Source organism: Mesorhizobium sp. M0954, from assembly GCF_040319155.1.
Lineage (GTDB): Bacteria > Pseudomonadota > Alphaproteobacteria > Rhizobiales > Rhizobiaceae > Mesorhizobium.
The window spans coordinates 561,779-615,968 of the sequence record NZ_JAMYNR010000001.1 but is presented as its reverse complement, the minus strand read 5'-3'; the positions used below and the strand labels follow the sequence as shown (position 1 = coordinate 615,968).

General features: G+C 63.3%; 58 protein-coding genes (1 of these 58 only partly in view). 31 read left to right on the top strand and 27 right to left on the bottom strand.

Translation table 11 applies throughout. The features are described 5' to 3' along the window. Positions 1-616 carry the 3' portion of a dihydrofolate reductase family protein gene (locus tag NKH93_RS03030; RefSeq protein WP_352683606.1) on the top strand. The gene continues 38 nt to the left of window position 1, outside the view, so the window shows 616 of its 654 coding nt (coding positions 39-654); the start codon falls outside the window, past its left edge; the stop codon is at positions 614-616. A 53-nt stretch (positions 617-669) separates the two neighbouring features. Here NKH93_RS03030 and NKH93_RS03025 read toward each other — a convergent pair whose 3' ends face one another. Then, on the bottom strand, positions 670-1,539 hold the full coding sequence (locus NKH93_RS03025) for a LysR family transcriptional regulator (protein ID WP_352683604.1): 870 nt from the start codon (positions 1,537-1,539) through the stop codon (positions 670-672). Between the two features lie 92 nt (positions 1,540-1,631). Between NKH93_RS03025 and NKH93_RS03020 the strand changes: the two genes are divergently transcribed. Then, entirely contained in the window at positions 1,632-2,231 is a 600-nt protein-coding gene (locus tag NKH93_RS03020; protein WP_352683602.1) for a LysE family translocator, read from the top strand. Between the two features lie 18 nt (positions 2,232-2,249). Here NKH93_RS03020 and NKH93_RS03015 read toward each other — a convergent pair whose 3' ends face one another. After that, entirely contained in the window at positions 2,250-3,041 is a 792-nt protein-coding gene (locus NKH93_RS03015) for an SDR family NAD(P)-dependent oxidoreductase (RefSeq protein WP_352683601.1), read from the bottom strand. Positions 3,042-3,235: 194 nt separating this feature from the next. Between NKH93_RS03015 and NKH93_RS03010 the strand changes: the two genes are divergently transcribed. Next, complete coding sequence (locus tag NKH93_RS03010; protein ID WP_352683599.1) at positions 3,236-3,694, top strand: MarR family winged helix-turn-helix transcriptional regulator; 459 nt, start codon at positions 3,236-3,238, stop codon at positions 3,692-3,694. Between the two features lie 37 nt (positions 3,695-3,731). Here the strand turns inward: NKH93_RS03010 and NKH93_RS03005 are convergent, their stop codons facing one another. Beyond that, on the bottom strand, positions 3,732-4,910 hold the full coding sequence (locus NKH93_RS03005) for an MFS transporter (RefSeq protein ID WP_352922854.1): 1,179 nt from the start codon (positions 4,908-4,910) through the stop codon (positions 3,732-3,734). A 193-nt stretch (positions 4,911-5,103) separates the two neighbouring features. Between NKH93_RS03005 and NKH93_RS03000 the strand changes: the two genes are divergently transcribed. Both NKH93_RS03000 and NKH93_RS02995 read left to right on the top strand, forming a co-directional pair. Continuing rightward, on the top strand, positions 5,104-5,457 hold the full coding sequence (locus tag NKH93_RS03000) for an ArsR/SmtB family transcription factor (protein ID WP_352457526.1): 354 nt from the start codon (positions 5,104-5,106) through the stop codon (positions 5,455-5,457). Positions 5,458-5,551: 94 nt separating this feature from the next. Beyond that, the gene (locus NKH93_RS02995) at positions 5,552-6,298 is read left to right on the top strand and encodes a metallophosphoesterase family protein (RefSeq protein ID WP_352922857.1); all 747 of its coding nucleotides are present in this window, start codon (positions 5,552-5,554) and stop codon (positions 6,296-6,298) included. Between the two features lie 106 nt (positions 6,299-6,404). Here the strand turns inward: NKH93_RS02995 and NKH93_RS02990 are convergent, their stop codons facing one another. Continuing rightward, positions 6,405-8,846 (bottom strand): DNA/RNA non-specific endonuclease, encoded by a 2,442-nt coding sequence (locus NKH93_RS02990; RefSeq protein ID WP_352969025.1) that lies wholly within the window; start codon positions 8,844-8,846, stop codon positions 6,405-6,407. A gap of 263 nt (positions 8,847-9,109) precedes the next feature. On the opposite strand from NKH93_RS02990, the gene NKH93_RS02985 reads away from it, so the two are divergent. The 4 genes from NKH93_RS02985 (at position 9,110) to NKH93_RS02970 (ending at position 15,395) form a co-directional block, all read left to right on the top strand. Next, positions 9,110-10,000 (top strand): SH3 domain-containing protein, encoded by an 891-nt coding sequence (locus tag NKH93_RS02985; protein ID WP_352922863.1) that lies wholly within the window; start codon positions 9,110-9,112, stop codon positions 9,998-10,000. 233 nt (positions 10,001-10,233) lie between these two features. Then, a complete protein-coding gene (gene carB, locus NKH93_RS02980) occupies positions 10,234-13,737 on the top strand; it encodes a carbamoyl-phosphate synthase large subunit (RefSeq protein WP_352923658.1) in 3,504 nt (1,167 codons plus the stop codon). Between the two features lie 295 nt (positions 13,738-14,032). Then, entirely contained in the window at positions 14,033-14,479 is a 447-nt protein-coding gene (locus NKH93_RS02975) for an HTH domain-containing protein (RefSeq protein ID WP_352969022.1), read from the top strand. Positions 14,480-14,792: 313 nt separating this feature from the next. Next, positions 14,793-15,395 (top strand): hypothetical protein, encoded by a 603-nt coding sequence (locus tag NKH93_RS02970; protein ID WP_352923662.1) that lies wholly within the window; start codon positions 14,793-14,795, stop codon positions 15,393-15,395. On the opposite strand, the gene NKH93_RS02965 is transcribed toward NKH93_RS02970, so the two are convergent. The 5 genes from NKH93_RS02965 to NKH93_RS02945 form a co-directional block, all read right to left on the bottom strand. After that, positions 15,382-15,663, bottom strand: coding sequence for a hypothetical protein (locus NKH93_RS02965; protein ID WP_352923665.1), 282 nt, complete (start codon positions 15,661-15,663; stop codon positions 15,382-15,384). The two genes, NKH93_RS02970 and NKH93_RS02965, sit on opposite strands and share 14 nt — an antisense overlap. A gap of 302 nt (positions 15,664-15,965) precedes the next feature. Continuing rightward, a complete protein-coding gene (locus NKH93_RS02960) occupies positions 15,966-16,430 on the bottom strand; it encodes a DUF6644 family protein (protein ID WP_352923667.1) in 465 nt (154 codons plus the stop codon). After that, the gene (locus NKH93_RS02955) at positions 16,431-16,814 is read right to left on the bottom strand and encodes a DUF6152 family protein (protein ID WP_352772968.1); all 384 of its coding nucleotides are present in this window, start codon (positions 16,812-16,814) and stop codon (positions 16,431-16,433) included. Between the two features lie 286 nt (positions 16,815-17,100). Beyond that, positions 17,101-17,589, bottom strand: coding sequence for a GNAT family N-acetyltransferase (locus tag NKH93_RS02950; protein ID WP_352969019.1), 489 nt, complete (start codon positions 17,587-17,589; stop codon positions 17,101-17,103). After that, positions 17,582-18,403, bottom strand: coding sequence for a transglycosylase SLT domain-containing protein (locus NKH93_RS02945; protein WP_352969017.1), 822 nt, complete (start codon positions 18,401-18,403; stop codon positions 17,582-17,584). Before NKH93_RS02945 ends, NKH93_RS02950 begins: the two co-directional genes overlap by 8 nt. Before the next feature lie 162 nt (positions 18,404-18,565). Here NKH93_RS02945 and NKH93_RS02940 point away from each other — a divergent pair, with 162 nt between their 5' ends. Continuing rightward, the gene (locus NKH93_RS02940; RefSeq protein WP_352923675.1) at positions 18,566-19,135 is read left to right on the top strand and encodes a methylated-DNA--[protein]-cysteine S-methyltransferase; all 570 of its coding nucleotides are present in this window, start codon (positions 18,566-18,568) and stop codon (positions 19,133-19,135) included. A gap of 52 nt (positions 19,136-19,187) precedes the next feature. Here NKH93_RS02940 and NKH93_RS02935 read toward each other — a convergent pair whose 3' ends face one another. Then, positions 19,188-19,514 carry a hypothetical protein gene (locus NKH93_RS02935; protein WP_352772958.1) on the bottom strand — a complete coding sequence of 109 codons (327 nt, stop codon included), beginning with the start codon at positions 19,512-19,514 and terminating at the stop codon, positions 19,188-19,190. A gap of 299 nt (positions 19,515-19,813) precedes the next feature. Between NKH93_RS02935 and NKH93_RS02930 the strand changes: the two genes are divergently transcribed. The 3 genes from NKH93_RS02930 (at position 19,814) to NKH93_RS02920 (ending at position 20,754) form a co-directional block, all read left to right on the top strand. Next, positions 19,814-20,026, top strand: a complete 213-nt coding sequence (locus NKH93_RS02930; protein ID WP_023678332.1) for a cold-shock protein — start codon at positions 19,814-19,816, stop codon at positions 20,024-20,026. A gap of 276 nt (positions 20,027-20,302) precedes the next feature. Beyond that, positions 20,303-20,503, top strand: a complete 201-nt coding sequence (locus tag NKH93_RS02925) for a hypothetical protein (protein ID WP_352475039.1) — start codon at positions 20,303-20,305, stop codon at positions 20,501-20,503. Next, positions 20,500-20,754, top strand: coding sequence for a type II toxin-antitoxin system RelE family toxin (locus NKH93_RS02920; protein WP_352616729.1), 255 nt, complete (start codon positions 20,500-20,502; stop codon positions 20,752-20,754). Before NKH93_RS02925 ends, NKH93_RS02920 begins: the two co-directional genes overlap by 4 nt. 79 nt (positions 20,755-20,833) lie before the next feature. Here the strand turns inward: NKH93_RS02920 and NKH93_RS02915 are convergent, their stop codons facing one another. The 3 genes from NKH93_RS02915 to NKH93_RS02905 form a co-directional block, all read right to left on the bottom strand. Beyond that, a complete protein-coding gene (locus NKH93_RS02915; protein ID WP_352705351.1) occupies positions 20,834-21,442 on the bottom strand; it encodes a glutathione S-transferase family protein in 609 nt (202 codons plus the stop codon). A gap of 262 nt (positions 21,443-21,704) precedes the next feature. Beyond that, positions 21,705-22,541 carry an EAL domain-containing protein gene (locus tag NKH93_RS02910; protein ID WP_352969014.1) on the bottom strand — a complete coding sequence of 279 codons (837 nt, stop codon included), beginning with the start codon at positions 22,539-22,541 and terminating at the stop codon, positions 21,705-21,707. 14 nt (positions 22,542-22,555) lie between these two features. After that, the gene (locus NKH93_RS02905; RefSeq protein WP_352774799.1) at positions 22,556-23,449 is read right to left on the bottom strand and encodes an EAL domain-containing protein; all 894 of its coding nucleotides are present in this window, start codon (positions 23,447-23,449) and stop codon (positions 22,556-22,558) included. A gap of 202 nt (positions 23,450-23,651) precedes the next feature. Between NKH93_RS02905 and NKH93_RS02900 the strand changes: the two genes are divergently transcribed. Next, a complete protein-coding gene (locus tag NKH93_RS02900) occupies positions 23,652-24,854 on the top strand; it encodes a pyridoxal phosphate-dependent aminotransferase (RefSeq protein ID WP_352923682.1) in 1,203 nt (400 codons plus the stop codon). 6 nt (positions 24,855-24,860) lie between these two features. On the opposite strand, the gene NKH93_RS02895 is transcribed toward NKH93_RS02900, so the two are convergent. Both NKH93_RS02895 and NKH93_RS02890 read right to left on the bottom strand, forming a co-directional pair. Next, complete coding sequence (locus tag NKH93_RS02895; protein ID WP_352683825.1) at positions 24,861-25,256, bottom strand: (R)-mandelonitrile lyase; 396 nt, start codon at positions 25,254-25,256, stop codon at positions 24,861-24,863. Positions 25,257-25,286: 30 nt separating this feature from the next. After that, the gene (locus tag NKH93_RS02890; RefSeq protein WP_352969011.1) at positions 25,287-25,883 is read right to left on the bottom strand and encodes a methyltransferase family protein; all 597 of its coding nucleotides are present in this window, start codon (positions 25,881-25,883) and stop codon (positions 25,287-25,289) included. A 147-nt stretch (positions 25,884-26,030) separates the two neighbouring features. On the opposite strand from NKH93_RS02890, the gene NKH93_RS02885 reads away from it, so the two are divergent. Continuing rightward, positions 26,031-26,897, top strand: a complete 867-nt coding sequence (locus tag NKH93_RS02885) for an alpha/beta fold hydrolase (protein WP_352475048.1) — start codon at positions 26,031-26,033, stop codon at positions 26,895-26,897. A gap of 163 nt (positions 26,898-27,060) precedes the next feature. After that, positions 27,061-29,112: an elongation factor G gene (locus tag NKH93_RS02880; protein ID WP_352683561.1), complete on the top strand. Its 2,052-nt coding sequence runs from the start codon at positions 27,061-27,063 to the stop codon at positions 29,110-29,112. A gap of 512 nt (positions 29,113-29,624) precedes the next feature. Here NKH93_RS02880 and NKH93_RS02875 read toward each other — a convergent pair. Then, positions 29,625-29,828, bottom strand: a complete 204-nt coding sequence (locus tag NKH93_RS02875; RefSeq protein ID WP_352921184.1) for a hypothetical protein — start codon at positions 29,826-29,828, stop codon at positions 29,625-29,627. A gap of 100 nt (positions 29,829-29,928) precedes the next feature. Here NKH93_RS02875 and NKH93_RS02870 point away from each other — a divergent pair, with 100 nt between their 5' ends. Next, positions 29,929-30,426 (top strand): methyltransferase family protein, encoded by a 498-nt coding sequence (locus NKH93_RS02870; RefSeq protein WP_352969009.1) that lies wholly within the window; start codon positions 29,929-29,931, stop codon positions 30,424-30,426. A gap of 19 nt (positions 30,427-30,445) precedes the next feature. On the opposite strand, the gene NKH93_RS02865 is transcribed toward NKH93_RS02870, so the two are convergent. Beyond that, positions 30,446-31,198: an SDR family oxidoreductase gene (locus NKH93_RS02865; protein WP_352969007.1), complete on the bottom strand. Its 753-nt coding sequence runs from the start codon at positions 31,196-31,198 to the stop codon at positions 30,446-30,448. 121 nt (positions 31,199-31,319) lie between these two features. Between NKH93_RS02865 and NKH93_RS02860 the strand changes: the two genes are divergently transcribed. Next, the gene (locus tag NKH93_RS02860) at positions 31,320-31,964 is read left to right on the top strand and encodes a TetR/AcrR family transcriptional regulator (protein WP_352458407.1); all 645 of its coding nucleotides are present in this window, start codon (positions 31,320-31,322) and stop codon (positions 31,962-31,964) included. A 104-nt stretch (positions 31,965-32,068) separates the two neighbouring features. Here NKH93_RS02860 and NKH93_RS02855 read toward each other — a convergent pair whose 3' ends face one another. Further along, complete coding sequence (locus tag NKH93_RS02855) at positions 32,069-32,965, bottom strand: LysR family transcriptional regulator (protein WP_023678345.1); 897 nt, start codon at positions 32,963-32,965, stop codon at positions 32,069-32,071. A gap of 98 nt (positions 32,966-33,063) precedes the next feature. Then, positions 33,064-34,038, bottom strand: a complete 975-nt coding sequence (gene trxB / locus NKH93_RS02850; protein ID WP_352469805.1) for a thioredoxin-disulfide reductase — start codon at positions 34,036-34,038, stop codon at positions 33,064-33,066. A gap of 254 nt (positions 34,039-34,292) precedes the next feature. Between trxB and NKH93_RS02845 the strand changes: the two genes are divergently transcribed. After that, positions 34,293-34,769, top strand: coding sequence for an Lrp/AsnC family transcriptional regulator (locus tag NKH93_RS02845; protein WP_352469300.1), 477 nt, complete (start codon positions 34,293-34,295; stop codon positions 34,767-34,769). A 322-nt stretch (positions 34,770-35,091) separates the two neighbouring features. Here the strand turns inward: NKH93_RS02845 and NKH93_RS02840 are convergent, their stop codons facing one another. The 3 genes from NKH93_RS02840 to NKH93_RS02830 form a co-directional block, all read right to left on the bottom strand. After that, entirely contained in the window at positions 35,092-35,667 is a 576-nt protein-coding gene (locus NKH93_RS02840; protein ID WP_352586848.1) for a D-sedoheptulose-7-phosphate isomerase, read from the bottom strand. A 7-nt stretch (positions 35,668-35,674) separates the two neighbouring features. Beyond that, positions 35,675-37,153 (bottom strand): D-glycero-beta-D-manno-heptose-7-phosphate kinase, encoded by a 1,479-nt coding sequence (gene rfaE1, locus NKH93_RS02835; RefSeq protein ID WP_352921182.1) that lies wholly within the window; start codon positions 37,151-37,153, stop codon positions 35,675-35,677. Positions 37,154-37,292: 139 nt separating this feature from the next. Then, complete coding sequence (locus NKH93_RS02830; RefSeq protein ID WP_352921180.1) at positions 37,293-37,925, bottom strand: LysE family translocator; 633 nt, start codon at positions 37,923-37,925, stop codon at positions 37,293-37,295. Positions 37,926-38,101: 176 nt separating this feature from the next. Here NKH93_RS02830 and rfaD point away from each other — a divergent pair, with 176 nt between their 5' ends. From rfaD to waaC, 3 genes are read left to right on the top strand one after another with little or no spacing between them, the layout of a single operon-like run. Further along, positions 38,102-39,052 carry an ADP-glyceromanno-heptose 6-epimerase gene (gene rfaD / locus NKH93_RS02825; protein ID WP_352450437.1) on the top strand — a complete coding sequence of 317 codons (951 nt, stop codon included), beginning with the start codon at positions 38,102-38,104 and terminating at the stop codon, positions 39,050-39,052. After that, positions 39,025-40,032 (top strand): lipopolysaccharide heptosyltransferase II, encoded by a 1,008-nt coding sequence (gene waaF / locus NKH93_RS02820; RefSeq protein ID WP_352921178.1) that lies wholly within the window; start codon positions 39,025-39,027, stop codon positions 40,030-40,032. Before rfaD ends, waaF begins: the two co-directional genes overlap by 28 nt. Next, entirely contained in the window at positions 40,029-41,012 is a 984-nt protein-coding gene (gene waaC, locus NKH93_RS02815) for a lipopolysaccharide heptosyltransferase I (protein WP_352819953.1), read from the top strand. Before waaF ends, waaC begins: the two co-directional genes overlap by 4 nt. Positions 41,013-41,219: 207 nt before the next feature. Here waaC and greA read toward each other — a convergent pair whose 3' ends face one another. Together greA and NKH93_RS02805 are read right to left on the bottom strand one after the other, a co-directional pair. Then, complete coding sequence (gene greA, locus NKH93_RS02810) at positions 41,220-41,693, bottom strand: transcription elongation factor GreA (RefSeq protein WP_023719113.1); 474 nt, start codon at positions 41,691-41,693, stop codon at positions 41,220-41,222. Between the two features lie 325 nt (positions 41,694-42,018). Beyond that, positions 42,019-42,576 carry a tetratricopeptide repeat protein gene (locus NKH93_RS02805; protein ID WP_352541060.1) on the bottom strand — a complete coding sequence of 186 codons (558 nt, stop codon included), beginning with the start codon at positions 42,574-42,576 and terminating at the stop codon, positions 42,019-42,021. A 236-nt stretch (positions 42,577-42,812) separates the two neighbouring features. Between NKH93_RS02805 and NKH93_RS02800 the strand changes: the two genes are divergently transcribed. The 4 genes from NKH93_RS02800 (at position 42,813) to NKH93_RS02785 (ending at position 46,030) form a co-directional block, all read left to right on the top strand. Further along, on the top strand, positions 42,813-43,238 hold the full coding sequence (locus tag NKH93_RS02800; protein WP_023678354.1) for a DUF3775 domain-containing protein: 426 nt from the start codon (positions 42,813-42,815) through the stop codon (positions 43,236-43,238). A 112-nt stretch (positions 43,239-43,350) separates the two neighbouring features. Next, on the top strand, positions 43,351-44,283 hold the full coding sequence (locus NKH93_RS02795) for an extensin-like domain-containing protein (protein ID WP_352921175.1): 933 nt from the start codon (positions 43,351-43,353) through the stop codon (positions 44,281-44,283). A gap of 118 nt (positions 44,284-44,401) precedes the next feature. After that, positions 44,402-45,256, top strand: a complete 855-nt coding sequence (locus NKH93_RS02790) for an extensin-like domain-containing protein (RefSeq protein ID WP_352929698.1) — start codon at positions 44,402-44,404, stop codon at positions 45,254-45,256. 66 nt (positions 45,257-45,322) lie between these two features. Next, positions 45,323-46,030: an LssY C-terminal domain-containing protein gene (locus NKH93_RS02785; protein WP_352921172.1), complete on the top strand. Its 708-nt coding sequence runs from the start codon at positions 45,323-45,325 to the stop codon at positions 46,028-46,030. A gap of 47 nt (positions 46,031-46,077) precedes the next feature. Here NKH93_RS02785 and NKH93_RS02780 read toward each other — a convergent pair whose 3' ends face one another. Next, entirely contained in the window at positions 46,078-47,097 is a 1,020-nt protein-coding gene (locus tag NKH93_RS02780; RefSeq protein ID WP_352921170.1) for a zinc-dependent alcohol dehydrogenase family protein, read from the bottom strand. A gap of 127 nt (positions 47,098-47,224) precedes the next feature. Between NKH93_RS02780 and NKH93_RS02775 the strand changes: the two genes are divergently transcribed. The 3 genes from NKH93_RS02775 to NKH93_RS02765 all read left to right on the top strand — a co-directional run bounded on the left by NKH93_RS02775 (position 47,225) and on the right by NKH93_RS02765 (position 50,350). Next, positions 47,225-48,166 carry a LysR family transcriptional regulator gene (locus NKH93_RS02775; protein WP_352819949.1) on the top strand — a complete coding sequence of 314 codons (942 nt, stop codon included), beginning with the start codon at positions 47,225-47,227 and terminating at the stop codon, positions 48,164-48,166. A 59-nt stretch (positions 48,167-48,225) separates the two neighbouring features. Then, positions 48,226-49,536, top strand: a complete 1,311-nt coding sequence (locus tag NKH93_RS02770) for a hemolysin family protein (RefSeq protein WP_352541053.1) — start codon at positions 48,226-48,228, stop codon at positions 49,534-49,536. Between the two features lie 76 nt (positions 49,537-49,612). Continuing rightward, complete coding sequence (locus NKH93_RS02765; protein ID WP_352770984.1) at positions 49,613-50,350, top strand: class I SAM-dependent DNA methyltransferase; 738 nt, start codon at positions 49,613-49,615, stop codon at positions 50,348-50,350. A 118-nt stretch (positions 50,351-50,468) separates the two neighbouring features. Here the strand turns inward: NKH93_RS02765 and NKH93_RS02760 are convergent, their stop codons facing one another. Further along, the gene (locus tag NKH93_RS02760; RefSeq protein ID WP_352469830.1) at positions 50,469-50,693 is read right to left on the bottom strand and encodes an NAD(+)--rifampin ADP-ribosyltransferase; all 225 of its coding nucleotides are present in this window, start codon (positions 50,691-50,693) and stop codon (positions 50,469-50,471) included. Positions 50,694-50,899: 206 nt separating this feature from the next. Between NKH93_RS02760 and NKH93_RS02755 the strand changes: the two genes are divergently transcribed. Next, the gene (locus NKH93_RS02755) at positions 50,900-51,193 is read left to right on the top strand and encodes a hypothetical protein (RefSeq protein ID WP_352775083.1); all 294 of its coding nucleotides are present in this window, start codon (positions 50,900-50,902) and stop codon (positions 51,191-51,193) included. Positions 51,194-51,245: 52 nt separating this feature from the next. Here NKH93_RS02755 and NKH93_RS02750 read toward each other — a convergent pair whose 3' ends face one another. Next, positions 51,246-51,536: a hypothetical protein gene (locus tag NKH93_RS02750; protein WP_352450454.1), complete on the bottom strand. Its 291-nt coding sequence runs from the start codon at positions 51,534-51,536 to the stop codon at positions 51,246-51,248. Positions 51,537-52,147: 611 nt separating this feature from the next. Between NKH93_RS02750 and NKH93_RS02745 the strand changes: the two genes are divergently transcribed. Continuing rightward, positions 52,148-54,145, top strand: a complete 1,998-nt coding sequence (locus NKH93_RS02745) for an ABC transporter ATP-binding protein/permease (protein ID WP_352921167.1) — start codon at positions 52,148-52,150, stop codon at positions 54,143-54,145. Positions 54,146-54,190: the final 45 nt, after the last annotated feature.

Below are 54,190 nucleotides of genomic sequence, written 5' to 3'. Positions count from 1 at the left end.
CGGCGTCATGCAGGCGCCTGGCGGCCCGCAAGAGGACCCTGTCGGCGGCTTCAAATTCGGCGGCTGGACGTTTCATTACTGGGACGATGTGATGGGCGCCGCGATGGGCGAGACGTTTTCAAAACCGTTCGCGCTGCTTCTCGGCCGCAAGACTTACGACATCTTTGCCGCCCACTGGCCTTATCAGAAAAATGATCCGATCGCCGACAGCTTCAACGCCGTCACCAAATATGTGGCGACGCACAGGCCGGATTCGCTGTCCTGGCAAAACAGCCAGCCGCTCGGCAGCGATGTCGTGGCGACGTTGCGCCGGATGAAGCAGGAGGACGGCCCCGACCTGCTCATTCAGGGATCGAGCGAGCTGATCCAGACCTTGCTCGCCAATGACCTGATCGACGAGATCAGCCTGCTGATTTTCCCGCTGGTGCTGGGCAAGGGCAAAAAACTGTTCGGCAGCGGCACAATACCCGCCGCCTTCAAGCTGACCCGTTCGCAGGCATCGACCACCGGTGTCATCATGGCGAGCTATGAACGCTCCGGCGAGATCAAGACCGGGTCATTTGCCACGGAGCAGCCGTCCGAAGCCGAGATCGAGCGGCGCAAGAACTGGAAGTAGATGCCGCAGGGCGATCAAGGACGGCTGAACACTGGCCGTCCTTTTTGCTGTTTTTAAGCCGCCTCTCGTCGCCCTGCCAACCCATCGCGGAGGTGGCCCGCGAATGCCAGTGCAGCCGGCGCGACGTCGTGCTTCGGCAAATGCAGATTGATCGAAAAATTCGGCAATGACGGCAGCTCCGGATCGTTGGCCAAAATGTCGAGGTCGACAGGCACGGTCGACGCCAACCAGGTGGTGACGGCCAAGTCCGAACGCACTGTCGCCGTCGTCGCGTCAATGCTGCCGTTTTCGAATACGGTGCGCCATTCCAGCCCATGCTCGTTAAGCGCCTCCAGCACCACCGGGCGGAACGCACAGGTCTCGGCGACCATCGAAACCGGCAAGGGCCGCTTGCCGCGGGCGGCGCCGCCTTTGGCGCCGACCCAGACCAGCCGGTCGACAACAAGGCATTCGCCGGCCGACCGACCGATCGGCTCCTCGATCACCGCGAGCTCGATCGTGCCGGCTGCCAAGGCTGCGGCCAACTCTGGCGACGAAGCACAGACAAGCGAGATCTCGACCTGCGGATAGGCTTCGGCATAGGCCTTCAGCACCGGCGCAAGCAAGGTGCCGACAAGGTCGTACGGCACGCCAAGCCGCACCTGACCGGCAACTGCATCGCCCGCCATCTCCGCCAGGATCTCGTCATTGAGGGAAAGCAGGCGCTTGCCCTTGCCGAATAATCGCTCGCCGGAGCGGGTCAGCCGCAATCCACGCCGGTCGCGCTCGAACAGGCTGCAGCCGAGAACCTCTTCCAAACGCTTGATCTGCTGGCTGACGGCACCTTGCGTCAGATGCAACGCATTGGCTGCTGCCGTCATGCTGGCCTTATCGGCAACGGTGACGAAGGTTCGGATCAGGGCAGTATCGAGATTGCGGAGCATCTGGCCATTATATTTGCTAATACAAACCATAGCAAACATTGCATTTACTGATGAGCCAAACAGCCTACCGTGCAGGCTCCAAAGGAAGCAGCATGTTTGAACCCGTCCTTCCCCTCGTCCTGTTCGCGCTGGTCTCAACCTCAACGCCCGGCATGGCCACGACCTTATCGACGGCGTCCGGTGCGCAGTTCGGCTTTCGCCGCTCTATCCCGCTGATGGCCGGGAGTGCGGCCGGCCTGGCCACGGTGGCTGCGGCAGGTGCTGCCGGGCTTGCCGGTCTGCTGGCCGCCGCCCCTTCGCTTCAACTGGCAATGAAAATGGCCGGTACCCTCTATCTGACGTGGCTTGCCCTCAAGATCGGCCGCAGCGGTCCGCCCAATCTGGACGTGGCCATGGCAAAGCCGAACAGCTTTTTGGGCGGCGCCGGCCTGCAATGGATGAACCCAAAGGGCTGGGCCATGGGGTTGGGAGCGGCGGCATCCTTTGCCGCGCTCGCCAACGGGCCGCTGCAGCTCGCCGTGCTGCTCGGCACGGTCTTCGGTCTTGCAGCGGCCCTATCGCTGGCGGCGTGGTGCGTGGCGGGCACGCTGCTCGCCCGGTTGCTGCGAACCGAGCGGCAGTGGCGCATGCTCAACGCCGTGCTTGGCCTGCTGCTGGCCGCCTCGATCATTCCGATGTGGCGGACAGCGTAAAGTTAGTCTTTAGCTATGTCAGGCAGCGTAACGCGCCGCCGGCTTGCCGGCCAGAAGGCTGCCGAAGAAGCCTTGCCTCGCACCAAGATAGGTTTCCAATCCAGCCGGATCGGAGAGCCCGGGCGCGGTGACGGTTTCGCCCTTGGCCAGGCCGGCAAGCGCCGCATCGACCAGATCGTCGGCCGTCATGACGATCTCTTGCGGCACGTTGGCAATATCGCTTCCGGCGACTTCCCAGAACTCGGTCCGGGTGGCTCCCGGCAGCACGACCTGTACAGCTACCTTGCTATCGGCGACTTCCCGCTGCAAGGCTTCGGTGAAGTTGACGACGTAGGCTTTGGTGCCGCTGTAGATGCCGCCGAACGAGGTATCGAAGGCCAGCACCGATGCGATGTTGACGATGGCGCCGCGGTTGCGGGACAGCAGCCCCGGCAGCACCGCGCGCGTCAGGCGAGTCAGCGCCACGACATTGACCTTGATCATGCGCTCGGCGACATCGGCATCGGCCGTTGCCACCATCTGCGCGCCGCCAAGGCCGGCATTGTTGACCAGCAGCGTCACGCTGTCGTCGCTTGATATCGCCTGCTCGACCCGCCGCAGATCGCCGTCTTCGGCCAGGTCGGCGCTGATGATGCTGACTTTGATACCATACGCGTAGCGGAGCCTCTCCGCCAATTCCTTCAGCCGGTCGGCGCGCCGTGCCACCAACACCAGATCGTAACCTTGGCCGGCGAGCCGGTCGGCATAGACCGCGCCGATGCCGGAGGAGGCGCCGGTGACGACCGCCGTGCCTTTGTCCTGATTGCTCATTGTCTTGTTCCTTCTGGTTCCAACGCCAGAGCCGCAGGGCAACACCCTTGCTTCGACTGGCAGATCATCAATTAATGGTATATGCCACTGTTTTAAAATAGGCATATACCATCATCTTGTCAATCGGCGGGGCAAGGACTATTTCTGGTTCGCATCGAGGGGTTCCTTCCGGTCCCCTCATCGGAAATCCGCCAATGTCCCAAACCACCCTGCCCGGCCTGGCGCTTTGCAACAACGCCGTGTTGCGCCGTGCGACCCGAAAACTCGGCCAGTTCTATGATGATGTGCTCGCGCCCTCGGGCCTGAAGGCCACGCAGCAGGGCCTGCTATACCAGATCCACATCGGCGACGAACCGACGATGGGTGCCATTGCCGCTGCCCTCGTCATGGACCTGTCGGCCCTCGGTCATACTCTGAAGCCACTGATCCGGGACGGCTATATCGAGACCTTCGCCGACCCTGTCGACCGCCGCATCAGGCGCGTCAGGCTGACATCGCAGGGCCGGATCAAGCTCGAAGAAGCCCTGAAGCTGTGGCAAGTCGCTCAGCAGCGCTTCGAGGAGATGTTTGGAAAGGAGCAGGCGGCAAGCCTGCGAGCGGCGCTGGACGAAATCGCCGCGCTCGATTTTGACGTACCGCCGGCCGCGAGTTGAATTATCGGCGGCCGGCAGCCAAGCTCCACTGACAGCCTCATTCGGCCGGCATCGCTACCGGACGCGCCGCCAGATGGCCCGCCAGTACTACGCCCAGACCGATGATCGGGAACGCCGCCGCGACCACGCCGAGGTCGGCCGGTGCGCCATAGCGCAGCACAGCGGCGCCGACCACGGCACCCAGTGCCACGCCGAGATAGAGCGCCGAAGCGTTCAGCGATAGCACGATGGGCGCGGCATCGGGCGCCAGCTTGATGATACGGCTGGCCTGCGCCGGCGGGAACGCCCAGCCGACGATGCCCCACGGCACCATCATGGCCATGAGCGCCGGCCCGGCGATCTCGCGCGGCAGGAACATCGGGATCAGCGAAAACGTGACCAGCATGGCGGCACTCAGCGCCAGCGACCAGCAGACGGTGCGCGTCGCGCCGAAACGGTCGGCGGCCTGCCCGCCGCCGATATTGCCGATGACCGCGCCAACGCCGAAAGCGAGCAGCATTCCGGGAAGCGCGATCGGGTTCAGTCCGCCGCCTTCGATCGCGAGCGGCGCGACAAAGGCAAAGACGGTGAAGGCGCCGATCAGGGCCAGGATGGTCGTCACCAGGATAGGCATGACGCCGGGGCGAAGTGCCGCTGCCAGCCGCATCCGGAGCGGCAGCCTGGTGCCGACGATGCCGCGCGGCAGCCGGTACCACAGGATCGCGCCGGCGAGCGCACCAAGGCCGGCAATGGCAAAGAAGGTGCCGCGCCAGCCGGCAACCGTCGCAACGAGCGCGCCGAGCGGTGCTCCGACCGCGACCGCAACCGTAGTGCCGCCGACGACCACGGCAATGGCGCGGGCGCGATGATGATCGTCGACAAGCGCAACGGCCGTTCCCTGTGCGGTCGCCGCGAACAAGCCTGACGACAGCGCCATGACGATGCGCGCGATCAACAGCAATTCGAAGGAGGAGCTTAGCGCCGCGGCGACGTTGCCCAACACGAAGAACACCAGCGTCCACAGGATGACGCGGCGCCGGTCCCATTCGCCGGTCAGCGTTGCCAGGATCGGCGTGCCGATCGCATAGGCGAGCGCAAACGCGGTGATCAGCGTGCCGGCGAGCGGAATGGAGATGGCGGCATCCTTTGCAATATCGGGCAAAAGGCTGGAGATGACGAAACCTTCGGTCGAAATCGTGAACGATCCGAGCGCAAGCCAGATGAGGCGCTTATCCATGGCAATTTCCTTAGTTCAAAGGTTATTGAACAATTGGACATAACAGGGCATGATGTCAATAAAGCCACTGCAAAATAGCCGAACCATCCTGACAGCCCGGTGTCAGGACGGGGCGACGGGACGAAACTATGTGTCCATTGGCCACGAGAGGAGATGCGTTGAAATCGGCTCCGAATGTGCTTAATTCCTGGGCATGACCTTGCCCCATCCCACCGCCGACCAGATCAGCCTGCCGAACGTGCTTGCCGTGCTCGGCGACCCGACGCGGCTGGCCATCGTGCGCTATCTCGCCAGCAAAGAGGGCGTGCCGCTGAATTGCAGCCGGTTCCTCGATCTCTGCTCGAAGACCAATCTGAGCTACCATCTGGCCAAGCTGCGTGAGGCCGGCGTCACCCGCACCGAGGCGGTTGGAACCAGCCGGCTGATCACGCTGCGCCGTGACGATCTCGACCGCCGCTTCCCGGGCCTGCTCGACAGTGTTATTGCCGCGGCCGGCGACGCATCGTTGCCGGCGGTCGGCGGCCACGAGATCGAAGTCCGCGCCTGAACGACCCGAAGCTGGGTTCCGCTCTCGCCCGCCTCGCGAGGCGGGCAAAGTAGTTTCACCTGCCCTCCAGCCATTCCAATTAACGGAGCCTGCCATGCGCATTGCCGTCCTCGCCGACATCCACGGCAATGTCCTGGCGCTCGACGCCGTGCTCGATGATCTGCGGCAGCGCGGCGGCGCCGACCTCATCGTCAATCTCGGCGATTGCGTTTCCGGCCCGCTCTGGCCGCGCGAGACCATGGAGCGGCTCGAGACGCTCGACCTGCCGACGGTGCGCGGCAATCACGACCGCCGCGTTGCCCGCGACACCGCCGACGAGACCATGTGGCCGTCCGACCGCTACGCGCAGGAACGGCTGACCGCGGGCCAACGCGAGGCGCTATTTGCGCTGCCCCTCACGCTGGAAGTCGCGCCCGGCATACTCGCCTTCCATGCCCGGCCCGACCACGACGAAAAATACCTGACTGACGCGATCGTCGACGGCCGGCTGGTGCGCGCGCCGCTGGTTGCAATCCAGCGGCGCCTCGGCGCGATCGATCCCGCCTGCCGCATCATGCTTTGCGGCCACAGCCATCGCAGCGAGCTGGTCCGCATTCCCGGCGGTCCGGTCATCTTCAACCCGGGCAGCATCGGCTGCCCCGCCTATGACGATTCAACCCCGCCGGCGCATGTCTCCGAACAGGGTTCGCCGCACGCCCGCTACGGCATCGTCGACTTGCATCCCGATCGTTTCGAATCCATCGCCGTCGACTATGACCATGAGGCGGCGGCGTATCAGGCCGAGCACGCGGGACGGCCCGAATGGGCTCACGCGCTGCGCACCGGCTTCATGCCGGGCTGAGCTTGCTCATCCCGGGCTGAGCTTGCTCATCCCAGGCTGAGCTTGCTCATGCCTAGCTGAACGGATGACCGCCTTCGAGCGGCAGAAGTCGCGACCGGTCCAAGCTTCAGTCGTCAGACGCCGATCGCTTCGATCGCTTGGCAGGAAGTCGGGCGCTGGCCGCCGAAGTCTTGGGCGCCGAAGTCTTGGCCGCCAAAGTCTTGGACGTCGAAGTCTTGGTCGCCGAAGCCTTTGGCCGTGACGTCTTGGGCGCCAGTTGCGTTGGGTTGAACGTCTGTGCTGGGGCGGATTCGGAACCGGCCCGAATGTCGGCGTCGCGCACCTGCTGGCCAAAGTTCAGGCCGGTCAGCTCTTCAATCTCGGCCACCGTCGAAAGGAACTCCGATACCCTGGCAATTTCAAGCGGGTCATCGAATGCCTCGGCACGCTCGCCGAACGCTTCGGGCATCACTTCCAAAACCGGCTTCTGGTCCGCCAGCAGCGCGATGGCGCGCAGGCCAGCTTGATCGGACCACAGCGCGATCTTCCAGAACTTCAGCGGAACATGGCTGTCGAAGCGGTAGGGAGGATCGTCCTCGCCGAACACTGGCCCGGCAAACACCGTGACACGGCCTCGCGTCGTATAGGCGTTGCGCAGCACATAGGTTTCTACCGCGCGCCATCTCAACTTCCCTTTGGAGCCGGGATGGTTAAGCGAGCTTCCTTGATTGAAGAAGCCGACTTGCGGCGCAGCATTGGTATAAAAGAACGTGTCGCGTTCTGCCGCGACCGCCTCCTGATCGACGCCCCATGCGGGGTCGCCGCGAAGTGTAATATGGCCCTTCTGGAACATTCGAGCGATTCGTTCCTTGGATTTTGCGACGGGAAATCCAGGCACATTCTGGCTCGAATAGAATTCCTGGGTCATCTGCTCGCCAAGATCGATGCGCCGATCCGGCCGGAAAGCATCGCTGGCTTCCGAACCGGAAATCGACTCCACCCCCAATTCGAGAAGCGACGGGTTTTCGATGACCGTCTTGTCCTCACGATTGACCGCCTTGGTGCGGGATCCATCGATATTGCAGGCGGTAACGAAGGCAAGCCTGCGATCGGCGTTCATCAAGATCGAAAAATGATGGTAGCGCAATTCGTGTGGGTCCTCTCCCGGTTTGGCAAGAAGGTTTTTGGCCAACCGGTAGGGTGAATTGGCAACCGTCGGCATTGCCAGGACAAAGCCCGGTATGAAGCCGGGCTCATACCCTCCACGATCGTCGAAATCCTCTGTTTTCCAACCCGCGGCCTCGGCGATGGCCACCTTCCCGGGTTCGCTTGCCGGGCCTTTGCCGTCGTTTCGTCTCGCATCGCCTCCGTCGCGGTCGATCAGCGGCGCCCGGACATTTATCTCGACGGGAAAAGTCCAGGTGACCGAGCCATCGGCATTGTGTCTCGTCGCCGGCGGATTGCGATCCGGTTCCGGCCGCTGCACCGGCTTGTCCGGCACATCTTCGCGAATATCGGCGTTCAGCCGAACTGTCTCGTCCATCATGCGCGGCATGCCGGCCCAAATCGCCAGAGCTTGCGAAACCGCCGATGCCGAGGAGCCCGGCAGCTTGGACTTTCTAGCACCCAGATGGTCAACGATGGCGCTGATCCGTATGCCTTCGTTGATCTCGCGCGCGAGCGCATAGCCACCTATGCCCGTCACCTCGTGGAACGGGCCGGCCCAATGGTGCAGGGCGATAGGTTCCCATTCATTGTTGAAGACCGGGGAGCCGGAAGAACCCTGTTCGGTGTCGGCGACATAGTGCAGCACTTGTACCGTTTCGTCGCGGGCCACCAGCCGGTTTTCACGCAACACCAGTTCCTTGAAGCGGCCATCGGGATGCTGAACGATGTTGGCGATTTCGCCGAGCATATGCTTGTCGCGCGCATCCGACAGCGAGATAAAACCGAACTCCCCCAGTTCCTTTGGACCGGAACGCCGCTCGCCGACTCCGATCAGCGTATAGTCCAGACCCTCTATGCTATCGGTCACGAAACAGGATTCAGGATCGAACAGGAACGTCGTCGGCGTACGCACGGCATTCGCACCGTCCTGCTCATAATCGAACTGGACCTGGAAGCGCCGGGAATCCGCCGGCGACGAAATCACATGGTTGTTTGTGAGGAACAGCCTTGGCCCGACCAGAAAACCCGATCCTTGTGGATTGCCGTTGAGAAAGGCAACGCGGCCAACCGCATCGGCAGCACGGCGCCCACGCTCGAGGAATGCGACCCCGATGAAATCGAGCGTTGGGCCGAGAATTGCCTCCGGCCCTGGCTGCTTGGCGGCGGCCTTTCTTTCCCCGGCAGACCTCATGTCGATCGCTGCCGATATCATCTCCGCTTCGGTGCGGCTGAGCGACGCCTTTACCTGCAACCTGTCGAGGCGCCTGGAGAGGGTCTGTTCGGCGGCCAGCGGATTGCCGTTGGCGATGTGGCCAAGTGAAGCCTCAATCTCGGCGCGCGTTTTCTTGATACGCTGGCGAACTATGTTTTCCACCTGCGCAAATATTTCAAGGTCGACCATATTGCCCTCCTCAACCTTACTTGAGAGAGTGCATATTTACATGAAATGTGCAATATTTTGCCGGCTGTTAGTTCACGGAAGTGGCCTGGTCGCGATTCAACACGCGGCACCTTTTCGGGCTTACACAGCGCCGTCTCGTCGCCTATAAAAACCGGCTGGCGTGCGATGGCGCTTTCGTGCCTGGCCGCGCCTTCGGCAATTGAACCTACCGCCCATGGCAGATGATTAGGCGCACAGTAACACTCCCGACGACGCTGCTTGCGGTGATTGCCGCTCCGCTGATCCTGGCGGAGTTGCCGGCCAACGGCCAGGAGCCGGAGCCCATCGTCTCGATTGTGACGGGTCTCGCTCCGGATGACCTCCTGAACGTGCGCGCCACGGCGTCGGCCATGGGCAAGATCGAGGCGCGGCTGCCGAGTGGTTCGAGCGTGAAAAATCTCGGCTGCGGCGACGTCAGCGGCTACAAATGGTGCAAGGTTGAAGACATTGATGACCCGAAGATGAGCGGATGGGCGCCCGCACGCTACCTCGACCCTATCAATCCCCGGCAAGTGACACCGCAGGTGGCGGCCAGTGCGGAGAACCCTGCGCCTCAGCCGCTGCCCGACCTGACAACGCGCCTCGGCGCGACCGCTCCCGAAACGCCGCTGAATTCCCCTGACGCGATCGGCAGGGTGGCGATCGAGGATGCTTACCGCCTGGCCCTGGCCGGTGGAAACCCCACGACTGGACAGGTTGATGGATCGCCGCCCGCGGCATTGGGTCCCGTCCAGAATTTCGGCGCGGCCAACGCGGCGCCCCCGGCCGACGCACAGACCGTTGCGCGGCTTCAGCCGCCGGGGACACCGGTACCCGGTGCCGGCGACGCCATCCCCTGTGCGCGCTATCTCGGCCAGCCGATGACCAGCTGCAAGGCAGGCGTGGTGCGCACCGGCGACAAGACCGACGTGACCGTGACCTGGCCCGATGGCGGCACGCGCATCATCAGCTTCAAGGCCGGCAAGCCGGCCGGTGCGGACGCACCCGGCGAATTCCGCTTCACCCGCGAAGGCAGCCTGAACATGATCCGCGTCGGCGTTTCCGAACGCTTCGAGATTACGGACCAGTTGGCGCTGGGGGATAGTGATAAGGGGAATAAGGCAGTAGGGCAGTAGGGCAATATGTTTAAAGGGCGCTCGAACCTCTGCCCTACTGCCCTACTGCCCTACTGCCCTACTGCCCTACTGCCCTACTGCCCTACTGCCCTACTGCCATTTTAGGGGGTTACATCCGGCAAAACTCTTCCCTATAAGGCCCTCCTAGCCTGATACCAGAATCGCGAGCACAACCGGCCGGGTCATCCCGTCCGGCTTTTTGTGCAAGCCGCCCGCCGAAACGGACCCTCGACATGCCAAGACGCACCGACATCAAGTCGATCCTGATCATCGGGGCCGGCCCCATCGTCATCGGTCAGGCCTGCGAATTCGACTATTCCGGCACCCAGGCCTGCAAGGCGCTGAAGGAAGAGGGTTTTCGCGTTATCCTGGTCAATTCCAATCCGGCCACCATCATGACCGATCCGGAGCTGGCCGACGCCACGTACATCGAGCCGATCACGCCCGAAGTGGTGGCCAAGATCATCGCCAAGGAGCGGCCGGACGCGCTGCTGCCGACCATGGGCGGCCAGACCGCGCTCAACACCGCTCTGTCGCTGCGCCGCATGGGCGTGCTCGACCGCTATCAGGTCGAGATGATCGGCGCCGACGCCACCGCAATCGACAAGGCCGAGGACCGCGCGCTGTTTCGCGAGGCGATGAACAGGATCGGCCTGGAAACGCCGAAGTCGATGCTGGCCAACGCCACCGACGTCAAGAATGCCGACCGCAAGACGCACGAGGCCGAGCGCGCCGCGCTGAAGGCCGAGAAGCCCGAAAATCTCGACGCCGCGCTCGATGCTCTGGAAACGCGCTGGAACCTCGGCGAAGGCGACCGCAAGCAGCGCTATATCAGCCATGCCATGGCGATTGCAGCACAAGCGCTCGACCATGTCGGCCTGCCCGCCATCATCCGCCCGTCCTTCACCATGGGCGGCACCGGCGGCGGCATCGCCTACAACCGCGCCGAATTCTTCGAGATCGTCCAGTCCGGCCTCGATGCCTCGCCGACCACCGAAGTGCTGATCGAGGAGAGCGTGCTCGGCTGGAAGGAGTATGAGATGGAGGTTGTCCGCGACAAAGCCGACAACTGCATCATCGTCTGCTCGATCGAGAACATCGACCCGATGGGCGTGCATACGGGCGATTCGATCACCGTCGCCCCTGCGCTGACGCTGACCGACAAGGAATACCAGATGATGCGCAACGCCTCGATCGCGGTGCTGCGCGAGATCGGCGTCGAGACCGGCGGCTCCAACGTGCAGTTCGCCGTCAACCCGGCCGACGGCCGCCTGGTGGTGATCGAGATGAACCCGCGCGTCTCGCGCTCGTCGGCGCTGGCCTCCAAGGCGACCGGTTTTCCGATCGCCAAGATCGCCGCCAAGCTCGCCGTCGGCTACACGCTGGACGAGCTCGAGAACGACATCACCGGCGGAGCAACGCCGGCCTCGTTCGAGCCGAGCATCGACTATGTCGTGACAAAAATCCCGCGCTTTGCCTTCGAGAAGTTTCCCGGCGCCGAGCCAGTGCTGACCACCTCGATGAAGTCGGTCGGCGAGGTCATGGCCATCGGCCGCACCTTCCGGGAATCGCTGCAGAAGGCGCTGCGCGGGCTGGAGACCGGCCTGACCGGTCTGGACGAGATCGAGATCCCCGGCATCGGCCATGGGACGACAGCTGCCAGCCACGTCGACGACCGCAATGCCATCCGCGCCGCCTTGGGCACGCCGACGCCGGACCGGCTGCGCATGGTGGCGCAAGCGATCCGCATGGGCACTTCGCTCGAAGACGTGCACGCGATGTGCAAGATCGACCCGTGGTTCCTCGAACAGATCGCCGGCATTCTCGACATGGAAGCCCGCATCCGCGAGCACGGAATTCCCGAGGACGCCGCCAATCTGCGCATGCTGAAGGCGATGGGTTTTTCGGACGCCCGCCTCGCCTCCCTGGTCAGGAAGGATGTCGAAGAGATCCAGAAGATACGCGACAAGCTCGACGTTCATCCGGTTTACAAGCGCATCGACACCTGCGCCGCCGAATTCGCCTCGCCCACCGCCTACATGTATTCGACCTATGAGGTGCCGTTTGCCGGCGCGCTCGCCAACGAGGCGCAGGTCTCGTCGCGCAAGAAGGTCGTCATCCTCGGCGGCGGCCCCAACCGCATCGGCCAGGGCATCGAGTTCGACTATTGCTGCTGCCATGCCGCTTTTGCGCTGCGCGACGCCGGCTTCGAGGCGATCATGATCAACTGCAATCCCGAGACCGTGTCGACCGACTACGACACCTCCGACCGGCTCTATTTCGAGCCGCTCACGCCGGAGGACGTGTTGGAGATCCTGCGCGCCGAGCAGGCGTCCGGCGAGCTCGTCGGCGTCATCGTCCAGTTCGGCGGCCAGACGCCGCTGAAGCTGGCGGATGCGCTGGAGAAGGCCGGCATCCCGATCCTCGGCACCTCGCCCGACATGATCGATCTGGCCGAGGACCGCGACCGCTTCCAGAAGCTGCTGCACAAGCTCGGCCTCAGCCAGCCGAAGAACGGCATCGCCTATTCGGTCGAGCAGGCCCGCCTCGTCGCCGGCGAGCTCGGCTTCCCGCTGGTGGTGCGCCCGTCCTATGTGCTCGGCGGCCGCGCCATGCAGATCATCCACGACGAGAGCATGCTGCAATCCTATCTGCTCGACACCGTGCCCGGCCTGGTGCCGGAGGACATCAAGCAGAAATACCCCAACGACAAGACCGGCCAGATCAACACGCTGCTCGGCAAGAACCCGCTTCTGTTCGATACCTATCTGTCGGGCGCCATCGAGGTCGACGTCGATTGCCTTTGCGACGGCAGGTCGACCTACGTCTCCGGCATATTGGAGCACATCGAGGAGGCCGGCATCCATTCGGGCGACTCGGCCTGTTCGCTGCCGGTGCACTCGCTGCCCTCCGAGCTGGTCGACGAGCTGGAGCGCCAGACGGCAGCACTTGCCCGCGCGCTCAATGTCGGCGGGCTGATGAACGTGCAGTACGCGATCAAGGACGGCACCGTCTATGTGCTGGAGGTCAACCCGCGGGCGTCGCGCACCGTGCCCTTCGTCGCCAAGACCATCGGCCGGCCGATCGCGAAGATTGCTGCCCGCATCATGGCCGGCGAAAGCCTGGAAGACGCCTTCGCCCATTACGGCGCCATGCCCGACCCGCGCAATCCCGGCCACATCGCGGTCAAGGAAGCGGTGTTCCCGTTCGCCCGCTTCCCCGGCGTCGACATATTACTCGGCCCGGAAATGCGCTCGACCGGCGAGGTCATGGGCCTCGACCGCGACTTCGCGCTGGCCTTCGCCAAGAGCCAGCTCGGGGCGGGTGTTGATCTCCCCCGCGCGGGCACGCTGTTCGTCTCGGTGCGCGACGAGGACAAGAAGGGCATATTGCCGGCAGTGAAGCGCCTTGCCGGCCAGGGTTTTAAAGTGCTCGCCACCTCCGGCACCGCCCGCTTCCTCGCCGAAAACGGCGTCGCGGCGGAGAAGATAAACAAGGTGCTGGAAGGCCGCCCGCACATCGAGGACGCCATCCGCAACCGCCAGGTGCAGATCGTCTTCAACACCACGGACGGCCAGAAGGCGGTGTCGGACTCAAAATCGCTGCGCCGCGCGACGCTGATGCAGAAGGTGCCGTATTACACCACGCTCTCGGGGGCCGCCGCGGTGGCCGAGGCGATTGCCGCGCTGAAGGCGGGGAGCTTGGAAGTGAGGCCGCTGCAGGAGTACTTCGCGTAGGCGATTAGCCAATCTCCCTCCTTGTGGGGGAGATGGCCGGCAGGCCAGAGGGGGGCGCTGTCCCGCTGACGCTTAGCTCTTAAAATAGAGTGCGTCGTTCTGACGCATCTTGCTGACCCTCATTCAGGACTCGTTAACTATGACTCGCCCGACTTTTGTTGGGTGAAGCAGCTACTGCGCGTAGCAAGGGCTATGCCAACCACCTTTTGAGGCAAGAAACCGCAAGGACTCGTTAACTATGACTCGAGTCCACTTTTATCTTGCAACTACATCAGACTTGACATAAGATCTGACCATGGCTTCGCTACATGAACTCCTCGCTCGAAGGCACAGAGAGCTGATCAGAGCGCTCGCGGAAACGCGACGTCGGCTAGCGTCCATCGAGGAGGAGATTGATCAAATCGAAAGGGCTGCGACAGCAGCAAATGTAAATCTTGCGACTTCTGAGGAATTGGCAGAAAGGCAGGCGCCTCCCACTATGAAGGAAGCCGCTGTCCAAGTCCTCAGAGAAGCAACAGGTGGGCTGACTACAAACGAACTGCTGGAAATCATCAACAACAAGCTTGGCACAACTTTCGCCAGATCTAGCCTAAGCCCACAACTATCACGACTAAAGGGCGATGGAATCCTCTACAGAGAAGAAGATGGTCGCTGGATATTGGCGTCTGATCCTAGCTTGAACGAGAATGGGGCATCCGAAGATGCCCCAGAACACGCCGATCGTAAAAGATCGCAGTCCTAGCGATCGGCTTTCCACGTACGCGAAGGAGGCCTCACATGCAGCCGCCATAAACAAATCCTGGCTACGCGTGATTTGATCATTCATAGCCAGCAACCGGGGAGCCCGGCAGTGGTGATGCGCGTTCCAATCCTCGCATCACCACACTAATTGATGCACACCATATGGTCAACGCTGCTCGCCTGCCCCGAAAATCCTACTCAGCTAGCTGTGGCGCGTCCAGAACCGAGGGCGAGTCAAATTGACTCACCCCCGGTTTTTACGACTTATTAACCATGTGATTCCATTAATATTTCTTCCGTTCAGGAGCAATTTTATGGACGCAACTTATAATTTGAATGGTGGCTTCAAGCCCACCATGAAGCGTTTCGCCGACCTGAACGGCCCAGACTATTTCCCTACGCCAAGATGGGCCACGCATGCTCTTATAGAAAACGAGAAATTCGTTGGTGAGATATGGGAATGCGCTTGCGGCGACGGGGCAATGTCTCGGGTCTTAGAAAGCCGCGGCAACCCGGTTCGCAGTTCCGATCTGTTCAACCGAGGCTTCGGCAAAGCAGGCGTTGACTTCAACACTGCGACGACCCCTGCAGATAATATCGTGACCAATCCGCCCTATAACAGCGCGGAGAGCTTCGTCCGCTCCGGAGTAAGGCTTGCGCGGAACAAGTTCGCGTTGCTCCTCAGGCTGGCCTTTCTGGAGGGTGCGAACCGCGCGAATACAATCTTCGCGGAATGCCCGCCATCAAGGGTATGGGTATTCAGCGAGCGGATTACATTTTACCCGGCCGGAGCCGTGCAAGCGGGCTCCGGCACGACCGCTTATGCTTGGTTCGTTTGGGACAAACGCGCGCCTGGCATCACAGAACTGAAATGGTTCCAGCCTGGTTATAAGCAAAAATTCTCTAAGGTCGCCTGAAACCATCCTTAATGGCAATAAGATGCCCGTCATAGATTAGATTACCGGGACTGTCCTTGTGAGATTTTATGTTGCGGACTATCTGAGAAAAGCGATCGTCGTTTCGACCATTTAGTTGTTCTTCATCCTCAGCGCTAAGTGGTATTCTATTTCGTAATTCTGCTATCAGTTTGGTAGTGGTAATTTCACGATGCGGTTCAGCATCAATGATCGCGATTACGTCTGACCCAATATCTGCTTCCCCAATTCTGCCCGGTTTCTTTGCCATCTATTCCCTCCCATGTTTAGCCGAGAATGCCTCCGATGTCGGCTGGACACAAGTACTTGCATCAAGGAACAATTCGCTAGCAGGATCGAAGTGCAAAGCGTGTTTCAAACTTGCTTAGCTTCAGCAGAGTGGGAGGCGACGCTCCCCCCTCACGCCACCGCGACACTCGATCTCAATATCGAACTCCATCGGCCATGAAGCCGGCGGCACGAAGCTGCGCGCCGGCGGGGATCACGCTGACACCGCTGCGTTCGCTGCGCACCCATCTCGCGCCTCAAGGAACGCCAGCGCCAACCCTCACCTCAGCCGAGAAATCCAATAAACCGTCCCGCGAAAAGCACGGCCGTCCACAGCATCAGCGAGAGCACAGCCAGCATGGTCGCGGCCCCATCGACCGGCTCCTCACCGCCTTTTGCGCGCCGCATGAAGGCGAGGAAGTTGGCGCCGGCAAGCAGGATGAGCCCCATCTTGGCGAGGAAGATTGGCATCGCCGCATACTCGCTCGCCCTGACTGAAAAGAGCAGCGACCCCGTGACAAGCGCACCGCCGAACGCGGCAAATGCGGTACGGCGCAGCAGCGCCACGAACGCCGTCTGCGGCAGCGAGCGGAAGGCGCCGAGGATCCTGAGATCCATGAGCCAGACGCTGGTGAGCAGCGCGCCGATCGACATAATGTGCAGTGCATTGATGATGGGGTAGGCGACGAACGAGGCCTTTAGTCCCCGCACCATAGCGAGCTGCTCGATGCCGGCAAAAAACCCGTCCATTCAGGCCGGCGGCACGCGGTCGGGATAGACATCATAGGTTTTGCCGCCGACGATGACGCGCACTGCCTTCATGCGTTTTTCGTTTTCGTCGCGCGAGCGGTTGCCGATCGCGGTCACCTCGTCGCCGATCTTGGCGACCTCCTCGGTAAAGCCGGCGGCGATCGTGCGGGACGGCGTCGCCATCTCCACCCGCCAGGCCTCTCCCTCGGCATCGACGTCCAGCGTGGCGTGCGGATTGCCGATATAGATGGCCGTGATCTTGCCCTTGAGTTCGAAAAATCCGTCCTGCGTCCACGACCAGCCGTGATGGGCATAGGCTGCGGTGGCGGCGGCAAGGATCACCGCCGCTGCCAGCATGACGCTTCGGTTGAAAGGTGACTGCATCGCTCGTCTCCTCGGTTCGGCATTAGAGGGTAGGTCAGCGCGCGGCAGCGTCAAATCACATGAGGTGTGCGCTGCCCCTCATTGCCCTGCCGGGCATTTCTCCCCGTATAGTGACGGGGAGAAAGGTGCCTTCGCCAAGGATTTCGCCAATCTCCAGAGTTGAAGAAAGGGAGCTGAGTTTGCCGCCAGCCCCCTTCTCCCCGTCCCTCTACGGGGAGAAGATGCCGGCAGGCAGATGAGGGGCGGCGCCGACTTCTACGATCGAGCGCCCGCTTGCCCCGACCCCTCACCCCGCCCAATCGACTTCGAACATCCCCAGCCGTTCGTAGAGCCTGACCGCAGCCGCGTTCTCCACCGTATTGGTCTTGAGATCGACATGCGCCGCGCCCCTTGCCTGAAACACCGCAAACGCGTGGCGCATCAGCGCCTCGGCGATGCCCTTGCCGCGTGCCTCGGGGTGGACGGCAAGGTCCTTGACGAAAGCCCGCGTCCAGCAGAGCGCCGCGCCCGCCAGCCGGCCCTTGCCGTCGATGACCAGGAAACACAAAGCTGGGTCGAATTCCGCATCAGCCGAAATGCGCGGCCACCATTCGTCGAACGGCCCGTCGGCGCCGTCGTCGAACACCGCGGTCAACAGCGTATGCAAAGCGAGTGCATCGGCGGCTTCGAAGCCGCGCATGAAAAAACCTTCGGGCCAGCGCGGCGCCAGAAGCGTGTCGTCGAAGATCTTGCGCAGGCGGATGTCGTTTGGCGCCGGTGGGCGCGGCTCAGGCATCGGGCTGCATGCGGCGGCGCAGGCTATCGCTGCCGAGGCCGGTTTCGCCCAACAGGCCTTTGCGCTTGGCGTCGTAATAATAGCCGCTCTGGTAGAGCCGGTCGGCGCGCTTAGGGTTGCCGCCTGAGACCAGCCAGGCGCCGCGCAGATATTTCACCGCATATTTCAAATTGGTCTCGGCATCGAACAGGCCGCTTGCCGGCCCGTCATAGCCCATGCCGCGCGCCGTCGCGTGCTTGATCTGCATCAGCCCCCAATGGCCGTGATTGTAGGCTTTCGGGTTGAACGTGCTCTCGCGGTTGACGACGCTGCGCACCAGATCGACCGGCACCTGATAAAGCGCGGAATATTTCTCGATCAGCCGCTCGATCTCGCTGCGGCCGCCGGCGTTGGACTGACCCTCGGTGGGGTCGGTCGCGGCCAGAGCGGCCGGGTCCTGCGGCAGCGTGTAGGAAACCGGCTGAACGCCGGGCATGGCCTCGGTCTGTTGGCTGACCGGCATGGCGACGGCTGGCGTCGCGGTAACAGGCAGGGCGTTGGCGGTCATGACGGCGGGGGTACTTGCCGCCAGCGGCGTCGGCCCGGCAAAGGCGGCGGCCGGCTCGATCGGCAGCGCCGCTGTCTGGGCGACGCCGGACGGCTCCGGCAGGACCGAAACCGTGTCAGGCAGCGCCAACGTAAAGCCGGCATCGGTATTGGCCGTATTTTCGGTGAAGGCTGGCGTCGGGGTCACCGGCGAAGTCGAGGTGCAACCGCTGAGAGCGGCCACGGCCAACACCGCCGCAAGGACGGGAAAGAGGAATTTTGCTGGCAAGCGGCGCTCGGGTCCGGTTCGTCGGGTGTTAAGAAGTCCTTACACCAGCATCTTTCCTCGGGCAATCCGCGGTAGCCGGTGGTTTTCGGGTGGCGAGCCGGGCCGCGAAATGCGATATTGTTCTGGATTTGTACTTCGAAGGATTCCGGAAAGGAGCACGCCATGCACGCCTCTCATGCCACCGCCGGCCACGCGGTCTTCGAAACCGTGCTCGGCTTCATGGGCATCGCCTGGAGCGATGCCGGACTGACCCGGCTCTGCCTGCCGCAGCGCAATCGCGACGCGGTCGAGCGCCGGCTGCTGCGCCATGCCGCCGCCGACCAGCCTGCGAAGCCCGAGCCGCAATGGGTTGCCGAGCTGATCGCGTCGATCAAGGCCTATGCCGCCGGCGAGGATATAGATTTCTCCAACGTGCCGGTCGATCTCAGCGGCGTCGACGAGTTCCGCCAGGCGATCTATGACGCGGCGCGAAAACTCGCCTTCGGCGAAACCACCACCTATGGCGAACTGGCCAAGCGCGCCGGCCATGCCGGGCTGGCGCGCGAAACCGGTGCCGCACTCGGCGCCAACCCGGTGCCGCTGGTCATCCCCTGTCACCGCATCCTTGCCGCCGGCGGCAAGATCGGCGGATTTTCCGCGGCCGGCGGCTCGGCCACCAAAGAAAAGATGCTGGCAATGGAAGGCGTACGCGTCGGCCCGCCGCCCCCGGCGCAGGTGTCGTTCGGGTTTTAGTGGTGCTGATATTCAGGCGAGGCCGGCACCCGGCGCACCATTTCGTCCCACTCTAATCCGGAAGCAGGCGCCGGCGAAAACGCCGGTCGATCTCCACCCGCTTGCATTTGTAGACGGTGCAGGAATTCGTGTCGGCGCTCGGCACCGAGGCCCGCGCCCTGACCTCGCCGATGTCGCAGAATTGCTGGCTCCGCACGTAGCGGTCGTAGAGCGCCAGCCCCGGCACGCGCGCCGATCTGTAACGCAGGATGACCGCGCCCTCGCGCGCGATCGTCGCCTGCACCTTGCCGCAGCTCATGCGGGTCGGGTCGTAGCGCGAGCCCGCCTGCGCCTCGGCGGCCACCAGCGTCAGGCAAGCGGCAAGCAGAACGATTTTCATGTCCCTCTCCCCAAAACCCGGTCGCGCCCGAAGCCGGCGCGATCCTCCCGGGTCAGGCGCGCAGCGACGACGCTCTCACGCGATTGGGGCGGCCGTTGGGCAGCGTTGCCGCCGCGCCATTTTCCGCCCCGTCTTGTTTTTTGCGCGAAGGCATATTATATGCGGTCCATTGATATTTCGGCCGATCGATCCGGGCCTCGCGATATTCGCGTTTGCTGACGTTCTATCTCCAAAATCTCGATACAAACCGGCTGGGTTTCGGCCCAGTCAAACTAAAGCAAACGTAAAGGACTATCGAAATGGCAACAGGTACGGTCAAGTGGTTTAATTCCACCAAGGGTTTCGGCTTCATTCAGCCTGACAGCGGCGGCGCGGACGTTTTCGTTCACATCTCCGCAGTCGAGCGTGCTGGACTGTCGACCCTGGTTGAAGGCCAGAAGATCAACTTCGAGATCGAGCAGGACCGCCGCACTGGCAAGTCGTCCGCTGGATCTCTGAGCAAGGCAGCCTGATTTTGCGAATGGCGCGCGCCGGGCGATAGCCCGGGGCGCGCGGCAAGTCACGGATGTACTGGCGGTCGCGCGAGAAGCGCGCCGGAGCGAAAGACCCCGACAAGCCGAAGCAGCAGATTGCTGCCGGCCCGGCCAAAGCGCTCCCGATCAGGCTACCAAGCATGGGAAGGCGGGATTTTGTCCCGCCTTTTTGCTGTCTGGATTCCAGTGAACCGCTGCCTTGGGCCTATAGTCCCACTTTGTGGTGTTTTTGGCCCAATGTGGTACTATTAATTCATGAGCAAGCTTGAACAGATTGAGAAATCCGTTGCCGAACTAAGCCCCGAAGAGCTGAGAGCGTTTGCCGCATGGTTCGAGGCGCTGCAGGCCGACATGTGGGACCGGCAGATCGAAGCCGACGCCAAGGGCGGCAGGCTGGACAAGCTTGCCGAGCAGGCCTTGGCTGATCATCGCGCCGGCCGGACCCGGCCTCTGTGAATCATTTTGCTACTCCCTCGTTTTGGGAGGCCTACGCAAAACTGCCCTCGTTAATCAGAGCAAAGGCGAACAGACGTTTCGCCAAACTGAATTCTGACCCGTTCCACCCGTCGTTGCATTTCAAACAGGTCGGGCGCTACTGGTCGGCGCGGGTTGATATCAACTACCGCGCCGTGGCTGTTCGCGACCACGATGACGTGGTCTGGTTCTGGATAGGCACCCATTCCGAATATGATCGCCTGCTGAAATAGCCGCGCGACCATTCACGTCATCGGCCGAGGGCCGCAAGCCCGACCTCCGGAGCGAGCCGCGAAGCGCCGAGAAGCGTGACTAAGGCAGCCACTCCAGCGGCACATGCCCCGGGTCGGCCTCGACCCTTTTCAGCCAGGCGGCCACCGCCGGATAGGCGTCGAGCTGAAACCCGCCCGTCTCGGCCGTGTGCGTATAGGCATAGAGCGCGATGTCGGCGACGCTGAGCGCATTGCCGGCAAAGAACGTGCTCCCGGCCAGGTGCTTGTCCATGACGCCAAGCGCCTTGTTGCCGCGCTCCAGCGTCAGCGCCAGCCGCTCGGGCGTTGCGTCCTTGGCTCTTTCGGGGAAGGTCAGCAGCGCCCTGCGCACGGCGATATAAGGCTCGTGGCTGTATTGCTCGAAGAACAGCCACTGATAGGCCAGCGCGCGTTCGTATCTGTCCGCCGGCAGAAACCGCGTGCCTTCGGCGAGATAGAGCAGGATGGCATTGGATTCGGCCAGCCGCCGGCCGTCGTCGAGTTCGAGCAGCGGCACCATGGCGTTCGGGTTTTTCGCGACATAGTCGGGCTTGCGCGTGTCGCCGGTGTGCGAGCTGACCTCGACATTGGTGAAAGCGATGCCGAGCTTGGCCATCAACAGGCGCGGCTTGTAGCAATTGCCGCTGTCGATCATTCCATAGAGTATCATCGGTGCTCCCCCTTGCTCGCAACCACCCGTCTCAGGGCTTGATCCAGCCTCTATCGCGGCAGCGGCGGCTTCATCCAGTGATTTGTTTTGGCGTAAGCATCAGCGCCGCTGATGCATTTCAGGATATATCGAGATTCAAGTCAGGCCGAGCCGAGAAGGGTGGGTTCCGAGAACCGGAGCGGAGCGTACTTTGGGTACGTGAGCACCGGAAGCGCAGGAAACCGCCGTTCGCAGGCCGGCATCACTTGAATCTCGATATATCCTAGCCGAATAGGGGGATGACGTTGTTGTCCCTGCCAAGCAGCCTGTCGATCGACAGCGGCTCCTCGTCGAACAGCGTACCGGCCAGCGCCGGCCGGGCAAGGTAAAAGCCCTGCAGCAGGTCGACGCCGCCATCCAGCGCGACGCGCAGATGCGTGGCGTTCTCGACGCCTTCGACCAGCACCTTGGCGCCACGGTCGTGCAGCGTCGAAACCAGCGGCCGGAAAAACCGCTCGGCGGCGGCATGGCGGCAGAATTCTGCGAACCAGGTGCCGTCAATCTTGACGATGTCGGGCTGCACCAGCGCTACCCTTTCTTCGGTCGAATGCCCGGTGCCGAAATCGTCGATGGCGATGCGGACGCCGTCGCGCCGCATCTCGCGCGCCAGGCTGGCAAGCACCTTGTCGCCGGCCGCCTGTTCGGTGATCTCGCAGACCAGCATGCCGGGATGCAGGCCGAAATCCGCCAGATGCCTGGTCATCAGCCTGATTTCGGCCAGCGCCCGTGCGGGGTCATCGTTGATCAGCGGATTGTAATTGAAGAACAGGTCGAGCCCGTCGACGCCGATGTTGCGGAAGTTGCGCAAATGCAGCACCCGGCACATGGTTTCGACAAACAGCCGATCCGCTGCCGGCACACCTTCGAAGAAGATTTGCGGCGCCACCGGCCTGCCTGCGCGGTGCGGCTCGATCAGTCCCTCGACCGCGACGGCGGCGAGAAGCCTGCCGCGCGGCGCGAAGACCGGCTGATAGGCGCTCCTCAGCCGAAATGCGCCGTAGACGCCATATTCGATGCCGACCTCGTCGGCAAAGATCGCTTCGCCGACTTTGCGCCGCATGTCGGCCCGCCCGGTCACGATGCCACCCTGCGCCCGAAAGCCCGCATCGGCCGCCGCGAGGTCGAAACGGCCGTAGGCACTTTGTCCTTATCGGGCGACACCGCTGATGCCTGCCCGGCCTTGTCGAAGACGTGAAAGCTGGTCGGTGCAAGCTCCGGGCGTGCCAGCACGAAGCCTTGCACCATCGAGGCGCCCGACTTTTCGGCGAGCTCGAGCTGCCAGCCCGTCTCGATGCCCTCGAATACCGTACGGATGCCTTGCTCTTCGAAGCTGGTCACCATGGCGGTCAGCAAGGCGAAGCCGGCACCGGATTCCATCAGCGTCATGATCCAGTCGGCGTCGAACTTGACGATGTCTGGCCTGAGTTCCTTGATGCGATTGATGTCGGATTCGTCGGCGCCGTAATCGTCGACGGCAATGCGCAAACCATTGCCCCTGAGCGCCTCGACGAAATTGTAGAGCGTTTCCTGCGACGCAGATTTCTGTTCGGTGACCTCGCAGACGACGCGGCGCGGATCGATGTCGGCCTCGTGCAGCACCAGCCGCATTTCGCGCAGCGCCTTGTCGGCGATGCTGCGGTCGGTGAACACCGATGGATCGAAATTGATGAAGATGGAGGCGTCTCGCGGCAGGCAGGCGCCGGCGTTCAGAAGGTGCAGCGTCCGTGTCAGCGCCTCGATATGCAGGCGGTCGACCGCCGGACAGCTGTTGAAGAAACTCATTGGCGGCTGCGGCTCGCCTTCGCGGAACGGCCGGATCAGCCCCTCGAACGCGACGACGGAAAGCTTGCCCTTGTTGAAGGCGAAGATCGGCTGGAACGCGCTTTGCAGCGTATAGACCCCCCAGACACCGCTGGCGGTGCCGTCATCATGGCGGATGATATGGGCAAGCCCGATGCTGCGTGTCACGGTTCCTCGCTATGCGAGACTGGCGGACCGGCCACGGTCCTGCCGTTCAAGCTTTTACCGATCGTTGATGAATTTATTGTTGCCAGCATTGCGCGCTGGCTCATTCGACAATGCCTGCGCTGGGCTTGCGCTTGACCAGATGATGCGACATGAGAGGCGCCGCAGCGCCTTCGCCCGCCGGTCCTTTCTGGAGATATCTGTCATGGCCTTTCTTGCCGACGTCCTTTCCCGCGTAAAGCCTTCCGCGACCATCGCGGTGACGCAGAAGGCGCGCGAGCTGAAAAACGCCGGCCGCGACGTGATCGGGCTGGGCGCCGGCGAACCGGACTTCGACACCCCCGACAACATCAAGAACGCCGCGATCGAGGCCATCCGCCGAGGCGAGACGAAGTATCCGCCAGTATCCGGCATCGTGCCGCTGCGCGATGCGATCGCGAAAAAATTCAAGCGCGAGAACAATCTCGACTACCGGCCGGAGCAGACCATCGTCGGCACCGGCGGCAAGCAGATCCTGTTCAACGCTTTCATGGCCACGCTGAATCCCGGCGACGAGGTGATCATCCCGCGGCCCTACTGGGTGAGCTATCCCGAAATGGTGGCGATCTGCGGCGGCACCTCGGCCTTTGCCGACACCTCCATCGACAACGGCTTCAAGCTGACGGCGACCGTGCTGGAAAAGGCGATCACGCCGCGCACCAAATGGCTGTTGATGAACTCGCCGTCCAACCCCTCGGGCGCCGCCTATACCGAGGCGGAGCTCAAGGGCCTGGCCGACGTGCTGTTGAAGCACCCGCATGTCTGGGTGCTGACCGACGACATGTACGAGCACCTGACTTATGGCGACTTCGTCTTCAAGACCATCGCCGAGGTCGAGCCGAAGCTCTATGAGCGCACGCTGACGATGAACGGCGTGTCAAAGGCCTATGCCATGACCGGCTGGCGCATCGGCTACGCGGCAGGCCCGGTGCCGCTGATCAAGGCGATGGACATGATCCAGGGCCAGCAGACCTCCGGCGCCTGCACCATCGCCCAATGGGCGGCGGTCGAAGCGCTGAACGGCCCGCAGGATTTCATCCCGAAGAACAAGGCGATCTTCCAGGGCCGGCGCGATCTCGTCGTCTCGATGCTCAACCAGGCGCGCGGCATCACCTGCCCATCGCCGGAGGGTGCGTTCTACGTCTATCCCTCCTGTGCCCAGCTGATCGGCAGGAAGACCAAGAACGGCAAGGTGATCGACAGCGACGAAACCTTCTGCTCGGAACTGCTCGAGGCCGAGGGCGTGGCGGTTGTTTTCGGCTCGGCCTTTGGCCTCGGCCCGAACTTCCGCATCTCCTACGCCACGTCGGAGGCTCTGCTCGAAGAGGCCTGCACGCGCATCCAGCGCTTTACCGCCGCGCTGGTCTGAGACGTTTCAGCCGCCATACTGCTCGTCGTTCACCTTCTCCAGCCAATCGACATGCGCACCCTCGAGCGCCTCCTGCATGGCGATGTGGGTCATCGCCGATTTGGGCGCGGCGCCGTGCCAGTGCTTTTCGCCGGCCGCAAAGGAGATGACGTCGCCGGCCCTGATCTCCTGCAGCGGCCCGCCCCAGCTTTGCACGAGACCGGCACCGGATGTGACATAGAGCGTCTGGCCGAGCGGATGCGTGTGCCAGTGGGTGCGGGCGCCGGGCTCGAAGCTGACCAGCGTGGCTCTGAGCCGCGCCGGCGCCTCTTTCTCGATGATCGGCGTCTGCAAAACCCGGCCAGTGAAGTATTTTTCCGGCGCAACAATCGTCGGCACGCTGCCGCAGGCAATGATCTTCATCGTCGCAAATCCTCGATTCAATCCAGTGTCTTAGACCCTACCACTTTCGTCCGATGCCGGCTGCATCTCCTGCCGGCTGCGGGCAAAACGCGGCCAGAACAGACCGGTCCGCGTGCGGTAAGCGTCGTAGGCATCGGCCAACCTTGTCCGCGAAAATTTTCGCTCTTCGTCCAAGGCCGCGATCACGTAGATCGTAACGATGCCGGCGACCGGCACCACCGCCCAGACCGACCAGGTCGCGATACCCCATCCGACCCAGAAGATGATGTAGGACGTGTAGAACGGATGCCGGACATGGAGATAAGGGCCTTCGGTCACCAGGCTGTCAGGATTGTCAGGATCGAATGCGAACCGCAGCCCCGCCTTGCGGGAGACCGAGATCGCCCACCAGAACAGCGCCGAGCTTGCCAGTTCGATGGCGAGCCCGCCGATCTTCGCCGCCAATGGCTGCCGCTCGATCCACAGCAGCGCAAGAAAGAACAGCGCCGTGCCGACCACGACGGCCGAAATGATCATCGCGCCTTGAGACATGCTCGGCGACTGGAAATGCGCGCGCATCGACCAGGCATATTGGCCGAGCGTCGCGATGCTGCTGATCGAGACGAGAAGGTCGAGTGTGGATTCCATCATCAGGCTCCGGGGGTTAGCTGTGGTGGATTCGTTCATCATACCCGGCAGAAACCCAGAAATCATTTCTTAACCACCGTTCTAAACAACATGGTGACCTCGGCATGCGATGTTGACCTGGAGACAATCCCAAGGTCCAAACCAGATATGGCCGTTTCCCACCGCACGATCCGCACGCCGCAAGCGGATTTGCGCCTCAGCCAGTCGTCGGGACCCGGCATCCCGCTTGTCCTGATCCACGGCTCAGGCAGTTCGCGCGCCGTATTCGCCCGCCAGTTCGACAGCCCGTTGGCCGCTGCCCATCGGTTGATTGCTTTCGACCTGCCCGGCCATGGCGAATCGTCGGACGCCCGCGATCCGGCGACGGACTACACAATCGCCGGCCTTGCCCAATCGGCGGCCCAGCTCCTCGATGCCTTGGGCATCGGCCGCGCCGTCGTCTTCGGCTGGTCGCTTGGCGGGCACGTGGCAATCGAACTCGCGAGTTTTCACCGCGCCGTCGGCGGGCTGATGCTGACCGGCGCGCCGCCGGTATCGAAGGGTCCTTTCGGCATGCTGCGCGGCTTCCACGCGCATTGGGACATGCTGCTGGCGTCCAAAAAGACGTATTCCGAACGCGATGCCGAGCGCTTCGAGACGCTGTGTTTCGGCGACACCGCCGATCCGTCCTTTCGCCAAGCCATCCTGCGCACCGACGGCCGGCTGCGCGCCGCGGTGACGCGCGGCATGCTCACCGGCAAGGGTGCCGACCAGAGACAGGTGGTCGAGCAAGCCGCGTTTCCGGTCGCTATCGTCAATGGCGAGAACGATCCGTTCGTCCGGCTCGGCTATTTTGAGACGCTCGCCTACGGCTCGCTGTGGGAGCATTGCCACATCGTCTCCGGCGCCGGGCATGCGCCTTTCTGGGAGCGTGCGGACCTGTTCAATCCGTTGCTCGCGCGCTTTGCCGAGACGGTGGCGGTGCAGCGCGTGGACGCACCCCCGCTGGCGTCGCGCCTGACCGGCACCGGCTGAACCGGCCCCAACTTCAAATCCCTTCAACTTCAAATCCCTTGCCCTCCCGGCCTGCCCGTGGGACGATGCCCTTTGGGTAGGTGGCAAATTGAAAAAAGCCTCGCCCGCGACGGCCGACAGGCCGGCCGCCGCTCACAGGGAAACGCCTGAGTGGAGGTCAGCCATGGGTACTCGCGCCGGAGGACGACGCACGGGACCGAAATGCATTGCCATAGTCGGTCCCTTCGCAAGCGGTAAGACGACACTTCTCGAAGCCATACTCGCCCGTACAGGCGCCATTCCCCGCCAGAATCCCGTTTCGTCCGGAAATACCGTTTCCGATCATTCGCCCGAGGCGCGCGCTCACGGCATGAGCGTCGAGGCGACCTTCGCCACCACCGATTTCATGGGCGAGCCGTTCACCTTCGTCGATTGTCCCGGCTCGATCGAATTCTCCTTCGAAGCCGAGCCGGTGCTGGCCGCCTGCGACGTCGCCGTGGTCGTTGCCGAGGCCGACGAGAAGAAGATCCCTGCCCTGCAGCTGATCATGCGCAAGCTCGACGAGCTCGGCGTGCCGCGCATGCTGTTCCTGAACAAGGTCGACAAGGCGATAGCAGGTGTGCGCGACACGCTGAAGATGCTGCAGCCGGCAAGCTCGGTGCCATTGCTGCTGCGCCAGATCCCGCTGCGCAAGGACGGCGTCGTCATCGGCTCGATCGACCTCGCTCTGGAGCGTGCCTACATCTACCGCGAATATGCCGAGAGCGAGGTCGCCCAGATCCCGAGCGACGACAAGGCGCGCGAGCTCGAGGCGCGCTTTTCCATGCTGGAGACACTCGCCGACCATGACGACCGGCTGATGGAGCAATTGCTTGACGAGATCGAACCGCCGAAGGACGCGATCTTCGACGACCTCGCCGCAGATCTGCGCGACGGCACGGTGACGCCGGTGCTGATCGGCACCGCCGAGAAGGGCAACGGCGTGCTGCGCCTGTTGAAGGCGATCCGTCACGACGCACCCGACATCGCGGCGACGCGCCAGCGTCTCGGCGCGCCCGATGGCAATGCCACCGTGGTCCAAGTGATGAAGACCATCCACACCGCGCATGGCGGCAAGCTGTCGGTGTCGCGCATCCTGTCCGGCCAGGTCGCCGACGCCGCCGAGCTGTTCCTTCCCAGCGGCGAGACGGCAAAGGTCTCCGGCATCTACAAGATGCTCGGCAAGGACCAGGTCAAGCTGACTTCGGCCAAGGCCGGCGACACTGTGGCGCTCGGCAAGCTGGACGCCGTCAGGACCGGCCAGACGCTGAGCTCGACCAAGGGCGGCATCAAGCCGCTGGTCACGCTGGCGCCGCCGCAACCGGTCTTCGCCTTCGCGCTGCGGCCGAAAGAGCGCAAGGACGAGGTCAAGATGTCGGCGGCCATCCAGCGCCTGGCCGAGGAAGATCCCTCGCTCAACCTGCATCACAACCAGGATTCCGCCGAAACCGTGCTGTCCGGTCATGGCGAGATGCATCTGCGCGTCGTGCGCGAGCGGCTGGAAGGCAAGAACCAGATCCCGGTCGAAGGCCATGTGCCGGCCGTGCCCTATCGCGAGACGATCCGCAAAGCGACGCAGCAGCGCGGCCGCCACAAGAAACAGTCGGGCGGCCACGGCCAGTTCGGCGATGTGGTGCTGGAGATCAAACCGCTGCCGCGCGGTTCAGGCTTCCAGTTCACCGATACGATCACCGGCGGCGTCGTGCCGAAGACCTACATCCAGTCGGTCGAGACCGGCGTGCGCGATTACCTGAAATCGGGCCCGCTCGGCTTCCCGGTCGTCGATGTTGCCGTCAACCTTTCCGACGGCTCCTACCATGCGGTCGATTCCTCCGACATGGCCTTCCAGATGGCGGCGAAGCTGGCGATGAAGGAAGGCATGGCCGCGTGCTCGCCGGTGCTGCTGGAGCCGGTGATGAAGGTCGAGATCGTCACGCCGTCGGATGCGACGTCGAAGATCATCGCTCTGATCCCGCAGCGGCGCGGCCAGATCCTCGGCTACGACGCGCGGCCCGACTGGCCGGGATGGGACGTGGTCGAGGCGACCATGCCGCAGGCTGAGATCGGCGACCTCATCATCGAGCTGCGCTCGGCCACTGCGGGTGTCGCCAGCTACCGGGCCGTCTTCGACCACATGGCCGAACTCACCGGCCGGTTGGCCGACGAAGCGCTGAACGCCAACGGCAAGGCCGCCTGAGCTGCCCTTGCGGCCCAACAGGAAACGGCGCCCGGATGCCCCGGGGGCCGTTTCTTGCGGACCGTCTTCGTGGGAGGCGAAACGGCAGGTCCGCCGCATGCTTGCCGCCGGTGTTTTGGCGGAGGAAGGTTCGGACGCGGTAGCTGCCTGAGCCCGGGTCGTCCGAGTGATGCCCCCATCCCCCGGACGAGCCACACCGCGTCCTATGCTCTGCTTAATCGATTTGGCGCGCCCGCGGCATGTTACCCGAGGTTACATGTCACTGTTACGCGACCGTTCCGGCCGATTTTCTGGCGATGTGTTGGTTTCGGGCAACAAAAAAGCCGGATCAATGAAGACCCGGCTGAGTTTGATTGGAAGTGCCTGTTAAGGCTAACCTCCAGAGGGGAACACTCGAGAGCGCTAATGGGAGGAGAACGCGCTCAGGAGATGATCTATATATGTGCTCTTCATGCCCAAGAAACAAGCATCTATTTTGCAACACTCACATGCAAAAAGGCGCCGGCTGTGGTCTAATCCGTCCCGAAGCGCAATAGGACCAGTTGAATCGCTGAAATACAGCCTGCGGCAAGGCAAAAATCGATCCGCGGCTGCGAATCAGCAGCGATTCCTGCTCGGAAAGTCGAAAAACGCAGGATGACGTGGAATCGTGCAGCACGCGTTTGTTTTTTCGGCAGGCAGACCTTGCTGGTGCATGCCGCCCAAAAGCCCGCCATCGAGCTTGACCTGAGGTGCGGCGGCTTGGGTTACGTGCCGGACAAGACCTGAAGCGCGTTGCAGGAGACCGTTCAAGGCCGCGCCCGTAAGGAGAGCTATATGCGAGCCACTTCGGCGATCGCCGGCAGCGTCATCTTTCTTGCTATAGCGCCCGGCGTGGTCGCCGGACTGTTGCCTTGGCTGCTGACCGATCGCTATCGCCTGCCCTGGTCGAGACTGCCCGGTTTCGTTCCTGTGGGCTGGCTGCTGGTTGTCGCCGGCACAGCCATACTGCTGCACGCCTTTGCCCGGTTTGCCCTGGAGGGTCGGGGTACGCCCGCCCCGGTCGCGCCGACCGAGAGGCTGGTCGTCGGCGGCATCTACCGCCATGTCCGCAATCCGATGTACGTCGCCGTGCTGTCGATCGTCCTCGGCCAGGCACTGCTGTTTTCGAGCTGGACGGTCGCCGCCTATCTAGTCATCGCCGCGGCCGCCATGATCTCCTTCGTGAGACTATACGAGGAACCGACGCTTGCCCGCCGCTACGGTGACGAATACGAGGCCTACCGCCGTGCCGTACCAGGCTGGCTGCCCCGCCTGACACCTTGGCGCGGCTGACGCAGGCTCCAACGCTGCGTCACCACGGCAGCGGGCCGTCCTCGTTCGAGAACGTGCCCGTCGGACCGTTCGCGTCGAGAAGCACGAGGCGCACGGGCTCCCGCGCGGCCTGTTCGACTGTGCGCGGACCTTCGAAGTTGTTGAGCTCCGTCGCGGTGTAGCCCGGGCACGCAGCGTTGACCTTGATGCCGGTCTCCTCGAGCTCGATGGCGAAGGCGAGCGTCATCGCGTTGACGGCCGTCTTCGACGGGTTGTAGACGGCGCCAAACGACGTGCGGTACGGAAAGGCCGGATCCGCGTTCAATGTCAGCGAGCCGGCGCCGCTCGATACGTTGACGATACGCGCCGCCGGCGCCTCACGAAGGAGCCGCAGCATCGCTTGCGTGACGGCGACGATGCCAAACACGTTCGTCTCGAATACGGCGCGTACGTCGTCGAGGGAGGCAATGCTCGGGCGGCCCGAATTGATGATCTCCTCGAGCGGCCTGCCCGGCTTTCCCGCATGGGAGATGCCGGCATTGTTCACCAGCACGTCGAGGCGGCCGAGTTCGATGCGGATGCGCTCTGCCGCGGCGGCGATCGACGCCTGATCGGTGACGTCGAGCTGCAGGGCGTGGGCATCCTCTCCGATGCTATTTGCGGCTGCCTCGGCATGCTCGAGCCTGCGCGATCCTACGAGCACGGTAAGGCCGTTCGCCGCGAGGTCCTTGGCGATCTGAAGACCGATGCCCTTGTTGGCCCCGGTGACCAGGGCGACGGGTTTGTCCTGCATGGTAATCTCCTTTTGTGCACCGATGTGTGGCCAACACCGCTTTGCCGTGCTAGATACAAGTCAAACGGAACCACGTTCCACATATATCCGGAACAAGGTTCCGTTTGCAAGAGGTAATTTGATGGGCGAAAAAACGCCGAACGGCAAAACGGATCAAGGCGATGGTCTGGAACCCCGCGACCGCGCGGATCGCCACGTGCGCGCCGACGCACGGCGCAACATCGACGCGTTGCTCCGGGCGGCCATGGCGGTGTTCGCGACCTCCGGCGTGGAGGCTCCGGTGCGAGAGATCGCGGAAAAGGCTGGCGTCGGCGTCGGCACCGTCTACCGCCATTTTCCACAGCGCTCGGACCTGATCGTGGCCGTCTTCCGCAACGAGGTTGACGCCTGTGCGGACGCCGCGCCGATCCTGGCCGGAAAGCATGAGCCCGGTGAAGCGCTGGCCCTGTGGATGCAGCGCTATGTGGATTTCATCACGGCAAAACGCGGCCTCGCGGCAGCCTTGTACTCAGGCAATCCGGCATTCGACACTTTGCCTGCCTATTTCAACCAACGGCTCCGGCCCGCGCTTCAAACATTGCTGGAGGCGGCGGCCGCGGCCGGCGAGGTGCGCGCCGATATCGAGCCGGGCGACCTGTTGGGGGCGGCCGCCAGCCTTGCCATGCCGGCACATGGCGGCGGCCCTGCCCAGGCGCGGCGCATGGTTGCCCTGCTGGTCGACGGTTTGCGCTACGGCGCCAGCACGCTGGCGGATACGCGTTCCTAAAGCGCGTTGCGTTCGACCGACCTGATGCGACGCGCTTTAGGTTCTTGTTTGATGCATGTCCTTATCGCAAAACCGCTGCACGCTTTTGCGCGACACGCATTAAATCAGAACGACCAGCTGCGCGCCTTGGCGATGATGAAATCGCGGAAGACATGCAGCTTCGCCTGGTTCTTCATCGCATCGGGATAGGCGAAATAGGTATCGAAGGACGGCACTTCGGTCTCGGGCAGCAACTGCACCAGTCCGGAATCCTTGCTGACCACGTAATCCGGCAGCATGGCGATGCCGGCGCCGCCCTGCACCGCCCGCTTGATCGACAATATGTCGTTGATCTGCAGCGTCGGCACCCTTTGCCCGCCTTCGAAATCGCCGACCGTCTCCAGCCAGTTCAGTTCCGACAGATGCGCCGGCACCGGCACGCCGAAGGTGACGATGCGATGGGTTTTCAGCTCGGCGATCGAATTCGGCTTGCCATATTTGTTTACATAGGATGGCGCCGCGTAGAGATGGAAATGCACGGTGAACAGGCGGCGCTGGATGAGGTCCGGCTGCTGCGGCTGGCGCAGCCGGATGGCGCAGTCGGCCTGGCGCATCGTGAGATCGAGCTCCTCATTGGCCAGGATGAGCTGCAGGCTGACCTCGGGATAGAGCTCGATGAATTCCTGCACGCGCTCTGTCAGCCAGCCAGCGCCGAGGCCGACCGTGGTCGTCACCCTGAGCACGCCGGAGGGCCGGTCCTTGGTTTCGGTCAGTCGCGACTTGATGGTTTCGAGCTTCATCAGCACGTCATGCGCCGTGCGGAACAGCATCTCGCCCTGCTCGGTCAGCACCAGGCCGCGGGCGTGGCGGTTGAACAGCGGCACGCCGACATCATGCTCGAGCGCGCTGACCTGCCGCGAGATCGCCGATTGCGACAAATGCAGTGTTTCCGCGGCATGGGTGAACGACCCCGCTTCCGCCGCGGCGTGAAACACGCGTAGCTTGTCCCAATCCAACGCCATGATTTCCCCTCGTCCTGTTTTCTGGCGTCCGCCTGTTTTCGGCGTCTGAATGAAAAATCAGGCTTTTGCGCGGCTTTTCTCAGCCGCTTATCGAACAATCACTCCGCCGCTTCGCGGTGAACCTCGATCCCTGCCAGATATTTTTCCGCCTCGAGCGCGGCCATGCAGCCGAGACCGGCCGCCGTCACCGCCTGGCGGTAGATGTCGTCGGTCACGTCGCCGGCGGCGAACACACCCGGCATATCGGTGCGGGTCGAATCCGGCGCCGTCCACAGATAGCCGTTCGGCTTCTGCTTCAGCTTGCCGGCAAACAGCTCGACCGCCGGCGCGTGGCCGATCGCCACGAACACGCCGTCGACCACCAGATGCATCTCCTGCCCGGTCACCACGTTGCGCAGCTTCAGCCCTTCGACCGACGGCGGCAGCGGCGCCTTGCCGGGCCTGCCGGTGATCTCGTCGACCACCGTGTCCCAGATGATGCGGACATTGTCTTTCCGCAGCAGCCGCTCGCGCAGGATGCGCTCGGCGCGGAAATCGCTGCGCCTGTGGATGACGGTGACGCTCTTGGCCAGGTTGGAGAGATAGAGCGCTTCCTCCACCGCCGAATTGCCGCCGCCGATCACCGCGACGTCCTTGCCGCGGTAGAAGAAGCCGTCGCAGGTGGCGCAGGCCGAGACGCCAAAACCCATGAAGGTGTGTTCGCTCGGGATGCCCAGCCATTTCGCCTGGGCTCCGGTGGCGATGATCAGCGCGTCGGCGGTATAGATCGTGCCGGAATCGCCCTTGGCGCGGAACGGCCGCACGTTGAGGTCGACCTCGGTGATGATGTCGTTGACGATGTCGGTGCCGACATGCTCGGCCTGCCTGAGCATCTCGCTCATCAGCCATGGACCCTGGATCGGTTCGGCGAAGCCCGGATAGTTTTCGACATCGGTGGTGATCATCAGTTGCCCGCCCTGCTGCAGGCCGGCGACCAGCATCGGCTTGAGCATGGCGCGGGCGGCATAGATCGCCGCCGTATAGCCAGCGGGGCCGGAGCCGATGATGAGAACAGGCGCGTGCTTGGTGATCATGAAAAACCTCTGCGGGGAGCAGCCATGGATTGTGGCATGAACTCTCGTCGATTGTTGCGCGTAATGTAAGTGTTGCCTGCGATGCCAGCAAGGCAAGTTGCCGTTCGTCCCCGGAAAGCTTCGGCGCCGGCGACGGCGACAAGCAACCCGCAGCAAGATGTGCGAAAATCCTCGATCCAGCGGATGGAATGGACAGCAAAGTCGTTTAATTACAAAGTCGCGAAAGATTCTTTCGCGTCACCACGGAAGCCACCATGCCGATCAAGGCCGATCTCGATGCCATCGACTGGAAGATCCTGCGCGAGCTTCAGCAGGACGGACGCATGACCAATGTCGAACTGTCGGGCCGCGTCGGCATTTCGGCGCCGCCGTGCCTGCGCCGCGTCAGGCGGCTGGAAGAGGCCGGCATCATCCGCGGTTACCGCGCTTTGCTCAACGCTCCGGCGCTCGGCCTCGACGTCGTCGCCTTCTGTCTGATCGGCCTGCATCACCAGGCCGACGCCGAACTCAAGACCTTCGCCGAGCGCACCCGCGGCTGGCCGATCGTGCGCGACGCCTGGATGGTGTCGGGCGAGTCCGATTTCCTGCTGCATTGCGTGGCGAGCGATCTCGGCACCTTCCAGACCTTCGTCATCGAGGAACTGGCCTCGGCCCCCAATGTCGATACGGTGCGAACCGCGCTGACCATCCGCCGGGTCAAAGACGAAGGGCTGGTGGCGTTTTCGGCTTAAGAGAGCAGGCAAAGCGGCTGCGAAACAAAAAACCGGAAACAAAAAACCCGCCTCGGCGGGCGGGATCGTCGGTGGAATCATCACCATACCGAAATTAGTAGCATAGCTGCCGGCACAAAGCAAGAACAAAATTGCCTTCAGCGTTGAAGATTGGCTTCATTCCAGCTTAGGTTCCTCGCCCCACGAAAGTGGGGAGGTGGCTCGGCGAAGCCGAGACGGAGAGGGGAACCGCGCTCTACGAAGCCCCCTCTCCAGCCGCTTCGCGGCCACCTCTCCCCCGCTTCGCGGAGGGCGAGGAACCCAGGTCCTGAGAGTTCGAGGATCACCCTGCGTCGCAGAGGCGCGTTTCGACCATTTCGCACAAATGGTGGTAGAGGCACAAATGCCCCTGCTGGATGATCGGCGTCGAGGTCGAGGGTACGTTGAGCAGGATGTCCGAGAGCGGCTTCAGCTTGCCGCCGGTGTCGCCGGTCAGGCTGACAACCGTCATGCCCATCATGCGCGCCTGTTGGGCGGCGGCGAGGATGCTTGGCGAATTGCCGCTGGTCGAGATGGCGAGCAGCACGGCGCCCGCCGAACCATGCGCCTCGACCTGGCGCGCAAACACCGTGTCGAAGCCGTAATCATTGCCCCAGGCGGTCAGCACCGCCGCGTTGGCCGGCAGCGCGATGACGTTGTAGGCCTTGCGCTCCCTGAGGAAGCGGCCGACCAGCTCGCCGGCGATATGGATGGCGTCGCTGGCCGAACCGCCATTGCCTGCTATCAGCAGCGCCTTGCCCTGCGAAAGCGCGGCGACGACGGCGCTGACCGCCCGCTCCATCTCGCTGGTCAGGTCGCGCTCGACCATCGCCGAAATCGCGGCCGCCGAGCGCGCCAGGTAATCGTTCAGTTCGGACATGAAACCCTCAGTTCCCGGCGCGCAATCTGCCGATGGTGCCGGTCGTGCTCTTGCCGGCGACGAGGTCGACCAGCACGACGCGGCCGCCGGCCTTCTGCACGACATCGGCGCCAACCACCTGATCGACCGTATAGTCGGCGCCCTTGACCAGTATGTCGGGGCTCAGCGCCTCGATCAGCGAAAGCGGCGTATCCTCCTCGAAGATGACGACGGCGTCGACCGAGGCAAGTGCTGCCAGCACGCAGGCCCGGTCATGCTGGTCGTTGACCGGGCGCCCCGGCCCTTTCAGCCGGCGCACCGAGGCATCGCTGTTGAGGCCGAGCACCAGCCGGTCGCACTGGCTGCGCGCCGCATGCAACAGGCTGACATGGCCGGCATGCAGGATATCGAAACAGCCATTGGTGAAGCCGACGCTCAAGCCCTCGTCTTTCCAGCCCGCCACCAGCCGCACGGCGGCGGCGGCATCGAGGATCGCATCCAAGTGGGCGACCGGACCATGCGAGCGAAACAGCGCACCGGTGAGTTCCTCGATCGTCAGCCGCGCCGTGCCGCGCTTGCCGACGACAACACCGCCGGCGGCGTTGGCGATCGATCCGGCCATGACACGATCAGCCCCTGCTGCAAGAGCCAGCGCGAAGGTCGCGATTACCGTGTCGCCGGCGCCCGAAACGTCGAACACTTCGCGCGCCTGCGTGGCGATATGGCGGGCATCGTCCGCACCGATGACGCTCATGCCCTTTTCGCTGCGCGTCGCGACGACGAAATCGAAACCGTGCGCCGAAATCAGCTGGCGTGCCGCCGCCTCGATTTCGTCGTCGGCAAACACTGCGCGGCCGACCGCCTCGCCGAGTTCCTTGCGGTTGGGCGTGATTGCCGTCGCGCCGGCATAACGCGCATAGTCGCGGCCCTTCGGGTCGACCAGCACCGGCTTGCCCGCTTGCCGGCAGATCGAGATCAGCTCGCCGGCGACGCCGTCGAGCAGCACGCCCTTGCCATAGTCGGACAGGATGACGATGTCGGCGCCCGCCAGCGCTTGGCGAAAATGCCCGATCAATGTCGCGCGCTCGGCATCGCCCAGCGGCTTGATTTCCTCTTCGTCGAAACGCAGCACCTGCTGGTTGAGCGCGCTGAAGCGGCTTTTCGACGACGTCATGCGATCGGCATCCTGCGCCAGCCCGCCGGTGTCGACGCCAAAGTCGCCGAGCATGCGCATGAGGTTTTTGCCGGCCTCGTCAGCGCCGATCACGGAGACCGGCATGACGGCAGCGCCGAGCGAAACGATATTGGCGACGACATTGCCGGCGCCACCCATCGCCAGCGTTTCGCCGCGCCCGTGCAGCACGGGGATCGGCGCCTCCGGCGAAATGCGCTCGATCACGCCGTTGACGAAACGGTCGAGGATGAAATCGCCGACCACCAGCACGGTGGCGCCGCCGAAGCGCGAAATGGCGCGGTGAAGAGGTTCGGGAGAGGGCAGCTTGATCATGTCAACGCGTGGGAGAGCCGATTTTCAGTGATGGGAAATTCGATTGGCAGGGCCGGCCGTTCATGGCGATGCCGATATACCGCAATTTCAGCCGACGCAACGCCGGGCCTTCGACCGGTCGCGGCGGCGAGACAGTGCGTCAGCTTTTCTGCAACGCGACATGCACGCCCAGAGCGACAAGCACCGCACCGCCAGCGCGCCGCATCAGGCGCTGCGCCCGGCTCGACTGCCGCAGCCTGGCGATCACCGCGCCGGCCAGTATCACGCAAACAATGTCGGCCGACGAGAACATCAAATTGACGATTGTTCCAAGCACAACGAACTGCAGCCAGACCGGAAACGCTGCCGAGGCATCGATGAATTGCGGCAGGAACGCCATGAAGAAAATCGCCGTCTTGGGGTTGAGCACCTCGACGGCAATGCTCTCGAAAAAGGCGCGGCGGGCGGATTTCGGCTGAATTCCCGGCAAGACAACGTCGCCTTGCGCCTTGGCGCGAAACAGCGAAACACCGAGCCAGATCAGATACAGCGCACCGACCAGCTTGACCGCCATGTAAAGCACCGGCACGGCATGGAAAAGCACCGACAGGCCGACAGCGGCGGCGAAGACATGAACGTAGCCGCCAAGATGGATGCCGAGCGCCGCCATCAGGCCGGACCAGCGGCCGCGCGCCATGGTTTGCGCGGCGGCATAGAGCATGGCCGGGCCGGGGATATAGGCGAAGATCGCCGTGGTGGCGAAAAAGGCGACAAGCAGTTCGGTTGACGGCATTACCTTGCTCCTGTCGCCGGTCGGCCGGCAGGCCGACTGAAACGTGACGTTTGCGGCGCCACTATGGCGCTCATCCGGCCGCCCAGCCACCTGCTTTGTCGACAGCCCGGCCCGCCTCCCCTATAAGGCCAGAATCCCACAAGGGCTACAACCGGCACAAGGTACCAGAGGCTTTCATGATCATCGTCACGGGCGGCGCCGGCATGATCGGTTCCAACATCGTCGCCGCGCTCAACGCCGAGGGTTTCAGCGACATCCTCGTCGTCGACGACCTCACCGACGGCCACAAGATCGCAAACCTCGCCGATCTCGAGATCGCCGACTATCTCGACAAGGACGATTTTCTGGCGCGGATGGAGGCCGGTGACCTCGGCCGCATCGAGGCCGTCTTCCACCAGGGCGCCTGCTCGACCACCACCGAATGGAACGGCAAGTTCATGATGGAGGTCAACTACGCCTATTCGAAGCGCCTGCTGCACGCCTGCCTGGCCCTGCGCGTGCCGTTCCTCTATGCCTCCTCCGCTTCGGTCTATGGCAGCGGCGCCGAGTTCCGCGAGGAGCCGCAATGTGAACGGCCGCTGAACGTCTATGCCTATTCGAAAAAACTGTTCGACGACTATGTCCGCCGCACCGTTTTCGATACCGATCACTCGCCGGTCGCGGGCCTGCGTTATTTCAACGTCTATGGACCGCGCGAGGCGCATAAGGGCGCCATGGCCTCTGTCGCCTTCCATCTGTTCAACCAGGTCGAGCAAGGGCAGAATCCCAAGCTGTTCGGCGCCTATGGTGGTTTCGGGCCCGGCGAGCAGAGCCGCGACTTCATCCATGTCGGCGATGTCGCCGACGTCAATCTGTGGCTGTGGAAACGCGGCTCGAGCGGCATCTTCAACTGCGGCACCGGCAAGGCCCAGCCGTTCCGCGCCATTGCCGAAACGGTGATCGATACGCTGGGCCAAGGCCAGATCGAGTTCATCGAGTTTCCCGACCACCTCAAGGGCAGCTACCAGAGCTTTACGCAAGCTGATATGTCCCGCTTGCGCGCAGCCGGTTACAATGGCCAGTTCCGCACAGTGGAAACCGGCGTCAGAGACTATGTCGAATGGCTGAAAGCCCAACGATCCTCGTGATCGGCCCACGCTGGGTGGGCGACATGGTGATGGCGCAGTGCCTATTCCAGGCGCTGAGGGAGCTTCATCCGGATGCCGCCATCGATGTGCTGGCGCCGGCATGGGCAGCACCGCTGGTCAAGCGCATGCCCGAAATCCGTCAGCAGATCGACCTGCCGCTGCAATCCGGCGCATTCGAATTCCGCATCCGAAGGCGCTTCGGCCGCCTGCTGCGCGGCCGCTACGACATGGCCTTTGTCCTGCCGGGAAGCTGGAAGTCGGCGCTGATCCCGTTCTTTGCCGGCATTCCGCGCCGTGTCGGCCATCTCAGGGAAATGCGCTACGGGCTGCTGACCGACATCGTGCCCTTGCCCGATCGCCTGAAGCGGCGCACCGCGCAGGCCTATTTCAGCCTTGCCCGTGGCGGCGCCTTCCAGACGCCGAAGCTCGCCGTCGATCAAGCCAGCCAGGCGGCACTGCTCAGCCGTTTCGGGCTGACGGCGGGGAAATTCGTGGCACTCATGCCCGGCGCAGAATTCGGCCCGGCCAAGCGCTGGCCGAGCGAACACTATGCCGGCCTTGCCCGTGAGATGATGGCGAAAGGGTTTGGCGTGGCACTGTTCGGATCGAAGAACGACGCTGGGGTGACGGCGGAAATCGCCGCGCTGGCGCCGGGCACGGTCGATCTTGCCGGCCAGACGCGGCTCGAGGATGCCATCGACCTGATCGCCGCGGCGAGGCTCGCCGTCTCCAACGACAGCGGGCTGATGCATGTCGCCGCCGCGGTCGGCACGCCGGTCGTCGCCATCTACGGCTCAACCTCGCCGCAGAACACGCCGCCGCTCGCCGAGCGCCGCGAACTGGTCTGGCTCGGCCTGTCCTGTTCGCCCTGCCACAAAAAAATCTGCCCGCTCGGTCATCTCAACTGCCTGAAAACGCTGGAGGTCGAACGCGTCGTGGCGGCGGCGGAGCGGCTGCTGGAAATGCCGGCCGCCGCATGAAAGTGCTGATCGTCAAGACATCGTCCATGGGCGACGTCATCCACACCTTCCCGGCGATCGAGGACGCGCGCCGCGCTCGGCCGGATATCTCCTTCGACTGGTGTGTCGAAGAGGCATTTGCCGGCATTGTGGCGCTGCATCCAGCCATCCAGACCATCCACAGCGTGGCGATCCGGCGCTGGCGCAGGAAGCTGCTCGAGCCCGGCACATGGCGGGAAGTGATCGGCTTGCGCCGCGCCTTGCGCGATTGCCGCTACGACCTCGTTCTCGATGGGCAAGGCTTGCTGAAATCGGCGCTGGTGGCGCGGCTGGCGGCAGCGCCGATCGCCGGTTTCGATCGGTCGAGCGCTCGGGAGCCGTCGGCGACCTTGTTCTACGACCACCGGTATCCCGTGCCGCGCGGCCTGCATGCCATCGAGCGCACGAGACGCCTGTTCGGGCTGGCGCTCGGCTACGAGCCGGATCTTTCCCGGCTTGACTCCGGCATCGCGCCGCCGGCCGGAAGATCCATTCTTGTCGGTGAAAAGACCGCCTTCCTGCTGCATGGCACCAGCCGCGAGGACAAGAAATGGCCGGTCGCGGACTGGATCGAAACCGCCCGTCTGCTGGTGGACAAGGGGATGACGCCGGTCACCACCTGGTCGAACGATCGGGAACAGGCGGCTGCCGAAGCGATCGCCGGCGCCGTTTCGCAAACCGTGGTGGTCGCCAGGTCGCCGCTTGCCGAGATCGCCGCTGTCATCGGCGGCTCGACGCTGGTCATCGGCGCCGACACCGGCCTGACCCATCTCGCCAGCGCTTTCGGCCTGCCGACGGTGGCGATATTCCTCGCTACCGAGCCCGGCCTGACCGGCCCGCGCGGACCATTCTCATCGACGCTGCTGGCCAGGCCCGGTCACAGCGTCACCCCGCCGGAGGTGATGGCGGAAGCCGAGAGGCTTGTGGAGCGCCAGACGCTTGGTCAGGCCGGTGACCGCTGATTTGCTCAATCCATTCAATCGGAAAGGTCAGCGCTGCCCCTTCCCTTCTCCCCTTGTGGGAGAAGGTGGATCGGCGCGAAGCGCCGAGACGGATGAGGGGTGTTGGACGGAGTGCGGAGGGAGCCAAGCTGGAACACCCCTCATCCGACCTCGCTTCGCGAGGCCACCTTCTCCCACAGGGGGAGAAGGCAGAGCAGCGCCAATCCCCTAGATAAATTGCACCTGGACGATCTCGTAGCCCCTGGCGCCGCCCGGTGCGTTGACCTCGATGGCGTCGCCGACTTCCTTGCCGATCAGCGCGCGCGCGATCGGCGAGGAGATCGAGATGCGGCCGGATTTCACGTCCGCTTCCTGGTCGCCGACGATCTGGTAGGTCTTTTTCTCCTCGGTATCCTCGTCGACCAGCACCACGGTGGCGCCGAATTTGACCTTGTCGCCGCTGAGCTTGGTGACATCGATCACCTCGGCCCGCGCGATCAGGTCCTCGAGCTCGTTGACCCGGCCCTCATTGAGGCTCTGTGCCTCTTTTGCCGCGTGATATTCGGCATTTTCGGAGAGGTCGCCATGCGAGCGCGCTTCGGAAATCGCCTCGATGATACGCGGCCGCTCCTGTTGCTGGCGCCAGCGCAGTTCTTCCTTCAATGACGCGAACCCCTCGCCTGTCATCGGGACCTTGTTCATAATGCCTGACCTTTCCTGCCGCCGCCCCCGCAATCGGGAGCGACCTTGTCGATGGTACAAAAAGAAAACGGTCCGGCAGCCTCGCTAACGGAACCGTCTCACCACAATCTTGCAAGATATAGCAATCTTCGCGGGTTTTTCACGTCCAAAAAGTCGGTTTTTGAAAAATCATCCACCGATTGCACGGCTGACCCCACGTCGAGCGGGGTTTCCAAGATCGTATCGTGTACCGTGATGCCAAATTCCAGTTCCGAGCAGCATGTGAGCACAGCAAAAAACCGGCTGCGATCGCCGCAGCCGGTATGAGCAGCGTCCGGAAGTCGGATCAGCTCCTCATGAAGTGATCGATCTGCTCCGACAGCATGCCGTATTCGCGAGACCCCTTGCCCGTGCGCTTCTCGATCTCGCGGAGCTGTTCCTGGGCGCCAGCAAGATCGCCGATCTGCAGGTGCGCCTCGCCGAGATATTCGCGCACCAGCGTGTAGTTCGGGTCGATGCGCAGCGCTTCCTCGTAATAGCCGAGGCCGACGGTGACGCGGCCGGAATGGCGGTGCGAATAGCCGAGATAGTTGAGGATACGCGGGTCCTGCTTGTTGGCGGCGAGGCTGAGCACGGCGATCGCCTCGTCATAGCGTCCATCCATCGCCAGCGCGCGACCGGCATCATAGATGCTGTCGTCATCCAGCATGCCTTGCTTCGGCGAGACACATTTCTTCTGCTTCTTGTCCCAGGCCTGCCCCTTCTTGCACTGGCTCTGGCCGCCGCCGCCATTGCCGCCGCCGCCACCACCACCTCCCCCGCCTTCACCAGCCGAAAACGCCGGAGCCGCAATCAGCGGCAGGGCGGCAATGGCCATGGCGTAAATCAGCAATCGTCTGCGCATTACACTCTCCTTTGAACCTGACAATGCAACACTAACGCCGGGCCGAAGCCGTTTCGTCCCCGGAAAATGCCATCCTATCTCAAAACCGCGATCTCTCCCAGCAAGGCCATCTTATCCCGGGAAGAGAGGGCATCGGAAATCATGCTCACGATCAACGCCGCCGCGCAAGATAACGTGACGAGCGCTGCAAATCCGCTATCATCGGGCCGACCGAGCACGAAGCAGGGAGACGGCCGGTGCAGCAACGCGTTGAACGAGACTGGGAGCTTTCGATCGGTCCCGACACCGTGCGCCTGTTCATCCTGAAGGCGAAGGCGCTCAGCGCCGCCGTCAACGAAGACTATGCCGACGGCGCCGAGCACGAGGTAGAGCTCGACGGCAACGCGCACGACAACCACCATCATGACGGCCTTGCCGAGGAAAGCTCCGAAGATCTCACCGAAGAAGAATTGCGCGAGCTGATCGACGATCTCAATGTCGACGAAGCGGCCGAACTGATTGCGTTGGCCTGGGTCGGCCGCGGCGACTATGACGCGACGGAATGGACGGACGCGCTGTCCGCCGCCCGCGAGCGCGCCAACAAGCGCACGGCAAAATATCTGCTCGGCATGCCGCTGCTGGCGGACTGGCTCGAGGAAGGCCTGGAGGCGATCGGCGCGTGACGGCGCGGTTACCGATTGTGATCGCCTCGAACCTTCGTCCAAGGCAACTTCCCTGCATTCTGGCCGTTGCGAGCTGATGGCGGCGTTTGGTTTTTCCGGATTGTGCAGACTGATGCTCGCCGTTGCGGCGGCGTCGCTGCTGGCGGGACCTGCATTAGCCAAGGCGCCCGAACTACCGCAAACCGCACCGGTTCCCCAGCCCAACCGGGAAGCCACTTCGCCATCGCCAACCGAGATCCCGGTCCCCGAACCACGCCCCGCTCCGGAGGCTGAGCGGCCCAAAAACGGTCAGCCTCAAAACGATCAGCCCCAAAATGGCCAGTCCAAGACCGAGCAGCCGGAGCCACCGGCGATCGCACCGCAGCCGCCTGAAAAGCCGGCGCAGGCCGAGCCGCCGGCAAACCCATCGGTCGCGCCACCAAACCCCGCCGAGGCAGACGAGAAGGCGGAGCAAAAAATCCTTCCTGATCCTCGATCGGCCGCCATTGCCGGGAAAGAAATGCCGGCCGAGGAATTGGCCTGCCGCAGGCGGCTGAAATCGATGGGCGTCGATTTCGAGGAGCGCAAGCCCGAGCATGATACGGCGGTCGGTTGCTCGATCCCCTACCCGATCGTGCTGAGGACGCTCGGCAAATCCATCGCCATCGGCCCGGAGCCCGAGCTGAATTGCCAGATGGCGGAAGCGGCCGCACGCTTTGCTGCTTCGGTCATCCAGCCTGCCGCAAAGGCCGAGTTCGGCGCGGATATTAAATCGATCGGCCAGGCCTCCGCCTTTGTCTGCCGGTCGCGCAATGGCGGCGGCAAATTGTCGGAGCACGCCTTCGGCAACGCGCTCGATATCGCCAGCTTCAAGCTTTCGGACGGGAAGGAGATCGATGTCGGCCCCGCGCCGCCGGAAAAGGACGCGAAATTCCTGAACGCAGTGCGCAAGGCAGCCTGCGGACCGTTCAAGACCGTGCTTGGCCCCGGCAGCGATGCCGATCATTCGCTGCATCTCCACTTCGACCTCGAACCGCGCCGCAATGGCGGCACGTTTTGCCAGTGACATCGAGCCCGCCGAGATCGGGCGCCGCAATTTGGCCGCAGGCGTGAACGGCGCCGCTGATTTTTCCTTTACCCTTGGCGATTAAACTCTGTGCCATCTGGGGACAGGAACCCTGCCGATGGCCGGAATATTTCGCGCTGCGCTTGCCGCCGCGCGGCAAACAAGGCGCGCGCGTATGGCCGGCAGGCTTGCCGCCATGCTTGCCATTGCGGGGGTCTCCGCCTGCAATACCGGCAGCGTGCTGTCGCTGCAGCCGGCCGTCGATGTCGGCAGCCAGACCGCTGCCGTCCCGCCCAATTCCGGCGCGCCCAATTCCGACCCACAAAGTTCCGGCCCGGAATATTCCGGCATGCAGCGCCTCGTCCCGTCCAACCCCTATATGACCGCCGCCTATCCGCGCATGGACAACCCGATGTCGCCGGCCGAACAGATGCCGGCCACCGAGATCGATTGCCGCAAGGAACTGAAACGCCTCGGCGTTGTCTACACCGACGTTGCGCCGATCCATGAAGGCCAGTGCGGCATCGACTATCCGGTCAAGGTCTCGGCCATCGGCAGCGTCGAGATGAAGCCGGCCGCGACGCTGACCTGCGACATGGCCGCCACCTTTGCCGGCTGGACCAGGAACGAACTCGTCCCGTCGGCCCGCTGGCGCTATTTCTCGGGCGTCAAGACCATCCACCAGGGCTCGAGCTATTCCTGCCGCAGGATCGCCGGCGAAGGTGTTTTGTCCGAACACGGCAAGGGCAATGCGCTCGACGTGATGAGCATCGAACTCAACAATGGCGACGATATCGACGTCCGCAAGCCCGGCCTGTTCGCCTTCCGCACCCGCGGCTTCCTCAACAATGTGCGCGCCGACGGCTGCCAGTATTTCACCACCGTGCTCGGCCCCGGCTACAACTACGACCACCGCAACCATTTCCATTTCGACATCAAGAACCGCAAGAACGGCTATCGCGCCTGCCGCTGATTGCAGCCCCTGCCCAAGACTTGCTGCGCCGGTTAAGATGATGCGCAGACGCTTGGGTGGTGCCTCTTGAGCCAACGAAGCCTTCGACGACGTGCAACGACCTGGTTGGTGGCATGCTGTGCCGCTTATCTTTCGCTCGCCTATTTCGCCGCGCCTGAGTTCTGGACGTTGCGGGACCGCAATTTTCGCAATCAGCAATTCGAGATGGTGACGCACACGCCGCAAGGCATTCCGGGCGATCCGATCAATGTCGGCCTTGTCGGCACCAAGAAGGAGGTTGTCCATGCTTTTGCCGTCGCCGGCTGGGATACGGCAGACGCCATCACGCTGAAGACCGCCATCGAGATCGGCGAAAGCGTGCTGTTCAACCGCCCCTATCCCGACGCGCCGGTCAGCCGGCTTGTGTTCGAAGGCCGCGCCCAGGACCTCGCCTTCGAAAAGCCGGTCGGCGACAGTGCCGACCGGCGCCATCACGTCCGCTTCTGGCAGACCGATGCGACCGGAGACGACGGCCGGCCGCTCTGGCTCGGCTCGGCAAGCTTCGACCGGGGCGTCGGCCTCAGCCATGACACCGGCGCGATCACCCATCATATCGGCCCCGACGTCGACGCCGAGCGCGACGGGCTGATGCGCGACCTCTCCGCCGCCGGCATGCTGATCTCGACCAGCGAGATACCAGGCGTCGGCGCCACAAAGACCGGGCGCAACGGCGAAGGCGATCCCTATTTCACCGACGGCAGGGCCATCATCGGGGTCCTGCTGCAACTGCCGTAGGCGCGCAATCGGCCTTCCCGTCTGACAGCCATTTCGTCCCGACGGGCTCAGGGCACGGTGATCACGATCTTGCCGAACGGTCCTGTCTCCAGACGCTCAAATGCCTCCGGCACCTCGTCGAAGCCAAACACCTTGTCGATCACCGGCTTGATCGCGAGCGTCTCGATCGCCTGGTTCATTCGCTCGAAGGCGCGGCGGTGGCCGATCGATATGCCTTGTACGACGATCCGGTTGCGTATGAACGGCAGGACCGGAAAATTGAGTTCCATGCTGCCGAGAAGGCCGATCACCGACAGCCGGCCGTCGGCGCCCAGCGCGTTGAGCGAGCGTCGCGCATTGTCGCCGCCGACCATTTCCAGCACGTGGCTGACGCCGGCGCCGTTTGTCAGCTCACGCGCAGCCTCGTCCCATGCCGGCTGGCTGCGATAATTGATCGCCTTCCAGGCGCCGAGCGCCTTCGCCCGCTCGAGCTTCTCGTGGCTGCTCGAGGTGACGATGGCGCGCAGGCCGAAGGCGGCGGCAAATTGCAGCGCAAACAGCGACACGCCGCCGGTGCCCTGGATGAGAACGGTTTCCCCCGGGATCGGCTTGGCCGCCTCGACCAGCGCGAACCACGCCGTCAGCGCCGCGATCGGCAGCGTCGATGCCTCGACGTCGCTGAGCGACGGCGGCGCCGCCACGGCGGCATCCTCATGAAAAAGCACATGCTCAAACAGCATGCCGGGCAGTGACGAACCAAGCGTATGCTTGTGCAGCACCGGCGGGGCGTCGCCGTCCGGCCAGTCGGCGATCACCTGGCCGAGCACGCGCTGCCCGATGCCGAAGCGGCTGACTTCGCTGCCGGTGGCGACTACTTCGCCTACCGCGTCCGATGTCGGCACGAACGGAAAGCTGAGGTCCGGTATCAGCACGCCATCGACGATCATCCTGTCCTTGTAATTCAGCGATACCGCTGTGACGCGTACCAGAAGATCATGCGGCCCGGCTTGGGGCAGCTTTCCATCAGCCGGCTTCAACCTGGACAGGCCGAAACCGTTCATCTGCCAGGATCTGTTTTCGGTGCTCATTTGGTTCGCGCTCCGTGGTTGATGATTGCGCGAGACATTTACGCCGTTTCACTATGGAGAAAAGTGCTTCCATGTGGCATGTTCTGCAACAGATTAAGGAGCAAAACTCTACAATAGGAGCGCTTCATTGGAATCGGCCAATTTGCAAGGCATCGTCGCATTCGTTCACGCGGTGGAGGCCGGAAGCTTCACCGGCGCCGGCGCGCGGCTGCATGTCACCAAATCGGCGGTCGGCAAGTCGATCGCGCAGCTGGAACAGCGATTAGGCGTTCGCCTGCTCAACCGCACCACCCGCAGCCTCAGCCCGACCAGCGAGGGCCTGAGCTATTACGAAGCCTGCGTCAGGGCATTGGCCGAGATCGATGCCGCCCAGTCGCTGCTCGCTTCCCGCAAGCAGGTGCCTTCCGGCCGGCTTCGTGTCGACCTGCCTCTGGCCTTCGGCCGCCGGTGCGTCGCCCCAGTGCTGTTCGAGATTTCCAAAAGATATCCGGATCTGACGATGGAAATCTCCTTCAACGACCGGCGCGTCGACTTGATCGAGGAAGGCATCGACCTGACGGTGCGTATGGGCGACCTCGACGACAGCTTGTCGCTCGCCGCGCGCCGCATCTATGCCCAGCGTTCGGGCGTCTGCGCCGCCCCCGCCTATCTCGACGCCCATGGCAGGCCGCAATCGATCGAGGACCTGGCCAGGCACAGCCTCATCGGCTACGGCCGCGACGGCACTGTCCATCCCTGGACCGTCAGGCATGCCGACGGCCGTCTCGAAAAATTCGCGCCCAAGGCACGGCTGGTGCTCGGTCACGGCGAACCGATGCTCGATGCGGTACTGGCCGGCTGCGGCATCGTCTATCTGCCGACATGGCTGACGGCCGACAGCATCAGGCGCGGCGAGCTCGAAATGGTTCTGTCGGACTGTCTTGTCGAAAACACCGTGGTGCATGCCATCTGGCCGGTAACACGCAATCTCGCGCCAAAGGTGCGCGTCGTCGTCGACGCCCTGATCGAGCATTTTGCCGCGCCGTCCTGGGATGCGGCAGGAGTGCCGCCTGATTGCCCGGCTCGCTAAATTTAAAAAGCGCGACCGTCCTATTTTCGAAAACAGCGCGGCAATGCTATGGACCCGGCATGCTTTATGCTGAAATTGCCATCGTGGTCGTCCTCATCTGCATTAACGGCCTTCTGTCGATGTCCGAGCTCGCCATCGTCTCGTCGCGGCCGGCGCGCCTCAAGACGATGATCGACCGCAACGTCAAGGGCGCCGGCCGGGCCCTGGCGCTCGGCGCCAATCCGGGAAAATTCCTGTCCTCGGTGCAGATCGGCATCACTTTGGTCGGCGTCTTGTCCGGTGCCTTTTCCGGCGCCACGCTCGGCGAGCGGCTGGCCACCTCCCTGGCGTCGGCCGGCATCCGCGAAAGCCTCGCCGATCCGCTCGGCGTCGGCATCGTCGTCGCCCTCATCACCTATGGCTCGCTGATCATCGGCGAACTGGTGCCCAAGCAGATCGCATTGCGCGACCCCGAACGGGTCGCCGTCAGGGTTGCCCCGGCAATGACCATCCTCGCCGGCGTCTCGGCGCCGCTGGTCTTCCTGCTCGATTTTTCCGGCCGCGCCCTCCTGTGGCTGCTTGGCCAGCGCGGTCAGAGCGAGGATAAGGTCACCGACGAGGAGATCAAGATGCTGGTCGCCGAAGCCGAGCACCACGGCACCATCGAATCCGACGAACGGCGGATGATCGCCGGCGTCATGCGGCTCGGCGACCGTGCCGTGCGCGCGGTGATGACGCCGCGCACCGAAGTCGACTGGATCAATCTGCAATCCGACGAGGCGGCCATCAGGAAGCTGCTGATGGACACCCAGCATTCGCGCCTGCCGGCCGGCGACGGCGGCGTCGACGCCATGATCGGCGTCGTCCAGACCCGCGACGTGCTGGCCGCAATGCTCGGCGGCCGCGCTCTCGACCCGCGCCGGCACGTGCGGGCCGCGCCGATCGTGCACGACCAGGCCGACGCGCTGGACGTGCTTGCGACGCTGAAGGAATCCGACGTGCCGATGGCGCTGGTGCATGACGAGTACGGCCATTTCGAAGGCATCGTCACCCCGGCCGACATTCTGGAAGCGATCACCGGCGTCTTCCGTTCGGATCTCGACGCCGGCGAAGAGGAAAACGCCGTCAAGCGCGAGGACGGCTCATGGCTGCTCGCCGGCTACATGCAGGCCGACGAGATGGCAGAGGTCCTCGGCATCGACCTGCCTGAGAGCCGCGATTATGAAACCGTCGCCGGCTATGTGCTGTCGCATTTGCACCATCTGCCGGCGACCGGCGAATGCGTCGACGCGCAAGGCTGGCGCTTCGAGGTCGTCGACCTCGACGGCCGCCGCATCGACAAGCTCATCGCCACCCGCCTGCCCGGCGGCCACCGCGAGGTCGTGCGGTAACGATCGACGCGACTTATGGGCTATATGCTCGCGGCGACACCGCTCGCACAGTCAAAGTTGATTGGGAATACCGCCTATGGTCGACCACCTTTTCGCCGACCCGTATCTCGCTGCCGTCTACGATGCCTGGCACCCGAGATCTGCGCGCGACGACTATGATTTCTACCTGCCCCGCATTCTAACAGCAGACGCGGTGCTTGATGTCGGATGTGGAACGGGCACCCTCCTTCACGAGGCACGCCTGGCCGGACATTCAGGGCGGCTCTGCGGCATCGACCCAGCACCCGTCGTGTTGAATCGCGCACGAACGCGCGCGGATATCGAATGGGTTCTCGGCGATCTCCAATCGGCCGGCTGGACAGCCGAATTTGATCTCATTGTGATGACGGGGCACGCATTCCAGGCCCTTGTCAGCGACGAAGACCTGAGGGATTTCATGGCGGCTGTCCGACACGCCCTTGTCCCAGGCGGATGCTTCGCGTTCGAAACGCGGAACCCTTCGGTGCGGGCGTGGGAGCACTGGACACCCGAAAATGCGGTCGTCGTTGAGCTGCCTGACGGGTCGCTGGTGCAGATCACAACAGAGGTGATCGTGCCGTTCGATGGACAGACGGTGACATTCACCCACAGGTTCGGCGGAAAGCATCCGAGCCTTCCGCAAGTTAGTCGCAGCACCTTGCGATTCCTCGAGACGGACGCCTTATCGAGCCTGCTGGGGAACGCGGGGCTACGGATCGAACAGCAATTCGGCGACTTTGACGGCAGCCCACTTGGCCCTTCGAGCCCAGAGATCATCACGTTCGCGGCCAGATGAAAAGGAGCATCCGCTCTCCAGCCAGCAAGCAACGACAACTCGCGGCCCCATTGCGGACGTGGAGCCGTATTTTGCGGCGGCTGCGACGCAGAAATGAGACTGCCGACCGTCAGCCAGGTCAAGCTTGGCAATCGCAGGACTCAGCGATCAATCGATTGCCTCGATGCCTTGTGCCCTCAGCCGTTCGAGATGGTCCATCATCCAGAGTGCCGGTTAGATAGACCCAGGCTGCCTGCTTTCGCGCGCCGTAGTTGGCGCTGTGGCCGGCTTCGATCAGGTCTCCCGGTTTAAGGTCGGCCCGGGTGCCGTGGTAGAATTGGCGCGGCTGGTCGGAGGCTGTCATCGGCTCGCTACTCATCCTCGTTGTCTCAGGCATCATGGTGCGCACTATTTCATGCACCTCATCGAACCAAGCCTCCGGCCGCGCGGTTATCGGCCGTCCGCGCTCAGCGCTGCCGACATCCATTCCGGTCATACCGCCCGATGCGCGCTAGCGGTCGGCTGCCGGCGCGGTTATTATCGGCGGCTGCACCGTCGCCAAGGTGGAAAATGGATCTGCAAGTCTTCAGAGACTCGATTGCGAAACCACAGCCGCCAGCCGGCTTGAGCCCTGCCCTGCAGGCGCTGTGGTGGGATGCAAAGGGCGATTGGGTCAAGGCGCACGAGTGCGCGCAGCAGCGCGACGATACGGCGGGCATGCACGTGCATGCCTATCTCCACCGCAAGGAAGGCGACCAGTCGAATGCGGAATATTGGTATCGCCGCAGCAACGCGGCGCCGTCGACCTTAACGCTTGACGAGGAATGGCAGGAGTTGGCAGGTACACTTTTGCAGCAAAGCTGACGCTTGCTCAGTCATCGTAAAATGGCCGGTCCTGCATCCACTCGCCGGGGTTTCAGCTGGCGCCCTGGGGCTTGTCCCTGCCGTTCCATTCCGCATTGCGCGCCTGCGCCTCTTCGGCGATCAGCTTGAACTCCCGCATCTTCGCAGCTTCGATGGCGAATGCGCGGCTTGGCAGGACGCCAGGGTCCTCCTGACTGTTCTGAAACTGAAAACGGGCCTCCAGTTCGGCCCATATTCGCTCGGGTGCCGTATCCTTGCTGGCAAGCAGCGCAACGACCAGCGCCAGAGTCTCGCGCTGGGCGTTCAGCCGCCCTTCGATCTCTTCATTCGGCAATTCGGACATGCGGGTCGCTTCCAGTTTCTGGCTCAACGGCAAAATCGCACCCTTGTTCCGGAATTCAGCGCTGGCACGTTCAGGCTGAGCAGCGGATGCTCGCCGGCAAAGCAGTGCCGGGCAGCTCCTCGCAAACATCGTGGAGATCACCGAGTTCGAAGTCGATGCACTACTGACTTTGTCCAGCTTGAGCGGGCCGACACCATTCACCTACCCCTTTCGGCTGGCGCCGACGGGCCACAGGACGCATCTCCACTTCGAGGCTTCGATTACCGGGAAAGGGCTTCCCGGGCCGATGGCACTTCTCGCGCCGCTTGCGTCCAGCTTCTTCGAACGCGGCAATGCGAACAAATCTTGAGAGCCTGAAGCGAATTGTCGAGACTGCTCGTCCAGCAGATTGATCCCAAGGGTCGCCGTTCAACCTCATTCCAGCAGACTTCCGGATTCCACCCCGTAGCCGGCACCTGCGGTTAACTGCCCGCGACGATCAAAGCCTGTCATCGAGAACGGCCATAGGCTGCTGCGAGCACCGGAACAGCTGAGAAGCCTTGGCGTTGTTGGCATCCGGGATCTCGAGCGGACGCTATGAAACCTTCTGATTTTTAACCCGTTATCGCCGGATGCCCGAGGCTAAATTTAAGCTGAAATCGGTTGACGGCGCCCAATCGCGCGATGCCGAGAAGTCGCGCCGCGAGAAACAATCGACTGTCGAAGTCGCGTCAGAGGTCGTCGGCCAGCCCGCGCCGCCGCCGGATGTCACCGAACCCGATCCCGAGCTGACACCTGAAGAGGCCGAGCGGACGCGCAAGAGATACCTGCTTAAGCGCTTCTGGATCAGCGCGCGCGGTTACTGGAGCGGCAGTGGCGACAGGGTCGCCTGGCCGTTGACGATCGGGCTGCTGGTCCTGATCGTCGCCAATGTCGGCTTCCAGTATGGGATCAATGTCTGGAACCGCGCAATTTTCGACGCCATTGAGCAACGCAATGCCCACACCGTATATTGGCTGAGCGCCGTATTCCTGCCACTCGTGATCGGAAGCGCCAGCCTTGTGGTGGCACAGGTCTTCTTTCGCATGAGGATACAGCGCCGCTGGCGGTCCTGGCTCACCACCGCGGTCATCGCGCGCTGGCTCGCAAGCGGCCGCTACTATCAGCTGAACCTCGTCGGCGGCGATCACAGCAACCCCGAAGCCCGCATCGCCGAGGATTTGCGGATTGCCACCGAATCGCCCGTCGATTTCATCGCCGGTGTCATCGTCGCATTTCTGTCGGCCTCGACCTTCATCGTGGTGCTCTGGACGATCGGCGGCGCCCTGACCCTGACGATTGCAGGTTCGACCGTCACCATTCCCGGCTTCCTAGTCATCACCGCAGTGCTCTATTCCGCGATCACGTCCACTTCGATGGCGGTCATTGGCCGCCATTTCGTCCACCTCTCCGAGGAAAAAAATCAGGCGGAAGCCGAGTTCCGCTACACGCTGACGCGCGTGCGGGAAAACGGCGAGAGCATCGCATTGCTCGGCGGCGAGGAGGAGGAGCGCAGCGGCATGGACAAGACATTTGCCCATGTGCTCAGGCAATGGGCGCTCCTTGCAGGCCAGCACATGCGCACGGCACTGGTGTCTCAGGGGTCGAGCCTGTTTGCGCCTGTCGTGCCGGTCTTGCTTTGCGCTCCAAAGTTCCTCGAAGGCAGCATGACACTTGGACAGGTCATGCAGGCTGCCTCGGCCTTTGCCATCGTGCAGGGCGCGTTCGGATGGCTGGTCGACAACTATCCCCGTCTCGCCGATTGGAACGCCTGTGCTCGGCGCATCGCTTCGCTGATGATGTCGCTCGACGGGCTCGAGCGGGCGGAACAGAGCAACACGCTGGGACGCATAAAGCGCGGCGAGACCGGCGGCAATGCGATGCTCAGCCTGAACAATCTCTCCGTGTCGCTCGACGACGGCACCGCCGTGGTCAAGGAAACCGAGGTCGTGATCGAACCAGGCGAGCGGGTGCTCGTCGCCGGCGAATCCGGCTCGGGCAAGAGTACGCTGGTGCGGGCCGTCGCGGGTCTGTGGCCATGGGGTAGCGGCAGCGTCAACATCCGCGCCGACAGACGGTTGTTCATGTTGCCGCAACGGCCCTACATCCCGACCGGGACGCTTCGCCGCGCTGTCGCCTATCCAGGCGCCGCCGACAACTGGACGCTGGATAAGATCAAGGCTGCCCTCGACAAGGTGGGACTCGACTACCTCAACGACCGGATCGAGGAGGACGCGCCATGGGACCAGACCTTGTCGGGTGGCGAAAAGCAGCGCCTCGCCTTTGCGCGTCTTCTACTGCACCGCCCCGATATCATCGTGCTGGACGAGGCAACGTCGGCACTCGATGAGAAGAGCCAGGACAAGATGATGGAGATGATTATTCGCGAATTGCCGAAGGTCACCATCATAAGCGTAGCGCACCGCGCCGAGCTGGAGGCCTTCCACAGCCGCAAGATCACATTGGAGCGGCACAAGGGCGGCGCAAAACTTGTCAGCGATATCGAACTCGTCCCGCGCAAGGACAGACGGAACTTGCTCATGCGCCTTCTGAGACAACGGCGCGCCAACGGAAAGCCAGCGCGACCTTGAGCAAAGCGGCGCTGCCCTTCGCAAAGAGTGAGGCCGCCGGTCGGA

Bases quoted from the DNA above. Each gene is read 5' to 3' on its own strand.
- NKH93_RS03025 (WP_352683604.1), bottom strand. From the start codon at position 1,539: ATGCTCCGCAATCTCGATACTGCCCTGATCCGAACCTTCGTCACCGTT.
- NKH93_RS03020 (WP_352683602.1), top strand. From the start codon at position 1,632: ATGTTTGAACCCGTCCTTCCCCTCGTCCTGTTCGCGCTGGTCTCAACC.
- NKH93_RS03015 (WP_352683601.1), bottom strand. From the start codon at position 3,041: ATGAGCAATCAGGACAAAGGCACGGCGGTCGTCACCGGCGCCTCCTCC.
- NKH93_RS03010 (WP_352683599.1), top strand. From the start codon at position 3,236: ATGTCCCAAACCACCCTGCCCGGCCTGGCGCTTTGCAACAACGCCGTG.
- NKH93_RS03005 (WP_352922854.1), bottom strand. From the start codon at position 4,910: ATGGATAAGCGCCTCATCTGGCTTGCGCTCGGATCGTTCACGATTTCG.
- NKH93_RS03000 (WP_352457526.1), top strand. From the start codon at position 5,104: ATGACCTTGCCCCATCCCACCGCCGACCAGATCAGCCTGCCGAACGTG.
- NKH93_RS02995 (WP_352922857.1), top strand. From the start codon at position 5,552: ATGCGCATTGCCGTCCTCGCCGACATCCACGGCAATGTCCTGGCGCTC.
- NKH93_RS02990 (WP_352969025.1), bottom strand. From the start codon at position 8,846: ATGGTCGACCTTGAAATATTTGCGCAGGTGGAAAACATAGTTCGCCAG.
- carB (WP_352923658.1), top strand. From the start codon at position 10,234: ATGCCAAGACGCACCGACATCAAGTCGATCCTGATCATCGGGGCCGGC.
- NKH93_RS02975 (WP_352969022.1), top strand. From the start codon at position 14,033: ATGGCTTCGCTACATGAACTCCTCGCTCGAAGGCACAGAGAGCTGATC.
- NKH93_RS02970 (WP_352923662.1), top strand. From the start codon at position 14,793: ATGGACGCAACTTATAATTTGAATGGTGGCTTCAAGCCCACCATGAAG.
- NKH93_RS02965 (WP_352923665.1), bottom strand. From the start codon at position 15,663: ATGGCAAAGAAACCGGGCAGAATTGGGGAAGCAGATATTGGGTCAGAC.
- NKH93_RS02960 (WP_352923667.1), bottom strand. From the start codon at position 16,430: ATGGACGGGTTTTTTGCCGGCATCGAGCAGCTCGCTATGGTGCGGGGA.
- NKH93_RS02955 (WP_352772968.1), bottom strand. From the start codon at position 16,814: ATGCAGTCACCTTTCAACCGAAGCGTCATGCTGGCAGCGGCGGTGATC.
- NKH93_RS02950 (WP_352969019.1), bottom strand. From the start codon at position 17,589: ATGCCTGAGCCGCGCCCACCGGCGCCAAACGACATCCGCCTGCGCAAG.
- NKH93_RS02940 (WP_352923675.1), top strand. From the start codon at position 18,566: ATGCACGCCTCTCATGCCACCGCCGGCCACGCGGTCTTCGAAACCGTG.
- NKH93_RS02935 (WP_352772958.1), bottom strand. From the start codon at position 19,514: ATGAAAATCGTTCTGCTTGCCGCTTGCCTGACGCTGGTGGCCGCCGAG.
- NKH93_RS02930 (WP_023678332.1), top strand. From the start codon at position 19,814: ATGGCAACAGGTACGGTCAAGTGGTTTAATTCCACCAAGGGTTTCGGC.
- NKH93_RS02925 (WP_352475039.1), top strand. From the start codon at position 20,303: ATGAGCAAGCTTGAACAGATTGAGAAATCCGTTGCCGAACTAAGCCCC.
- NKH93_RS02915 (WP_352705351.1), bottom strand. From the start codon at position 21,442: ATGATACTCTATGGAATGATCGACAGCGGCAATTGCTACAAGCCGCGC.
- NKH93_RS02910 (WP_352969014.1), bottom strand. From the start codon at position 22,541: ATGCGGCGCAAAGTCGGCGAAGCGATCTTTGCCGACGAGGTCGGCATC.
- NKH93_RS02900 (WP_352923682.1), top strand. From the start codon at position 23,652: ATGGCCTTTCTTGCCGACGTCCTTTCCCGCGTAAAGCCTTCCGCGACC.
- NKH93_RS02895 (WP_352683825.1), bottom strand. From the start codon at position 25,256: ATGAAGATCATTGCCTGCGGCAGCGTGCCGACGATTGTTGCGCCGGAA.
- NKH93_RS02890 (WP_352969011.1), bottom strand. From the start codon at position 25,883: ATGGAATCCACACTCGACCTTCTCGTCTCGATCAGCAGCATCGCGACG.
- NKH93_RS02885 (WP_352475048.1), top strand. From the start codon at position 26,031: ATGGCCGTTTCCCACCGCACGATCCGCACGCCGCAAGCGGATTTGCGC.
- NKH93_RS02880 (WP_352683561.1), top strand. From the start codon at position 27,061: ATGGGTACTCGCGCCGGAGGACGACGCACGGGACCGAAATGCATTGCC.
- NKH93_RS02875 (WP_352921184.1), bottom strand. From the start codon at position 29,828: ATGGCGGGCTTTTGGGCGGCATGCACCAGCAAGGTCTGCCTGCCGAAA.
- NKH93_RS02870 (WP_352969009.1), top strand. From the start codon at position 29,929: ATGCGAGCCACTTCGGCGATCGCCGGCAGCGTCATCTTTCTTGCTATA.
- NKH93_RS02865 (WP_352969007.1), bottom strand. From the start codon at position 31,198: ATGCAGGACAAACCCGTCGCCCTGGTCACCGGGGCCAACAAGGGCATC.
- NKH93_RS02860 (WP_352458407.1), top strand. From the start codon at position 31,320: ATGGGCGAAAAAACGCCGAACGGCAAAACGGATCAAGGCGATGGTCTG.
- NKH93_RS02855 (WP_023678345.1), bottom strand. From the start codon at position 32,965: ATGGCGTTGGATTGGGACAAGCTACGCGTGTTTCACGCCGCGGCGGAA.
- trxB (WP_352469805.1), bottom strand. From the start codon at position 34,038: ATGATCACCAAGCACGCGCCTGTTCTCATCATCGGCTCCGGCCCCGCT.
- NKH93_RS02845 (WP_352469300.1), top strand. From the start codon at position 34,293: ATGCCGATCAAGGCCGATCTCGATGCCATCGACTGGAAGATCCTGCGC.
- NKH93_RS02840 (WP_352586848.1), bottom strand. From the start codon at position 35,667: ATGTCCGAACTGAACGATTACCTGGCGCGCTCGGCGGCCGCGATTTCG.
- rfaE1 (WP_352921182.1), bottom strand. From the start codon at position 37,153: ATGATCAAGCTGCCCTCTCCCGAACCTCTTCACCGCGCCATTTCGCGC.
- NKH93_RS02830 (WP_352921180.1), bottom strand. From the start codon at position 37,925: ATGCCGTCAACCGAACTGCTTGTCGCCTTTTTCGCCACCACGGCGATC.
- rfaD (WP_352450437.1), top strand. From the start codon at position 38,102: ATGATCATCGTCACGGGCGGCGCCGGCATGATCGGTTCCAACATCGTC.
- waaF (WP_352921178.1), top strand. From the start codon at position 39,025: ATGGCTGAAAGCCCAACGATCCTCGTGATCGGCCCACGCTGGGTGGGC.
- waaC (WP_352819953.1), top strand. From the start codon at position 40,029: ATGAAAGTGCTGATCGTCAAGACATCGTCCATGGGCGACGTCATCCAC.
- greA (WP_023719113.1), bottom strand. From the start codon at position 41,693: ATGAACAAGGTCCCGATGACAGGCGAGGGGTTCGCGTCATTGAAGGAA.
- NKH93_RS02805 (WP_352541060.1), bottom strand. From the start codon at position 42,576: ATGCGCAGACGATTGCTGATTTACGCCATGGCCATTGCCGCCCTGCCG.
- NKH93_RS02795 (WP_352921175.1), top strand. From the start codon at position 43,351: ATGCTCGCCGTTGCGGCGGCGTCGCTGCTGGCGGGACCTGCATTAGCC.
- NKH93_RS02790 (WP_352929698.1), top strand. From the start codon at position 44,402: ATGGCCGGAATATTTCGCGCTGCGCTTGCCGCCGCGCGGCAAACAAGG.
- NKH93_RS02780 (WP_352921170.1), bottom strand. From the start codon at position 47,097: ATGAGCACCGAAAACAGATCCTGGCAGATGAACGGTTTCGGCCTGTCC.
- NKH93_RS02770 (WP_352541053.1), top strand. From the start codon at position 48,226: ATGCTTTATGCTGAAATTGCCATCGTGGTCGTCCTCATCTGCATTAAC.
- NKH93_RS02765 (WP_352770984.1), top strand. From the start codon at position 49,613: ATGGTCGACCACCTTTTCGCCGACCCGTATCTCGCTGCCGTCTACGAT.
- NKH93_RS02760 (WP_352469830.1), bottom strand. From the start codon at position 50,693: ATGACAGCCTCCGACCAGCCGCGCCAATTCTACCACGGCACCCGGGCC.
- NKH93_RS02755 (WP_352775083.1), top strand. From the start codon at position 50,900: ATGGATCTGCAAGTCTTCAGAGACTCGATTGCGAAACCACAGCCGCCA.
- NKH93_RS02750 (WP_352450454.1), bottom strand. From the start codon at position 51,536: ATGTCCGAATTGCCGAATGAAGAGATCGAAGGGCGGCTGAACGCCCAG.
- NKH93_RS02745 (WP_352921167.1), top strand. From the start codon at position 52,148: ATGCCCGAGGCTAAATTTAAGCTGAAATCGGTTGACGGCGCCCAATCG.